The 57,671-nt window shown below is 36.8% G+C and carries 44 protein-coding genes and 2 riboswitches (2 of these 46 cut by a window edge); of the genes, 19 read left to right on the forward strand and 25 right to left on the reverse strand.

Annotation, left to right across the window (positions count from 1 at the left end; genetic code table 11):
- The 3 genes from IR022_RS00710 to IR022_RS00720 all read left to right on the forward strand — a co-directional run.
- A protein-coding gene (locus tag IR022_RS00710) for a sensor histidine kinase (RefSeq protein ID WP_242052998.1) crosses the window boundary here: on the forward strand, nt 1–77 show its end. Its footprint begins 889 nt before the window's first position; only the last 77 of its 966 coding nucleotides appear in the window; its start codon lies off the left edge, out of view; the stop codon is at nt 75–77.
- 7 nt (nt 78–84) lie between these two features.
- The gene (locus IR022_RS00715; RefSeq protein WP_194202247.1) at nt 85–783 is read left to right on the forward strand and encodes a LytR/AlgR family response regulator transcription factor; all 699 of its coding nucleotides are present in this window, start codon (nt 85–87) and stop codon (nt 781–783) included.
- A gap of 320 nt (nt 784–1,103) precedes the next feature.
- Nucleotides 1,104–2,582 carry a glycoside hydrolase family 30 protein gene (locus tag IR022_RS00720; protein ID WP_194202248.1) on the forward strand — a complete coding sequence of 493 codons (1,479 nt, stop codon included), beginning with the start codon at nt 1,104–1,106 and terminating at the stop codon, nt 2,580–2,582.
- 175 nt (nt 2,583–2,757) lie between these two features.
- On the opposite strand, the gene IR022_RS00725 is transcribed toward IR022_RS00720, so the two are convergent.
- The 5 genes from IR022_RS00725 to IR022_RS00745 all read right to left on the reverse strand — a co-directional run bounded on the left by IR022_RS00725 (nt 2,758) and on the right by IR022_RS00745 (nt 11,752).
- The gene (locus tag IR022_RS00725) at nt 2,758–4,218 is read right to left on the reverse strand and encodes a glycoside hydrolase family 30 protein (protein ID WP_194202249.1); all 1,461 of its coding nucleotides are present in this window, start codon (nt 4,216–4,218) and stop codon (nt 2,758–2,760) included.
- Between the two features lie 65 nt (nt 4,219–4,283).
- Nucleotides 4,284–5,726: a glycoside hydrolase family 30 protein gene (locus IR022_RS00730; RefSeq protein WP_050709336.1), complete on the reverse strand. Its 1,443-nt coding sequence runs from the start codon at nt 5,724–5,726 to the stop codon at nt 4,284–4,286.
- An 85-nt stretch (nt 5,727–5,811) separates the two neighbouring features.
- Nucleotides 5,812–7,173, reverse strand: a complete 1,362-nt coding sequence (locus IR022_RS00735) for a DUF5016 domain-containing protein (RefSeq protein ID WP_194202250.1) — start codon at nt 7,171–7,173, stop codon at nt 5,812–5,814.
- Nucleotides 7,174–7,205: 32 nt separating this feature from the next.
- Nucleotides 7,206–8,732 (reverse strand): RagB/SusD family nutrient uptake outer membrane protein, encoded by a 1,527-nt coding sequence (locus tag IR022_RS00740; protein ID WP_194202251.1) that lies wholly within the window; start codon nt 8,730–8,732, stop codon nt 7,206–7,208.
- Between the two features lie 11 nt (nt 8,733–8,743).
- Nucleotides 8,744–11,752, reverse strand: a complete 3,009-nt coding sequence (locus IR022_RS00745) for a SusC/RagA family TonB-linked outer membrane protein (protein WP_242052999.1) — start codon at nt 11,750–11,752, stop codon at nt 8,744–8,746.
- A gap of 431 nt (nt 11,753–12,183) precedes the next feature.
- Between IR022_RS00745 and IR022_RS00750 the strand changes: the two genes are divergently transcribed.
- The 3 genes from IR022_RS00750 (at nt 12,184) to IR022_RS00760 (ending at nt 14,307) form a co-directional block, all read left to right on the forward strand.
- Nucleotides 12,184–12,918 carry an NUDIX hydrolase gene (locus tag IR022_RS00750; RefSeq protein ID WP_050709333.1) on the forward strand — a complete coding sequence of 245 codons (735 nt, stop codon included), beginning with the start codon at nt 12,184–12,186 and terminating at the stop codon, nt 12,916–12,918.
- A 158-nt stretch (nt 12,919–13,076) separates the two neighbouring features.
- A complete protein-coding gene (locus tag IR022_RS00755) occupies nt 13,077–13,418 on the forward strand; it encodes a glyoxalase (protein WP_194202252.1) in 342 nt (113 codons plus the stop codon).
- A 142-nt stretch (nt 13,419–13,560) separates the two neighbouring features.
- Complete coding sequence (locus tag IR022_RS00760; RefSeq protein ID WP_194202253.1) at nt 13,561–14,307, forward strand: DUF3667 domain-containing protein; 747 nt, start codon at nt 13,561–13,563, stop codon at nt 14,305–14,307.
- Between the two features lie 64 nt (nt 14,308–14,371).
- On the opposite strand, the gene IR022_RS00765 is transcribed toward IR022_RS00760, so the two are convergent.
- The 4 genes from IR022_RS00765 to IR022_RS00780 all read right to left on the reverse strand — a co-directional run bounded on the left by IR022_RS00765 (nt 14,372) and on the right by IR022_RS00780 (nt 18,316).
- Nucleotides 14,372–15,031, reverse strand: a complete 660-nt coding sequence (locus IR022_RS00765) for a hypothetical protein (protein WP_194202254.1) — start codon at nt 15,029–15,031, stop codon at nt 14,372–14,374.
- A 350-nt stretch (nt 15,032–15,381) separates the two neighbouring features.
- Nucleotides 15,382–15,589, reverse strand: a riboswitch (cobalamin riboswitch).
- 162 nt (nt 15,590–15,751) lie between these two features.
- Entirely contained in the window at nt 15,752–16,261 is a 510-nt protein-coding gene (locus tag IR022_RS00770; RefSeq protein WP_050709329.1) for a threonine/serine exporter family protein, read from the reverse strand.
- Between the two features lie 11 nt (nt 16,262–16,272).
- Nucleotides 16,273–17,055, reverse strand: a complete 783-nt coding sequence (locus tag IR022_RS00775) for a threonine/serine exporter ThrE family protein (protein WP_050709328.1) — start codon at nt 17,053–17,055, stop codon at nt 16,273–16,275.
- A 198-nt stretch (nt 17,056–17,253) separates the two neighbouring features.
- Nucleotides 17,254–17,458: riboswitch (cobalamin riboswitch) on the reverse strand.
- Between the two features lie 39 nt (nt 17,459–17,497).
- On the reverse strand, nt 17,498–18,316 hold the full coding sequence (locus tag IR022_RS00780; protein ID WP_050709327.1) for a hypothetical protein: 819 nt from the start codon (nt 18,314–18,316) through the stop codon (nt 17,498–17,500).
- Nucleotides 18,317–19,080: 764 nt separating this feature from the next.
- Here IR022_RS00780 and IR022_RS00785 point away from each other — a divergent pair.
- The gene (locus tag IR022_RS00785; RefSeq protein WP_194202255.1) at nt 19,081–20,337 is read left to right on the forward strand and encodes a fibrobacter succinogenes major paralogous domain-containing protein; all 1,257 of its coding nucleotides are present in this window, start codon (nt 19,081–19,083) and stop codon (nt 20,335–20,337) included.
- A 168-nt stretch (nt 20,338–20,505) separates the two neighbouring features.
- On the opposite strand, the gene IR022_RS00790 is transcribed toward IR022_RS00785, so the two are convergent.
- Nucleotides 20,506–23,091 (reverse strand): prolyl oligopeptidase family serine peptidase, encoded by a 2,586-nt coding sequence (locus IR022_RS00790; RefSeq protein ID WP_242053002.1) that lies wholly within the window; start codon nt 23,089–23,091, stop codon nt 20,506–20,508.
- 394 nt (nt 23,092–23,485) lie between these two features.
- On the opposite strand from IR022_RS00790, the gene IR022_RS00795 reads away from it, so the two are divergent.
- Nucleotides 23,486–24,406, forward strand: a complete 921-nt coding sequence (locus IR022_RS00795) for a PfkB family carbohydrate kinase (protein ID WP_194202256.1) — start codon at nt 23,486–23,488, stop codon at nt 24,404–24,406.
- An 87-nt stretch (nt 24,407–24,493) separates the two neighbouring features.
- Here IR022_RS00795 and IR022_RS00800 read toward each other — a convergent pair whose 3' ends face one another.
- Both IR022_RS00800 and IR022_RS00805 read right to left on the reverse strand, forming a co-directional pair.
- A complete protein-coding gene (locus tag IR022_RS00800; RefSeq protein ID WP_194202257.1) occupies nt 24,494–25,696 on the reverse strand; it encodes an MFS transporter in 1,203 nt (400 codons plus the stop codon).
- A gap of 1,040 nt (nt 25,697–26,736) precedes the next feature.
- Entirely contained in the window at nt 26,737–26,889 is a 153-nt protein-coding gene (locus tag IR022_RS00805; RefSeq protein WP_157258240.1) for a hypothetical protein, read from the reverse strand.
- A 309-nt stretch (nt 26,890–27,198) separates the two neighbouring features.
- Between IR022_RS00805 and cobT the strand changes: the two genes are divergently transcribed.
- The 6 genes from cobT to IR022_RS00835 all read left to right on the forward strand — a co-directional run bounded on the left by cobT (nt 27,199) and on the right by IR022_RS00835 (nt 32,417).
- Entirely contained in the window at nt 27,199–28,242 is a 1,044-nt protein-coding gene (gene cobT / locus IR022_RS00810) for a nicotinate-nucleotide--dimethylbenzimidazole phosphoribosyltransferase (protein WP_194202258.1), read from the forward strand.
- Nucleotides 28,243–28,418: 176 nt separating this feature from the next.
- Nucleotides 28,419–29,180, forward strand: coding sequence for an adenosylcobinamide-GDP ribazoletransferase (gene cobS / locus IR022_RS00815; RefSeq protein WP_194202259.1), 762 nt, complete (start codon nt 28,419–28,421; stop codon nt 29,178–29,180).
- 61 nt (nt 29,181–29,241) lie between these two features.
- Entirely contained in the window at nt 29,242–29,772 is a 531-nt protein-coding gene (cobC, locus tag IR022_RS00820) for an alpha-ribazole phosphatase (RefSeq protein ID WP_194202260.1), read from the forward strand.
- Nucleotides 29,773–29,795: 23 nt separating this feature from the next.
- Complete coding sequence (locus IR022_RS00825) at nt 29,796–30,368, forward strand: rhomboid family intramembrane serine protease (protein WP_050710289.1); 573 nt, start codon at nt 29,796–29,798, stop codon at nt 30,366–30,368.
- 139 nt (nt 30,369–30,507) lie between these two features.
- Nucleotides 30,508–31,377, forward strand: coding sequence for a cation diffusion facilitator family transporter (locus IR022_RS00830; protein ID WP_050710288.1), 870 nt, complete (start codon nt 30,508–30,510; stop codon nt 31,375–31,377).
- Nucleotides 31,378–31,478: 101 nt separating this feature from the next.
- On the forward strand, nt 31,479–32,417 hold the full coding sequence (locus IR022_RS00835; protein ID WP_194202261.1) for a hypothetical protein: 939 nt from the start codon (nt 31,479–31,481) through the stop codon (nt 32,415–32,417).
- Nucleotides 32,418–32,478: 61 nt separating this feature from the next.
- On the opposite strand, the gene IR022_RS00840 is transcribed toward IR022_RS00835, so the two are convergent.
- From IR022_RS00840 to IR022_RS00855, 4 genes are all read right to left on the reverse strand, one after another.
- The gene (locus IR022_RS00840) at nt 32,479–33,225 is read right to left on the reverse strand and encodes a hypothetical protein (RefSeq protein WP_194202262.1); all 747 of its coding nucleotides are present in this window, start codon (nt 33,223–33,225) and stop codon (nt 32,479–32,481) included.
- Nucleotides 33,226–33,318: 93 nt separating this feature from the next.
- A complete protein-coding gene (locus IR022_RS00845) occupies nt 33,319–33,642 on the reverse strand; it encodes a hypothetical protein (RefSeq protein ID WP_050710285.1) in 324 nt (107 codons plus the stop codon).
- A 444-nt stretch (nt 33,643–34,086) separates the two neighbouring features.
- Entirely contained in the window at nt 34,087–34,782 is a 696-nt protein-coding gene (locus IR022_RS00850) for a hypothetical protein (RefSeq protein ID WP_194202263.1), read from the reverse strand.
- Complete coding sequence (locus IR022_RS00855; RefSeq protein ID WP_194202264.1) at nt 34,779–36,605, reverse strand: hypothetical protein; 1,827 nt, start codon at nt 36,603–36,605, stop codon at nt 34,779–34,781. The genes IR022_RS00850 and IR022_RS00855 overlap by 4 nt, the downstream gene beginning before the upstream one ends.
- A gap of 228 nt (nt 36,606–36,833) precedes the next feature.
- Here IR022_RS00855 and IR022_RS00860 point away from each other — a divergent pair, with 228 nt between their 5' ends.
- Complete coding sequence (locus IR022_RS00860) at nt 36,834–38,636, forward strand: alpha-L-fucosidase (RefSeq protein ID WP_194202265.1); 1,803 nt, start codon at nt 36,834–36,836, stop codon at nt 38,634–38,636.
- Between the two features lie 73 nt (nt 38,637–38,709).
- On the opposite strand, the gene IR022_RS00865 is transcribed toward IR022_RS00860, so the two are convergent.
- The gene (locus IR022_RS00865) at nt 38,710–41,073 is read right to left on the reverse strand and encodes a beta strand repeat-containing protein (protein ID WP_194202266.1); all 2,364 of its coding nucleotides are present in this window, start codon (nt 41,071–41,073) and stop codon (nt 38,710–38,712) included.
- Nucleotides 41,074–41,730: 657 nt separating this feature from the next.
- Between IR022_RS00865 and IR022_RS00870 the strand changes: the two genes are divergently transcribed.
- Nucleotides 41,731–43,017 carry a DEAD/DEAH box helicase gene (locus tag IR022_RS00870; RefSeq protein ID WP_082204160.1) on the forward strand — a complete coding sequence of 429 codons (1,287 nt, stop codon included), beginning with the start codon at nt 41,731–41,733 and terminating at the stop codon, nt 43,015–43,017.
- A gap of 68 nt (nt 43,018–43,085) precedes the next feature.
- Here the strand turns inward: IR022_RS00870 and IR022_RS00875 are convergent, their stop codons facing one another.
- The 3 genes from IR022_RS00875 to IR022_RS00885 form a co-directional block, all read right to left on the reverse strand.
- A complete protein-coding gene (locus tag IR022_RS00875; RefSeq protein ID WP_194202267.1) occupies nt 43,086–44,012 on the reverse strand; it encodes a hypothetical protein in 927 nt (308 codons plus the stop codon).
- Nucleotides 44,013–44,217: 205 nt separating this feature from the next.
- A complete protein-coding gene (locus tag IR022_RS00880; RefSeq protein WP_194202268.1) occupies nt 44,218–45,291 on the reverse strand; it encodes a hypothetical protein in 1,074 nt (357 codons plus the stop codon).
- Between the two features lie 155 nt (nt 45,292–45,446).
- Nucleotides 45,447–47,774: a family 20 glycosylhydrolase gene (locus tag IR022_RS00885; RefSeq protein WP_194202269.1), complete on the reverse strand. Its 2,328-nt coding sequence runs from the start codon at nt 47,772–47,774 to the stop codon at nt 45,447–45,449.
- 240 nt (nt 47,775–48,014) lie between these two features.
- Between IR022_RS00885 and IR022_RS00890 the strand changes: the two genes are divergently transcribed.
- Nucleotides 48,015–48,662, forward strand: coding sequence for an alpha/beta hydrolase family protein (locus IR022_RS00890; RefSeq protein ID WP_194202270.1), 648 nt, complete (start codon nt 48,015–48,017; stop codon nt 48,660–48,662).
- A 70-nt stretch (nt 48,663–48,732) separates the two neighbouring features.
- Here the strand turns inward: IR022_RS00890 and IR022_RS00895 are convergent, their stop codons facing one another.
- The 4 genes from IR022_RS00895 to IR022_RS00910 form a co-directional block, all read right to left on the reverse strand.
- Nucleotides 48,733–49,404 (reverse strand): hypothetical protein, encoded by a 672-nt coding sequence (locus IR022_RS00895; RefSeq protein ID WP_157258248.1) that lies wholly within the window; start codon nt 49,402–49,404, stop codon nt 48,733–48,735.
- Between the two features lie 129 nt (nt 49,405–49,533).
- Nucleotides 49,534–50,766, reverse strand: a complete 1,233-nt coding sequence (locus IR022_RS00900) for an MFS transporter (protein WP_050710276.1) — start codon at nt 50,764–50,766, stop codon at nt 49,534–49,536.
- 982 nt (nt 50,767–51,748) lie between these two features.
- Complete coding sequence (locus IR022_RS00905) at nt 51,749–52,264, reverse strand: hypothetical protein (protein WP_050710275.1); 516 nt, start codon at nt 52,262–52,264, stop codon at nt 51,749–51,751.
- Between the two features lie 42 nt (nt 52,265–52,306).
- Nucleotides 52,307–53,455: a hypothetical protein gene (locus tag IR022_RS00910; RefSeq protein WP_242053004.1), complete on the reverse strand. Its 1,149-nt coding sequence runs from the start codon at nt 53,453–53,455 to the stop codon at nt 52,307–52,309.
- A 272-nt stretch (nt 53,456–53,727) separates the two neighbouring features.
- On the opposite strand from IR022_RS00910, the gene IR022_RS00915 reads away from it, so the two are divergent.
- Nucleotides 53,728–54,414 (forward strand): hypothetical protein, encoded by a 687-nt coding sequence (locus IR022_RS00915; protein WP_050710273.1) that lies wholly within the window; start codon nt 53,728–53,730, stop codon nt 54,412–54,414.
- Nucleotides 54,415–54,559: 145 nt separating this feature from the next.
- Here IR022_RS00915 and IR022_RS00920 read toward each other — a convergent pair whose 3' ends face one another.
- Nucleotides 54,560–56,815: a cation:proton antiporter gene (locus tag IR022_RS00920; RefSeq protein ID WP_050710272.1), complete on the reverse strand. Its 2,256-nt coding sequence runs from the start codon at nt 56,813–56,815 to the stop codon at nt 54,560–54,562.
- Between the two features lie 504 nt (nt 56,816–57,319).
- Here IR022_RS00920 and IR022_RS00925 point away from each other — a divergent pair.
- Nucleotides 57,320–57,671, forward strand: the 5' portion of a protein-coding gene (locus tag IR022_RS00925; protein WP_194202271.1) for a hypothetical protein. The gene runs 59 nt beyond the window's last position; only the first 352 of its 411 coding nucleotides appear in the window; the start codon lies at nt 57,320–57,322; its stop codon lies beyond the right edge, outside the window.

The raw sequence follows: 57,671 nt of genomic DNA on the forward strand, positions 1-57,671 counted from the left end.
AAAATCACGAACTTATAGTCGAAAGACGAAGCGAAAGCTTCTTTGTATTGCTAAGGATTGATTTTCCTGTAAAATAAAAACAGTATGAAACTACGATGTGTAATAATAGACGATGAGCCTTTGGCAATAGATCTATTGAAATCTTATGCCAAACAAACTCCTTACCTCGAACTTGTGGCTACCTTCGAGAATCCATTGGATGCGATGGAAACTCTCGCTACGGGTAATATTCAGCTATTGTATCTGGATATTAATATGCCACAAATCAATGGAATGGAGTTTTCGAGAACATTGTCGGCCTCAACTCGAGTTATTTTTACAACCGCTTACGATCAGTATGCCATCGAAGGGTTTCGCCTCAATGCATTGGATTACTTACTGAAACCGATTAGTTATACCGAATTTTTGCAAGCATCGAATAAAGCTCTCGAATGGTTTAAGCTTGTGGATACAAACGAAGCATCAAGTATTTTCGTGAAATCGGGCTACCGAATGGAAAAAATAGAATTGGCAGATATTCTGTATATTGAGAATCAGAAAGATTATGTAAAGTTTCATGTTGAAGGAGTTCCCGAACCCATCAGCTCATTGATGAGTATGCAGTCGTTGGATGAAAAACTACCCTCGAAGCAATTTATGCGTGTGCATCGTTCATTTATTGTGAATCTCAACAAGATAAAAACTATCGAGCGTAACTGCATTGTTTTTGGCAAAGAATATATTCCCGTATCGGATTCGTATAAAGAGAAATTTATGGAGTTTCTGAATAAAAGTTTCTTCTAAAAAACACAATAAGCATTATCGTTTTATTGTGGCTGTTTATCTATCTACTTTCTTGATTCTATGGTATAGGAAGTAGATTTTTTTGTGCTGATTAATCAAATTGTTACTAAAAGATACTTCTTATCCTCGCTTAGAGCGTCTGTTGATTGTTAAATGTCAATCTTTTAGAGTTAAAGTTTAAACAAATATCATCTTGATCGTGTTAATCAAAAATACAATAAGTAATTGTTGTGTTTTTTTATTGAGTGCATACTCAAGTAACCTTAATGATCATTTGTACTATTTTATAATAAAACTTTATAAATCTAATTTCCAAGTGTATGAAAAAGCATTATTTTGGAGTTGCAATTTGCTCCCTTCTTTTCACATTATCATGTTCGAATGATTCCTTTGATGTTCCAGATTCATCAGATCAAACTGCATTGAGATCTGCAGCTAATCCGCAAGGCGTTACTCTTATGTGGAATAACGAAAAACAAGTAATCGATGGATTTGGTGTGGCTCAAGCCGGTTGGGCAGATCGGTTTTATGCACACAAAAAACGGTCGGAAGTAATGGGCTTGCTATTTGGAGCCGAAGGTCTTCATCTGAGTATTTTAAGAGGAGAGGTATTTCCTCACTATGCTAAAAGCGAGGCGGATATCAATTTTGATGTTCATGCTAATATTGATATGCCTTTGACCGATCCATTTTTTGATACCATGACCGAAGATCTATTGAGACGTGGACAATTGTGGATTACCCGCGAAGCAAAAAATACATACGGTGTTGATAAACTGGTGTTCTCTACATGGTCTCCTCCTGCTTATATGAAATCTAACGGACAAGTTTCTAAAGGTTCATTAAAAACCGCTTACTATCAAAAGTATGCCGATTATCTGGTAGATTTCTATAAAGCATATCAGTCTGTTGGATTGAAGCCTTATGCCATATCGCCGGCTAATGAACCCGAGTTTCCCGCAGAGTGGAACTCATGCGTTTGGTTTCCAGCATCTTCTACTTTAGGCAAATTTATAGCCAAGAATATGGGACCTGCGTTTCAAGGAAATAATGTGGATGCTAAAATTATCTTTGGCGAAAATGCTCAGTGGAGTACTTTTGCTTTGGTAATGGGTTCATTATTATATGTAAAGAATATCCTGAAAGGGTATCCTGAAATTGCAAACATGAATACAATAGCATCAGGGCATGGTTATCCTGATCCTATCACCAATAAAGATTTGGCAATAGTACCATATCCTGCAGCAGAAGACAAGGGTCTGAATGTTTGGTTGACTGAAGTGAGTACTGTTGATGATCTTGATCCCTCTTTTACTAATGGATTGAAATGGGCGGCAACCTTCCACCGATATCTAAACGATGCCAATGTAAGTGCTATTATATGGTGGGCAGGTGCAAGACCTACTTCTAACAATGAAAGCCTTATCGTTTTAGATCCTGATAGAGAAAACTATACAGTAACTAAACGTTATGATACATACGGAAACTTCACCCGATATATAAAACCGGGCAGTCATAGGATAGAAGTTGCCAGAGGTAGTCAATTGCCTACCGATTTTCATCTGACAGCGTATAAAGATGGTAGTGACTATGTTGTTGTTACCGTAAACCTTACTGATAAGGAAGTAGTTACCCCTGTAACCATCGATGGTGTAACTCAACTTAAAGGTATGAAGCGTATTCTAACTGATGCAAATAATAAGTGGGCTGAATCTGAAGTAGCTCCCGATTCTAATAATATTTATACAATGACTGTTCCACCTAAGAGTGTGGTTACTTTCGTAGGAACTGTTCAATAATTATCTACTTCTCATTTTGGTGTTATCTGCAAAGAGGCTGCCCGTTAGGGTAGCCTCTTGTTTTTGTAAAAGGAATTTATTCTCCTACATGCAGAATATTTAAAGAAAGAACCACCGAAGACAAAATGCTTCGGTGGTTTTCTGCTTGAAAATATGTATAAAAAGAAAAAAAAGGTTAGATTGATTTTTTCCAGATATAAGAAACTACCGATTTAGCAGGAACTTCGTGTGTAAACACATTAGTACCTTCTGCTACGCTTATTTTTTGAGCAGTGTCTTCCTCGTTCAGTAATACTACTGAAAACGATCCGTCTGGATTTTCGAATGCCGAATAATAAACTTTCGAAGAAGTGTTTCCGTCAGCTTTAATTCTTCTGGCACCCGGTTTAATCACTTTCGATAAGTGAGCCATTGTATAGTAGTGGCTGTTGAAAGTCATGGTAGCATAGTCCGAAGAATCGATGTCTATTGCACCTAAGCAAATATCGCATCCACCCGGACGGTATGGTGCATGTTTGTCATCCAACATAAAGTTCCACATGATAACTGCTTTGTTGAAATTGTTAATGGTTCCGATACAAACCTCTCTCATATTCCACATCAAGTCTTTCCCAAAATCATATCCGTCACCCCATAGTCCGATAGACATTTCGGTGAAGTATAGGTTTTTGTCAGGACGTGCTTCATGTATTTTCAATAGTTCCGATTTGTCACCGCCATAAGCGTGATAAGCAGCACCATCTATGTATTTAGCAGCTTCTGCATCTTCATAAATTCTCAAAGGATATTGACCTTGATCTGCATTCTCTGGTTTATTTACATCATAATCGTAGTTGTGATCGTAAACCAGAATTTTTGTTTTGATGCCATTCTTTTCGAAAGCAGGTCCTAGAGCTGTTTTGATAAAATCGCGTTGCTCTTGCCAAGTCATATACAATGATGCCGAGTTGCCTCTGTTAAGTGGCTCGTTTTGAATAGTAATAGATTCGATATTGAATCCTTCTTTTTGCATCTCTTGCAGATACTTCACAAAGTATGTTGCATAATCTTGATAGTAATCGGGGTTTAGCTGACCGCTAGTCCAAGAGTCGAAAGGCTTTCTGTCTTTCAAGTTATCCACTTTCATCCATTTTGGAGGAGTCCAAGGCGATGCCATGATTTTGATGTTCGGATTGATTGCCAATATTTCTTTCAGAATAGGAAACAAATCGCGTTTGTCTAATTCGTGCATCTCAAAATTCTCGATACCGGGCTTGTCGCAATAGGTATAATCTTCAAGAGAAAAGTCAGAACATGCAATCGAAATACGGATATAGCTATATCCTACACCATCAACAGGATCGAAAGTATCTTTCAATAACTTAGTTCTGTTTTCGGGAGTCATTTTTAGCAAGTTGTAACAGCTCGAACCGGTTATAGCTGCACCAAATCCATCCATTTCCTGATATTTCACACTAGCATCTAGTGTTATCAGATTGTGTTTGATAGTATCGTTATTGGTTTGCAACAAAATACTATCCTTTGCCATAGTCATTGTTTTGTCAGCCGTTGTAATATAAGCTTCTACAAAAGTAGGCTGTTTGCTACACGACATAAACGCCAAAGCAACTGACATTGCTAATAAGGTTTTCTTCATTTGTAAATATTTATATGATTATTAGTTATGAAATATATTCTTAGCTTAGCATAAGCTCCGAAATCTTACTTGTATATAAATGATGCAACCGATTGATCGAACAGGCTATATGTAAATCGTCTGTCGCCTGTGCGTACCGTAAATTGCTGATTGGCTCCCGTTTGATTGAGTACTACCACCACTTTAGAACCATCAGGGTTGAGGAACGAACATATTTGCATATTGCTCGGTTTTGTACCTACAACAGTATGATTGATTCTGCGTGCGCCTTCTTTAATAAATTTAGAGAAGTGTCCCAGCAAATAATACTCTTCGTTTACGCTATATGTGTTATTATCTTTGATGGTTACAACACCTCTACAATCTTGACATCCTCCGCCCGTAGTTGTTACAGGACCATTACCCGAATCGAGTGCTATATTCCACATCAAGAAGTTTCTCGATCCTTTATTGATGGTTGGCATCAGCATTTCTTTCATGTAATAAAGCATATTGCCGATAGCATCGTCGGTATTCCATCCGCCACCCGATTGCTCAGTAAAATATAACGGGACATCAGGATGCGTTCTCAATAAATTATCCAAATCATTAGGAGAACCGCCATATCCATGAAATGCAGCACCGCCAATATATTCTCTTGTTTTAGAATCGTTCAATATCTTAGTAGGGTAGTCGTATCCGTCGAAGTTATGATCCCAGATCAGAATTTTAGTAGCAATACCTGCTTGTTTCAATTTAGGACCTAAGTAATCGCGTATGATTTTGTTTTGTTCGTCCCATTCCATATACATGGTTGGGTAAGAACCTATTTCGTGTCGTGGTTCGTTTTGTAAGCTTATTGCGTCAATGTTTATACCCTCGTTTTTGTAGGCTTGGATATATTTTATAAAGTATTCCGAAAAGTCGTTGTATACAGATTCTCCGATTAAAGAACCTCCATACAGATTTTTATTTTTTTTCATCCAAGCCGGAGCAGTCCATGGAGTACTCATCAGTTTGATGTTTTTATTCAGAGCCAGAATTTCTTTTAGTACGGGAAGTAAATCGCGTTTGTCAACAGCGGGTATAGCAAAGTTGTTGATTCCGTTTTCGTCGCAATACGTATAATCGCCCATCGAAAAGTCGGACGATCCTATTGCCAAGCGTAAATATTTAAGGGCAATACCGCTTTCGGTAAATAGGTCGCTAAGAAGTTTAGCTCTTGCAGCTTCCGACATGTTCTTGATAAGATAAGCCGATGAGCCTGTAAGTGAACCTCCGAAGCCTTCTATTTCTTGTTTAAGGTCAGTACTATCCAGTCTGATTGTGAGATTCGCGATATCATTCGAAAAGTTGATATTTGTTTGCTTGGTTAATCGCTGTGTACCCGATCTTATAGTTAGGTAAAGTTCTACGCCTTTAGCCTCTACTTCAGGTTGAGGTTCGGTTGCTGGTTCATTCGAATCATCCGATGAACATGATGCCAAGCCTAGTAATAGTGATGTAAAAAGAATAAGGTATTTTTTCATATTATTCTATTCTTGAAAGTTATATATGCTCTGTCCTTTTTTTGAAGAAGAACAGAGCATAAATTTTAATGTCAATCAATAATCATTAAGGAAGAGTTACCGCTACTGCCGTTACTATCTTAGTTGCCAGATTTATTGTTATTGTATAGTTGCCCGATTTAGCTGTCGGAGCAGGATACCAGTTACCATCTTTTGCACCTTTCGTTGTACTGTTTATAAGAATTTCAGGAAGAACATAATCATCCGATTTTTTCTCATTACCCCAGCCCTTGTTTTCAAAGAACTTGAAGTTTGCTTTTGCAGCATCAAAATAAACAGTTGCCTGATAGGTATTGTCTGATACTTTGCGGAACAGGATAAATTGTTTGATCTGATCAAATCCCCATCCGGTAGTTGCTTCAATCTTAGTTTTAGATGGATAGCCTAAACCTTCGCCACATGCCAATAGTACGTTTGGATAATTAGAATCCAAATCTTGTACCAATACATATTTGCGTGCAGGGCTATAATCTAATACCCAAGGACCTGTTTCGCCAAGGAATTTTACTTTGTCAGCACCTACGCGCTCAAAATAATCAAGATTAAATACTGCATCTTTAAGGTCGCCTGTCAGTGTAATTTCTTTGTTTTTCTCGATATAGAAACTACCTTCTTTGAATGTTTCTCCACTTATCTCCGAATCCATAAATACATCAAGACTCAAGCTTGAAATGTTTACCAGATCTTCACCAAGAAGAGATGTTCCAAAGGTGTAAGTATTGAAGATGATACCTGTGGTCGATTTCTTCATAGGCTCAGCAGTTTTGATATAATCGCCACCTTCATCTACTATCTGAATAGTTCCATCTTTAAGACCCCATACATGACCCGAGAAATCGATTTGATCTTTGTCTGTAATTTTCTCTGCAATCTTATAACGGATGTTGTTTTTAAGATCTACTCCCGGAGATTCGTACTCATCCGATTTGTCACCTTTTGATGTAAGAGTAATTACTTTTCCGTTATCTAAAACCAAATACAGATTTTTGTAATATGTTCTGTATCCTTTGATTCCAGTAATAGAGGTTGTTGTAACATCGCCTTCTACATTTATCAGATTCAGAGTAACCTCAACGTCTGCATTGTTTGTCAATTCGCTGATATATGCTACCTGAAATTTAGCTGAAACTTCGGCATTATTACCCTTTGTTCTTAATTTTTGGGTTGCAATCACTTTGTCGTTTACTACCATTCTCATTTCTAATGTAGAAAGTGGTGTTATTGGATCCGAAACCTTTGCTGTAATGGTAACTGAGTCGCCATATACAAAACTGGTAGGATTGATAGTTGCCGATTCGATAACGGGTGTCGAGTGTGGATACACTACGCGTTCGTCTTTCTCTTCGCACGACACAAGCATAAATGTAGCAAGTAATCCTAGTAATATATTTATATTAATTCTTTTCATTGTAATACGTTTTACCGATAATATTCTACTGCTTAGTAACCTGGATTTTGAGTAAGATTAACGTTTTGATCCATTTCACTTTGAGGAATTGGCCATACTAATCTGTTCTCGTTTAATCTCGAAGCATAATCTTTTTGATGATCGCCACATGATTTCATTACAGGGATAAAGCGTTCTCTGCGTTTTAGGTCAAAAAAGCGTTTTCCTTCAAAAGCAAACTCAAAGCGATTTTCATTCTCTATGGCTAAGCGAATGTCTTCTTTCGAATTGGCAGTTGTATTAGGAAGAGTAGCACGGGTACGTACTTTATTGATAAGCTCTTTTGCTTTAGAAGAATTGCCCAATTCGTTTTCAGCCTCAGCCAATAGTAAGATAGCTTCGGGTAAACGGAAAAGGATAATATTTCCTTTCTCCTGACTTCTTAGCTTATTACAGAATGGATAAGCATTAGATGGCCAGTATTTGTCAGCCCAAAGACCTGTTACATCACCAAAACGGATAGAAGCGTCACGACGAACAACGTCTCCGGCAGCAGTAAATGCTTTGTATAAATCTAGACTTGGAGTGTTGAATTTTTTCCAATCTACACCATAAAACATACTTGCTCCCCAGTTACCTAGTCCGGGTGAACCTGTGTAGTTAACTTCGAATAACGATTCCTTCGAATGTTCGTTTTTCAAATCTACTTTAGGTAAAACTTTATCCGGAGCTTTTTCGCCAATAGTGAATATGTCATCGTAATTATCTAAAAGACCATAACGACCGTCGTTTACTACGGCTTCTGCATATTGTTTCACTTTAGCCCATTGTGTATTGGCAAAACCGTCTTTAGTTGCATAAACCTGAGCAGTTATCAGATTGGTAAGAGCTCTTGTTATTTTAAACTTATTAGTTCCTGAATAATCGGGTACGTTTGCAACAGCAAAATCAAGATCTTTAAGAATCTGAGTATAAACCGAGTCTTTAGATGTTTGAGCTGGATATAATAGTGGATATATCTCGTCGATATTCTCAGTGCTTATTTCGGGAATATCTTCAGTGATAAGAGGTATGTGATCATATATTCTTACCAAATTGAAGTAACACAAAGCTCTGATTAGAGAAGCTTCTCCCAATATCTCATTGCGGCGTTGGCTACTTAGGGCAGGATCGGTAATACGAGGTACCCATGTAAGTATTGCATTTGTTTTAGCAATATGCTTGTACACAGCGCCCCAAGCTCTACTAACGTTTTGATTTGTAGGAGTTACTCTAAACTCATCTATCTGCATACGCTGATCGTTGGGTTCTCCTGCATACGAGTTGTCTGCTTGTGCATCGTTGATGATGTACCAGTCTAGTTGCCAAAATTCGGCACTGAAATCGGTATAAGCACCTGCCAATAGCTGTTCGGCTTGAATGGCTGTGGTATATTTCAGTGAGTCTTTATCACTGTTATCTATGCCCAGATTTTCATCAGTAAGTTCTGAGGATGGTTTCTCGTCCAGAAAGTCGTTGCAAGACACAAGAGCCAAACTGAGAAGCGAAACACCTAAGAGGTATTTTATATTGTATTTCATGATTGTTCGATTTAGAATGTTAGATTAAGACCGAAAATGAAAGAACGGGTTTGAGGGAATGTTCCCATATCGATACCCATTTGAGCAGCAGCACCCGATGTGGTAGTACTTGTATTTACCCAGCTCAATTCAGGGTCATAGCCTCTGTATTTAGTAAGAGTAATCAAGTTATCAGCCGTTCCGTATACGCTAAGACCTGCTATACCCAGTGGTTGAAGCAATTTCTTATCGAAATTGTATGCCAATGTCAAAGCTTTTAAGCGGATATAAGAACCATCTTCAACAAATCGAGTTGAGTTCAGAACGTTTTCGCTACCTGATACTGCTCTCGGAACATCCGAAATCATACCCGGACGCATCCATCTGTTAAGCACAGTAGTTGTTTGGTTCTTTTGGTCGAACATACCTTCCGAGTCTATTCTCGTAGCATTGTAAATATCATTACCATACGATCCTTGGATGAATGCCGATAAGGTGATTCTTTTCCAAGTAACATTATTTGTAAAACCGTAGGTAAAGTCTGGTTGAGCGTTGCCAATAACAGTTCTGTCATTAGGATCAGCACCTCCGGTGATACCGTTGTTATTCAAATCTTTGTATCTCATATCTCCCGTCTCAGGATCAACACCTTCAGCAATGTATCCGTAGAAGCTACCCAATGGAAGACCTTCTCTCATGATGATAACATCAGCATTGTTACTCTCTATCTTACCTGTGGTATATTGAGGAGTTAAACCAAGTTTAGACAGTTCGTTTTTGTTGAAAGACATATTTAGAGAAGCATCCCAAAGAACGGCTCCTGTTAGAATATGACCTGTGATATTAAATTCGAAACCTTTATTGATCATTTCACCATCGTTTCTCATCGGAAGATCACGTCCAATACTACTCGGTAATGTTATATACAACAATAGGTCTGTTGTTTTCTTGTAGTAAGCATCGAACTCTCCGGTTAATCTTGAATTGAATAAGGTAATATCTAACCCCGCATTAAACTGAGTAGTTGTTTCCCATTTAAGATTGCGGTTTCCGTATCTACCATCACTAACATTAGGCCCTGTTGTTGAAGACCCATCTTGTGTGATGATGTGTTTTGCCATATAATCGTAGTTTCCAATTCCGTTTTGGTTACCATTTTGTCCCCAAGCCAATCTAAGTTTAGCATCATTAACAACAGTAGTTAATGGTTGGAAGAAGTTTTCACTAGAAAATCTCCACCCCCCTGATACTGACGGGAAATACCCCCAACGGTTGCCCGGAGCAAGTTTCGATGATCCGTCAGCACGAATATTCGCTGTGAATAAGTAGCGGCTCTCATAGTCATATTGTGCACGTGCCAATACTGATACTAAGGTGTTAGCATCGCGAGCAGTTGTTGCACTGTTGATTTTATTTGCCATATTCAATGTCATAGTCTCAAGGTTAGCACCTTTTACAAAATCTTCAACTGCCATGTATGTATTGCTGTGGTTGTATTTTTGGAAAGTACCACCTCCTAATAATGACAGGTTGTGTTTGCCATTGAATTTTTTGTCATAGGTCACAATGTTTTCACTTAACCATGTTGAGTATTCATCGTCAGCATGTTCGCCACGTCCATTAGCAGTACGTCCAAAATTAGTTTTCACAGGATCAATAAATTTATCCCATTTATGTGACGTATAATCAAGAGCAAAGCTAGGTTTGAAGTGTAAGTCTTTGGTAATTGTAAAGTCTAAACCTACATTACCCATGAAACGGTTGTCAGAGTTTTTATCGTATGTTTCAACCTGCGCATATGGGTTTTCCCACGATCCTTGATATGGATTTCTGTAATACCATGTAGGTTCTGTTGGATCCCATTTCTCCATGAAAGGAGGTGTATTTAATACCGACATGATAACTCCACCACGTCCCGAGTTAGCATTATCAGCCACATCGCGGCGTGAAGTTTTTGCAAAACTCACGTTCGAAGTAATTTTTAACCAGTCTTTAGTTTGTGCACTGGTATTACTACGGAACGAGTATCTATCGTAAGAAGCAGGAGCAATAATACCAGTTTCATCTTGGTAACCACCCGATATAAAGTAATTTACTTTATCAGTACCACCCGAAAGAGATACTTGGTAGTTTTGCTTAACTCCTGTTTTATACATTTCGTCACCCCAGTTGGTGTATGTGTTTTTCGATCTGTCAGAATAACCAGCTCCATATATTTCGTCCAAAAGGTCATAATATTGAGTAGTATTCAAAGTATTGATTTTCTTGCCTACATTAGAGAATCCAGCAAACATCGATACGTTTACTTCCGATCTTCCGGCAGTACCTTTCTTGGTTGTAATTAAAACCACACCATTAGCAGCACGTGCACCATAGATGGCAGCAGAAGAAGCATCCTTTAGGATCTGTAAGCTCTCTATATCCGTTGGCGAGATATTGGTAATGTCATTCGTTGGGATACCATCCACAACGTATAGAGGATCATTACCTGCATTTAAAGAAGTAGTACCACGTACGCGTACTGTAAGACCGGCTCCGGGTTTTCCCGAAGGTTGAATTACTTGTACACCGGCAGCTTTACCTTGAAGAGCTTGTTGTGCTGAAATAACGGGACGATCTGTCCATTCTTTAGATGATACACTGGCTACGGCAGTTGTAAGGTCTTTTTTTCTGACCGTACCATAACCCACTACAACAACCTCGTCAAGAGCTTGACTGTCGTCTTTTAGTGTAATATCTATTTTTGTTTGACCATTTACAGCAACTTCTGCTGCTTCCATACCTAAATAACTAACTACAAGAGTTGCATTGCTTGGTACAGATATAGTATAATTACCGTCAAAATCGGTAACGGTACCGGTTGAACTATTGCCTTTTACAACAACAGTGGCTCCAATAATTGCCTCTCCCGTCAGATCCTTCACATTACCCGTTACCTGAACGGATTGTGCAAAAGCTAGTGCCGGAAGCATGAGCAACATTATTGCCAGGCAAGTTTTTTGCCAAGACTTCATTAGTCTCATTTTTTTCTTACTGTTCATAGATTCCAAGATTTAAATTGCCATTTAATTATTAAATTATAGCTGAGATTTGTTTTTCGTACCGAGCTCGAGGTCCATTATCACTCGGTTTAAAGATTATATTTATTTTGCTGAGAGATTATCTAAGGGTAAATACATGAATAGTGAAAGAGGCCAATATCAGTTAAGGCATAGAAAGCCTCACTCAAAGCTTTTGTTATCATCGCACTATGGTATTTTGGTTAAACAATGTTTAGGTTTCTGTACAAAGGTGAATAATAATTTCTAAAGAAAACGAATTTTAATTGTTAAATCTACACTAAGCTAAGTGTGTTTTATGACTTTTGTTAGTGTTGGCAGAACACGATATGTTTTTTGAGGTAAAAGATTGAGAGTACAAAAAAAAGTCTAAATTTGTGTTGCTTAATAATATATATCTTATACATTTCCGAATGGGTGCATCTAATATTCTAAAGAACATATCGGTTGACTGTGTCGTTTTTGGCTATGAAAGAAACGCTTTAAGGGTATTGCTTCGTCAGGAGTTCATTAATTACCGAGGACGTATCTATGAGGAGTGGAAACTTCCGGGTAACCACGTACTGCGTGAAGAAACCACTGATGAGACCGCCGTTAGAATACTACGCGAACAGAGTGGTGTTACCGAAGATGTTTATCTGAAACAGTTAAGTGTATTTAGCGATGTAAACCGTTTAAAGTTACGCGATAGGGATTATAAATGGAAGAAAGAGCAAGGTGTAGGAGACAATAGGGTAGTAACGGTTGCTTACTATTCGTTAGTTAATGTCTCGGATATAGATGCCTCTCATCTTTATAATGTAGCTCGTTGGCATAAGGTGTCGGAAGTAAAAGAACTGATATATGACCACAAAGATATATTAGATACGGCATTGATGCAGTTGCGTGAAGATCTGTTGAATAAGCCGATCTTGTTTGAGCTATTACCCGAACTTTTTACTTTAACAGAGCTGCAAACTCTTTATGAAATAATTTTAGATACAGCTTTTGATAAACGTAATTTTAGACGGAAGATTTCGAACATGAAATACCTGATACCCTCAGGGAAACGTCAGGAGAATGTGAGTCATAAACCTGCTATGTTGTATCTGTTTGATCGTAAAATCTATGAGAAAACAAAACAAGACCGATTTGACTTTTCTGTCTGAAACCGAATGCTTGTCATTACTCTTTCAAGCATGGGTTTGAATAGTAGTGAGTGTTTTTTGCAATGCTACAATTAGGCGAACGAAGACCTTAGATTAAAAGAAAGAACTATGGAAATAAAAGATCTATCATTGTGTTTTCACACGACCAAAGGTGCTGAATGCAAAGAATTTATCTGAAGTATTTTGGAGCTGTTGTTACATTCGACTACGAATGGTATTCGGTTGTAGCATTTGGCGATAAAAAACAGTTTACTTTGTCTTTTATGGTTCCACAAGACAATGAATCTTTGTTTGAAGATAAGGGGCTGACACTTAATTTTCATGTGGATAATGTAGATAGTGAGTATCAGCGATTAGTTATTACAGAAGGCTTAAAAGCAATAAGACCTCTAGCTGATAATCCATGGGGTGACAGGTCTTTTACTATATTCGATCCTATAGGGAATATCTTATATATTTACAGTGAAATAAAGCCTACCGAAGAATTTGCCGCAGCATAATAAATGAAAATAATAGATATTGGACGAAAAGAGCCTCTGAAATGTAAGATACATTTTTAGAGGCTTTTTTATTTAGAATTTTTTTGATTCTTAGAACTAAGTAAACAGCAATAACGTTGTATAGATGGTAAAATGTAATAATATGAGTGAGACGGAAAAACGCTGTTTAAATTGTAATAGTATAGTAGAGGGCAATTATTGCAGTAAATGCGGTCAGCCGATAGACTCTTCACGAATAAACATAAAACATCTTTTGGAAGAGCTTCAATCTGGAATTTTCCATATAAACAAAGGATTAATTTATACAACGAAAGAATTACTGCTTAGACCTGGGAGTACAATAAGAAATTACATATCGGGTAAAAGAGTAAAATATTCGAAGCCATTTACATTTCTTATAATTTGGGGAGCAGTTTATAGTATTATATTCCATTTCTTCAATTATTTTCCGATGACGGAAATGAATGATCAAAACAATGAAGTCTTAGGATATATTCCGTTGTTTCATTGGTCATCAATTAATTATTCGTTGGTTGCTCTGTTTTTAATGCCAATTTATGCTTTCTCTTCTTATCTCTTATTTCACAGAAAAGGGTATAATTATACTGAGCATCTTGTTGTGTTTTCTTATATTCAAGGAGCTACAATTTTTCTTATACTATTGTGTTATCCTTTAATATATCTGTCAAAATCTGTTCATGTATATAAGCTGGTGCATACTTTTTCTGAAATTTATGTGATCTGGGGGTTATCTCAATTTTTCAGAACCTCTTCATGGCTTAAAGCAATAAGCAAAGTTATTTTGATCATTGTTTTGACTACTATTTTCTTAATGGTCTTATTAGGCATTATTTATATAACGCTTAGACATTACGATATAAGATTGTAGAGCAAAATAGAGGATTAAAATATAAAAGAAAGAACCCCAAATTATTACAGTTTGGGGTTATCTTTTAATCTTTTGTTTGATCGAATCGTTCTTGTAAATTTTCAATAAGTTTGCTTTGCTCCTTTATCACTTTGTCTTGGTTGATGACATACAAAGTTAGTTCTTCTATTTTTTGTAGTAATTTGATTTGAAACTCATTTATATTGAGTCCATTTTCCACCATTTGCTTTTCAGAAGGAATTTCGGGCAGATGCTTATTCTCTTTTACAAAAGCTTCTACTTCCGTTAATGGCTTTAAGCCATACCCATTGCTAAAGACATGGTCAGCTCCTGCACTAATCGTAACTTCAATTTCTCTAGCTTTTAATTTTCCGGCTATTTCCTGATCTCCTTTGTCTGTAAGAACTTTCGCCCATATACCTTCCCCATCAACATTAGTACTTCGGATATATAATTTGGGATTGTATATTCCAAAGTTAGCTTCAAATACTAATTGGGCTCCAAAGTGATATGGCTTATCGGTTATAAGAGCATTTGACGAGTGAGCTAAGTTTATACCCCAAAACCAATAGCCACTTGTTTGTGGAGCATTTATTGAATTATCTCCTTTGCTTTCATAGAATCCCGATTGTTTTAGGGTGTTCCAATTTGTAATTGTACTTGTCTGAGATTTTACAGATAGAGATACTATTACGATTATAGCTACAAGTAATGCTTTTTTCATAAGATGTGATTTTAATTAGTCTACAAATGTATTACTAATTTTAAGCTATTTGGTCAGTAATTTGGTATTCTCTACATCGAAAAGCCCCAAGTAATCACTACTTAGGGCTTTCCAAATACTAAAACACCACAGCGGAATATCTTTAGAACATTCCTATTATTTTATCTTTAGAGACAAGGCAGGCTTGTCGTAATATATGTATTGCGATTTGCTTATTTTGAAGATGTTGTAAACGCTTCAGACTCCGATAAGAGCATTATATACAGCGTTTCGGCTGTAATTAAGTAATTCCTTAAATGAAAATGTAATCTGTCTGGTTTTGCGTTTTCAGCCTTACTCCTCGAAAGCATCTAACGTATATTTATTTTGGCAGGTCTTCTGACTTACTCCGTCTTTTGAACATCCTTCCCATTTCTTTAGTCGAAACAGTGGTGTGAGATTTGTTCAAAGACTGTTGTAGAGCTTACAGCAGCGGGTCTGTTCAGGAATTTCACCTGATTCTCTTTTCAGCATATGTCCGTAAAATAGATTAATGCCACCAAAATCAAAAGCAAAAATAGTAAAAAAAACGAGAGTTCATTATTTATTATAAATATAATGTTGCCAGAATGCTTGTTACATCGAGTCTATTGATATTTATCTCTCTTAAAAAAAAAGCTCCGAACAATCGCTGCTCAGAGCTTTTATACAAAATACTATAATTAAAAACTATCCATATTGTTAGAATTTTATGATGGTGGTTTTGCCCAGTTTAATTTCTTTGGTACTTTTCTTTCTGAAAAATAGAGCGCCTACACATATACCTATTGCTAACGAGAATAGGAGCGATGAGGTAAGAATGAAATTATACGCTGTCTCTTGCAAAATATGAGGTTCTTGAGTGATCAACCCATCGGTGTAAATTTTAATCCATCCCATCATGGTGCGATAGGCATACAATCCGGGAATCATCGTTATACATGCTGGCATTGTAAATACCACGGGAGGTGTATGCACTTTGTGTGCACAATATATACCTGCTATACCTATAAATATAGATCCGGCAAGAGTGGATGATACTAATCCGAAATCGAAATGAAGGAGGATAAAGCGAATGCAGTGTCCTATTCCTCCCAATAAACCAGCAACATATAGAACCCGCTTGGGGGTTTCGAAGAGGAGGGCAAAGCCCACAGCTACAAGAAATGCAAAGGCGGCATCTTTGAACATCAAAAATATAAAATCGGTCATATTTCTAATTCTTAAAAGTTATTGACTCCTATTAATGCGATACTAAGCGACATGCCTACTGCAATGCAGAGGAGAACGAAGCCTCCAAACATACCCCGTGCCAAAGCTGTAGGAATGTATCCCTCGAAGAGGTCTATAACTGAATTGATAAGGGGAACACCGGGTATAAGAAATAAGACGGAGGTTGCAATTGTCTTTTCTGGAGATTGTCCGATGTGATAGAGCATATCCATTCCCGAAATCATAGTGGTGACAAAGGCTGATAAAAGAATGGCAATCATAGCATTAAATTTACATGCCATAACTTGTTGCCTTACAATTAATCCCGTAGTAGCTGCCACAAAAGCAATAGAACCATTTATCCAGTCGCCGCCGGCAAGTATACATAGAGCCGCACAAGCAAATCCGATGCCGAGGCGTATAGTCCATTTATTGTGTCGCGGAGTATAATGGATGTCCGAAAGTAGCTTCTCAACCTCATCTATTGACATCTTTTCTTCGTAAGCTTTCCACGATAGAAGGCTTATTTCGGTAAGAATACCATAATGAACGCCATGAGTAGTTGCTTGCCTGTTACTTGTTGCTTTGTTTTCGGGGTTATTCATGTCGACAACCGTTACCGAAACGCCTGTAAAGGAAATGAAAAGATCGATTCTGAAATGCCATGTGTCAGCAAAGCGTTGTACATTGCGGTTGATACGTCCACAGTGAGCGCCCGACGATAGTAGGAGAGTGCTCATGTCGAGTATAAGTTTGGCAAACCGATCAGCCTGAATAAATTTGTCTGTTTCCACCTATGTAATTATTTGTTTTATTGAGAACAATAAACAGTTGCTATATATTAGAAAATAGTGACAAGGTTGCTGTGTGTTAGTCTTTCGAAACCACAGTTAGCCTACAAATTCTATTCAATATAGAATCATTATTCTTTTCTAAAAATAAGATGACTGCTATTGCATTTTTTGTTCGTTGCACCTCTAAAACCCGAGAGGATTAATCTGTTAAGTATTGGCAGGTCTTCTGACTTGCTCTATCTTCGAACCCCTTCCCGTTTCGTTATCCGAAACAGTGGTGTGAGATTTGTTCAAAGACTGTTGTAGAGCTTACAGCAGCGGGTCTGTTCAGGATTTGCACCTGATTCCCTTTTCATCAATTTCTGTGCATACAGAAACTGACACCAAAACTTGGGGTAAAGATATTAAATGAATTTGTCAAATCATAGCGATCCGTACAATTTTAATTATGCTTGGGCTCTGCGTGAATTCTAAAGGAATAATAGTCGGCAAAATCTTCTTTAAATGTATACAGAACAATGTTTGATTTGTCAGTAACCCAGATAGCTAGAGGCTTTGCCCCTTCTTTTTTATGTTTGAATAGCTGGTTGTATTTTTCTGTCAGCAGGTCATTTGTACTGGTTGTATAAGTTGGTTTTGTATATAAGGAGCTTATGTAGTTGAAGAGAATTTTTTCGCTTCTTTTTGCAAACACACTCTCATCTTCGCTTTTGCGAGTGAATGAAGATAGGTCAATAGATGGAGTATTATCTTCGAAGACATAGTAGGTACCTAGCTCATGATCGTCAGATAGAACATTTGCGTATCCTGTGCTATGTGGAGCAGATTCGGTTATATCTTTCCAATTGAGGCCTAAAAAATCTTTATCATCGAGAATGTCAATATAAGTAGTATCTGCCTGTATAATCTTATTATCCTTATATCCTAATAGAATGGATTTGTATTTGGATGGAAGAAAGAAGTTTTGAGACCATCGCCATGTAAATGAGTGATCAGTAAAAAGATGAAAGCGGCCAACCTCAGGAACAGTCCATACCAAAGAGTCGTATGAATCATATATGTCCAATAGTGTAAAGCTACTTTCGGAATATATATCAAACTGTATTAGCTCAAAAATATTTCCGGTTTGCTGTTTAGCTTTTACTTGTATTTTTACTAGTGGGTTTGGCGATTTAGAGTCATCATCATCTAAGATTTTGTCAGAGTCAGAGCATGACGAGGCGAACAAGCTAATAAGTATCAGGTAAATTAAGTTTTTCATATTATTATAAGTTTAGACCTTGTGTTACAGATCGAAGTCGGTTGAGATTAACACTGTGTGATAATAAAATTAGTATTACAAATATAAAGGATTAAATTGATAGGAGGTTAATAATAAGCAGAAAAAAGAAATTGGCATATTGTAGATATGTCTAATTGCGTGATGCTTATGTCTAAAAAGACTCTTCTTCGATTTTTTGATGAATATTGTGATAGATTTATTTTATAATCGATAGATATGTGAATATGTTGTTTGTGGATTAACAAATAAAAAGAGAAAAATTAATTATCAATACTTGAATATTTCTTAAACATATTAATTGTTGAATTTTGAATGTGTTTTATTTACGCTTGTAAAGCGTTATAAGCTTGGATTTTACGAACTGATTATTCCAATTTAAGGTTAACCTAAAAGGAGGTCGTTTTGGTAAGTTGTTGTAATATAGAAGGTTCATTTAGTTTATGATGTTTTTTTTATTGTGAATGAATCGTTGAAATTGTTTAGATTTTAAATTCTATACTTATCTTTGTGCTCAACGACGATTTTAAAAATATAACCCATTATCTCTCTCTCTTCAAAAAGGACTAGTTTTTTTGAAACTTTTTATATGTTTTAATGTTAGTAATATTTGGTAGGAGAGGTTATAATATGCACAAATTTATATTTTGTGAATTCTTGTTATTCTTGTTTTATTTTTTCTAATCTCCTCTTATTTAAATATTTTTTATAAGGGAGTGCGGTCAGTAACAACTTATCAATAACATATGAATATAAATTATCTAGCTAAGCTTTCATTTTTTTGTTTATTTGCTTTGGGCTCTAATTTATACGCGCAGGTAACTATTGGTTCGCATTTGTCTGCGGCATCAGGTGCTTTGCTCGAAATAAAGGAGAAGGATATTACAGGAGGGGATCTAGCAACCTCTACTCGAGGGTTGATGATGCCTCGTGTAGCCCTGACTAGCCTGAATGATCTTTTCCCTATGCTCACTGGTAATGAAAGCGATTATGCAGCTCAGAAAATAATTCATATAGGCTTGATAGTTTATAATACAAATGTATGTGCACCTGCTCCATTAGGTCTGAATGTATGGAATGGTTCGCAGTGGCAATATTTAGGTAATGAGCAATTGGGCTCAAATGTGCGAGTCTTTTACGATCAGGATGGTAATGCCTTTAAGGCAGCCAATTTTGGAACTGCTGGTGTTTGGATGACTGAGAATTTGGCGGCAAAGACTTATGCTTCTAGCATGGGTGGTGATGCTATTCCGCTTCATACAGGTACTTCAGATAATGATCTTGTAGCCTATGCTTATCCTAATGGTACACCTGGTAACTGGGGTGCATTGCCTTTAAATTGGAATACAAATCAGGGTTTAGTATATAGCTGGTTTGCCGCAGCCAAAGGTAATGCTAATACTGCTGTTGATCAGCAAGTTATTGGCTCAGCAGTTGAGGCGTTTGAGGTCGAAATGATAGGTCCCCTTGGTGTAGCACCTAATAAATATGTTCAAGGTATATGTCCTGATGGTTGGCATCTTCCGAGCGATCGTGAGTGGAATCAATTAGAGCAAGAAATTTACAATAATGCATCTTCATATAGTGCTTCAGTTACTTCTACTTTCAATCCCACTTCTTGGGTTATTGCTTGGGGGGGAGAGCCTACGCGAACTGTTTATATGAATGTTTTTCGAGGTTCTACTTCTACTTCCGGTCATGCCACTGCTATGAAAAGTATATGTCCTCCTGCAGGATCGTCTACAGAGACCAACGGTACGTCAATTTCCTCAGCAAAAGGAGGTTTTAATGTTCTCCTTACGGGTGGTGTATATGGTGCAGCTCTTTTAGGTTTTGGAACTCGTGGTTATTTTTGGACAAGTAGCTCCGGTAGTCAAAATGCCACTGCTTATGTTTCTGTATATCGGGGTGTGAGTCCTACTAATGCTGGTGTTATTAGAGGTAATACTAATCGTGCCTATTTATGGGCGGTAAGATGTAAAAAAAATACCGATTCATTGTAAGAGAATAAAGCTTGTATTTAGTGACTACTTATTATATTCTGAATTCAGAGGTTTTAGTAAAATAAGTTTCCTTGTAGCATTTCAAGATACTTTGTCATCATATAAAAAAGAAAAGCCGATGGATTAATTCCATCGGCTTTCCTTTTTTAGTTATAGGTTTCTGATAATTTAGAAATCTTGATTTGTCAAAGTCCAGTCATTATCAAAATATCCTGCGGCTTCCATGCCAGTTAATCCATCTTTCAGAACATCGGCACGATATATCATAAGATCAGGAAAACCTGTGATGCCCGATATATAATTGTTGGGAGATGTAGCACGCATACCTGCATCGCCTGTTCCTGCAACCACACCTACTGAGGCAGTGTTGCTGTTAGGATGAGGATATACAAAATAAGTACCAAGATCATCCCCTTTATAAGTACGTTCACCAGCAGTAATTACACCTTTACCTACTTGTATAGGGCTATTCTTTAACAACAATGCCCATGCACGGTTATTGTCTTTATTGCCATAAATTACCACATTACGATCGGTATATTTAGCAAGCGAATATTCAGTATCGGCAATTACATCAACAGATCCGTTTCCACGGTAGTAGAAAGTTTCAGCATCAAAGCGAGCTTTGTTCTGATACCATTCGTTTTCTGTTGCTGTTCCTTTGGTTGAATATACTAATACTACATCATTCGTGTAAGCATTTTTAAATCCTCCATAGCGAGCCGAATATTTATGCTTCAAGTTCACATCATCTTTTATTACCCACTTTTTGTTTTCAAGAGCAAGAATTGCTTTCTTATTGGTTGGAGCAGATAATGTTTGTCCCAAAATATCAATAGTAACCGATCCTTTTGCTAATGCCAATGAAGGAATATCAAGAACCAACATCGCTACATTCTCTATCTTGGTAACTTGAACTGTATCATTATTCAAACGAACTTTTACATTACTAAAGTCGTAAGGTTTGATTTGCTGTTCTACCCTCAACCAATAATCTGTTGGCGAGATTGCAGGAGATGCTGTATGGAAATCTATTTCCTTTACATCTTTAGCCTGAGGTATAGAGTGACGAGAAAAGAATTCAAAAATAGGAGGCCAATCTACACTATGATCGCCAAACCAATGCTCACCACCCGGATATTCGTAATAACAAAAGTCTGGGTGAAATTTGCCTAATACCTCACGCATGCGACGTGCTTGCGATGGAGAAACAACACTGTCGGCATCTCCGTGGAAAATATATACACCCGATTGTTTCAAGTTGTGAGCTAACGAAATTACACGTCCTCCGTTACCACCACGTTTAAAAGCGTCGTATTTAGCATTCTTGTCGTGCATATCATCGCCTCTGCCTTTGTTATAGGTCGCAATGTCAGGATAGCCTGCCGATGGTGCAACAGCTGCAAATTTATCAGGATAGGTAGTTCCTAAAAACCACGAACCATGTCCACCCATAGAGTGACCAGTCAAGTAGATTTTAGATTCTTCTGGTTTAAATACACGCTTAGCTTCTGCAAGAACTTCTAAGGCGTCGATGCGTCCCCATTCTTCCCAGTTAAAGCCGTAAGGGCGGCGATTGGTTGCGGCAATAATATCCGTCCAATCTTTCGATTTGTATGCTCTGGCTTGGTTGCGAGCCTCCACTCCTGCTCCGTGAACAGTAAGTACCATAGCCTTTGTTTCTTCTTGATTTTTACGTATTGCAGGAGCTACACTATAATATTGTACACTTCCGTCTATACCGCTTATAAAGGTACGTTCGTGATGTACCGATGGTAGAACCTGACGAATCTGTATGTCAGCCTGATCTATTATTTTTCCCGATTTATCGAGTAACTCTATCTTTACAGTCAGTTTTTCGTCAGTTGAAGCATTGTTTGCAATAGCAGGAACTTTATATCTTAGCTTTCTTACACTAAGCTGCATAACGTCCTGCGTATTGTATTCTTCTTTGCGTCCATCGGGAAGCGTAGCACGTATAGTCAAACCCTGTAAAGGTTTTTCTGTTGTATTTACTACTCTTATAGCTGCCCATTTAGAATCGCTTTCTCCGATAATTATATCAGGAATAGTCATGTCACGCTTTGTAAACATAACAGGCTTATCGGGTTTCACCAGCTTAGAAGCTACTTTGCCGAAACGTCCTGGTGTATAAACAAACTCATTAAGACCTTTCTTTAGTTTAATAGGAGTCAAAGTATAACCAAAGTCGTAATGATCGCCCTCGTGAGGCATTCCGTTTACGTAGGTACGTGTTCCTCCTGTTGTTTCAAGAAGTACTATTTGTTCCTTTGGCGATTCGTATGATGTATATAAAAAGGCTGAGCGCATTTCGGGGCGTTTAAACAATCCCGTAGAATCGGCTTCCATAGCAGTCCATGTCCATTGAGGAAGCAATTTCATAGCTTTTTCGCCTTTGCTTTGAGCCAACCATTTTAAATAGCTGTCTTCTACCTGACTGTCCATGTTGGGATAAGATTGCTCAATCACAGCCCCGTCTTTGGGAGTCGTGAAATTGCCCGTAGCATACATCCATGCTATCATATCTTGCCCGTTGAACAATGTTCCGGGGTTTGTACCTCCGGGTAGTAAAAAGCCATTGCGGAAACTGTGAGAAACTTCTCCCTCATCGGTTTTCTCAATCTTTTCTTGTCCGAAAATTGTCACAATATTTTGTGCTTGGATGCTGTGTGTGGAGATCATTGACATAAACAATAATCCTGCAACCTTTGCACAAACGAAACGTTTTTTCATAATCATTATTCAAGTAAATTAAAATATTTAGTGTTGTATTTCTTAGTTTTAAGACCCCATCTTTCATATTCATTTTCAAAAATCGTATGCTTTCCCTCCAAAGGAGAAAATTAAAGAGAGGCGTTACCGAAGTAACCAATAAGTCTGAAACCTTAAAAATAATTCTTTTTTGTAAGATCTCGGCAATAGATAGCGTATAGAATTTAGAATATGGCAGGTTTGTTGCATGCTTTGCTTGATTTTCTTTCTCTCAGTTTTCCTCAAAAACGAATGTTGATACCTAAGTCTAATATCAAACTTACCCTACTTTTCTAAAAGAACACTAATTTAATCTCGGTTTTTAGTAGATTAATGTATCTTTGGGGCTTGTTTTAGAAATAATCAATTTTTAATAATGACTAATTACGATATTTGTTGTATAGGGCATCTTACGTTAGATAAAATAGTTACGCCCAAAGAAACGGTTTATATGTCGGGAGGAGCTTCCTTTTATTTTTCGAATGCAGTAAGCAACCTCGATTCTAATTATATATTGGTAGCAGGGCTTGCCGAGTCTGAAATGAAAGCAGTAGAAGCTTTGCGTGCCAAAGGTTTAACTGTTGAGGTTATGATATGCGACAATAGTCACTACTTCGAAAACATATATGGAGAAAATCAGGATAACCGCACACAGCGTGTTTTAGCAAAAGGCGATCCTTTTGTTATGGAGGTTATGGGCGATATTCATGCCAAATATTTTCATGTAGGCGCATTAATGGCTGATGATTTTTCGAACGATTTTGTAAAAGAATTATCTAAAAGAGGACGTATTTCTATCGACTGTCAAGGATACTTGCGCGAAGTGCGTGGTACAGAAGTGCATGCGGTTGATTGGACTGACAAGCTTGAGGTTTTAAAGTATGTTGATGTACTTAAAGCCAACGAGATGGAAATGAAAGTACTTACAGGTACAACCGATGTTTACGAAGCAGGGCGTATGCTATACAACTGGGGAGTAAAAGAAGTATTACTAACCTTGGGAAGTATGGGATCGGTATTGTACGACGGTAAAGATTTTATAATGGTGCCTGCATACGAAGCAACAGAAGTGGTAGACGCAACTGGTTGTGGCGATACTTACATGGCTGGATATCTCTACATGAGAGCTAAAGGTGCTAGTATGGAAGAGTCAGCTAAATTTGCAGCAGCAGTAGCAACTATCAAGATTGAAGCATTTGGTCCTTTTACAGGTACTGTTGCAGATGTGCAAAAGATAATGGATACCAGAGCTGCTAAATTACCTAATGACGAAGTATTAGCTAATTTGGTGTTCTAAGAATAAGAACTCGTTCATACACTATATAAAAAGCGGCTGTCTCTTCTGGAGGCAGCCGCTTTCTTATTATTGAGATTCAATATGTACTTAAGTTGTTTTCTTCTCCTCCTTCATTGCATTGGTAAAGGTGGTAAGAGCTACGATTATCAGACCAAGTATTCCTACTACAATGTACGCATATTTCATATTCAAAGTATGAGATATTGAGCCAATAAGTAGTGGAGCGATAAGCGATCCTACGAAGCTGATTGTTGACAGTATAGTAAGAGCTATACTTGTAGGCATTTTCGATTTTTCGCCAACCACACTATATATGGTAGGAACCATGCATGAAATACCCAATCCAACCAACATAAAACCTAATGAGCATAATACAATACTAGGGAATAGTGCTGATATAAACATTCCTACAAATATAAGCGCGCCTGCTATCTGTATGGTGCGTTGCTTGCCAAATAGTTGGTATGCCTTATTGGTAAGGAAACGTCCCGTAGTCATCATAATCATAAATACAAGGAATCCTATTTGAAGAGATTTAGGAGCTTTTACAATCGATTCGAAATATACGCCACCCCAATCGAACATGGCACTTTCTACGATCAAAGCAAACAGTCCGATAAGACCTAGTTGAATAAGTACCAATTCGGGCATTCTCGATTTCTTCTTTTGAACCACTTCTTCCGTGTTTTTCACTTCAGCAACGGGAGCTGTTTTTACATCAGTTTGTAATGCTGACTTATTAAATAACCAAGAGAGTACAATCAATGCAAGTATTCCTGTGAAATGATATGCATGAGGTATCTGAAAGTTTATCATGGCAAATCCTACTACTGCTCCTACGCAGGCAGCCAAACTCCAAGCACCATGAAATGAACCCATGATGGTTTTACCAAATATCTTCTCGATTCCTATCGCTTGAGTATTTAAAGATATGTCGGTGAGATTCCAAAATATACCGAATAAGAATAGGCATGTACCTAATACGTAAACGTCAGAGCTTATACCAATCAAAAATAAAGATAGTGCATATCCTAATATGCTTATTTGTACCATTATACGGCTTCCAAATTTAGAAACTGTATATCCTGCCAATGGTATGGCTAAAAACTTACCTACGGGTATCATAAACAGAATAAGCCCCCAGATGAAAGTATCACTCACTTGCAGAGCATCTTTGATATCTGGTATACGACTAGCCCAGCTGGCAAAACATAGCCCTTGGCATAAGAAGAAAGTAAGCACTCCTAATCTTATTTTTTCTAAGGAACGCTCTTGTATTGTATTCGACATTTCTCTTGATTTTAAAATTGCACAAAAATACTAAACTTGTCCTATTAATGAACTATGTTATTCATGTAATTAAAGACCTCATAAAGTCTAAAATCTTTATAGATTTTATTCGTTTTCGTGTTTTGAGTGTAATTAACTTGTAATCAAGTTTTTATGTTTATTATTATATTGTATTATCTATCTATATTAGTGTTTCTTAAAGTCCTGTTTTTGCCCACTATGCCCCTCCTTTTTTGAATTTTTGATGTATGCTTATTCTTTTATTTTATAAATGTACTTCCTTGTTCTTATTGTTGGTTTGTTCTTTATTTTGTTGACTATATGTATTTTATATGTTGTAATTATATGTATATATATATATATAATATGATATATTTATGCATATTGATTAGCGATATATAATAGTATATTAAATAGTTTGTTTTTCCTCTATTCTTTGTTTCTGAATTTACTCTTGAAAAACCGTCTTTTTACAAGAAATCGATAATGAGTATGTGTGAAATGTGGGATGAAAAATTGCAATTTATACAGTTATTGTCTCTTTTTATGCTCTTTAAAATTCTATATTTTCGGGTGATTGAGCGTGAGATTTCAAATATTGAAATCTCAGAGGGATTAAAATTGGCAGTTTTTATAAATGCAGATCTTATTTTTATGTCTTAAATTTCTAATTTTTCATTCTCCTATTTTTGTAAGTAGAATAAACATACTTAGATAGTTATAGTAAATAATTGATGACAATATATTTGTCTTTTTCTATATATGGGGAATCTTCGCGATCTGTTTTCTATTGGGTGATTCTGGGAAAGGCAATAATATTGATATATTCTCAATAATAAGTACTCTTATTATTTTCTTGTTTGATAACTTTCATATTATCAGATTGTTATAGTCTTATCTAGTTTTACTCTGTAAGCAGGTACTGTTGTTATTAAATGGAGATTATCAGTAAGCAGCTCTTTTATTTATATGGTAGAGGTATATATAATCTTAATTTGTAATGTGTTGATGTTTAGTTTTTTGGTCTATTTTACTTTGTTTTATTTTGCTTGCTGCTTTTTTATATTTTTAATAGCTTTTTTGATCCTATTATTTGCCATTTTAAGATGAAAATCGTTTCTTTGTATAGTATCAGACGCCACTTGCAGAGCCAGTTCTCTATTAATTTCTTCCTCAACTTTGTCTGATTTCATAACTCACTCATTCCTAGTATTTTCAATTTCAAATTTGCTTGTAAAATATAATGTTCTAATCAAGTATAATTCTTTTTCCTTAATGAAGTTATGGTATTATATATATCAGGTTTTATTGTTGTTTTCTATTCATAATTTCAGATAGTTTGGCTTCTGCTTTTAGACTAAAATAATACCTTTGTCCTTGGAAAAATAAAGAGGCAAAAGCCCATCATTAAATACTTTCAACTTATGAAATGCTGTGCTTTTATACTTACTGAAACATTACATAAATCTGAGACTTTAAATTAATATTGATCAATATAACTTATGCTCCAGTTTAATATAAGAAAGCCTGACGGAGGAATTATACCTCAAATTCAAGAGAAAATAGATAATCTGACCAAACCGAAAGGCTCTTTAGGAATCCTAGAAGAATTAGCACTACAAATCGGATGGATTCAGCAAACCACGAGTCCATCACTTACGAAGCCCGTTCATATAGTATTTGCAGCCGATCATGGAATTGCAGAAGAAGGTGTAAGCCCATCACCTCAGGAAGTAACCAGACAAATGGTTTTTAACTTTCTCGAAGGAGGAGCAGGGGTAAACTTCTTAGCACGTCAACATGGTTTCGGTCTGAAAGTTGTGGATGGAGGTGTGAACTATGATTTCGATCTTACGGATGATCGAATCATACATCGTAAGATTCGTAAAGCAACCCGCAGTTACTTATATCAGCCTGCGATGTTGATGGACGAGTTTGATCAGGCTATCGAGGTCGGAGCCGAAGTGGTGCAGCAATCTTATGACGAAGGTTCTAATGTTATATGCTTTGGCGAAATGGGTATAACCAATACCTCATCATCGGCTATTTGGATGAATACATTTACGGGAATTCTTCTTCGCGATTGTGTTGGAGCAGGCTCAGATCATGCAGGTAAAATATTGGAACATAAATATAAAGTTCTTAGGCAAGCTACGGATAATTATCAGGGCGATGGAACCACCGCCGATGTAATGCGCCACTTTGGAGGTTACGAAATGGTGATGACTGTTGGTGGTATGCTTAAGGCTGCCGAATTGGGTATGATTATTCTAGTAGATGGCTTTATAATGACTTCATGCATATTGGCTGCTACACGAATCAATCGGGATGTTTTGCATTACGCAATATTCGGACATCAAGGCGATGAAGCAGGACATAAAACATTACTGGATTTCTTGAAAGTGAAACCTATACTTCATCTCGATTTGCGACTAGGGGAGGGTACAGGTGCTTTGTGCGCTTATCCCATTCTAGATTCGGCAGTGAGGATGATTAATGAAATGAATTCTTTTAAGGCAATTGAGGTCACTAAATACTTCGATTAAACGGATTTTGATTTAAGTGCTTAAACTATAACTAAAACGAGATTTTAGATAGATCGAATCGAGCAAAATGATTAAATTAGCTGAATTATTTACTGTTGCCTTCCTCAGTAATAATTCTAAATTGCATTTAATTAGAGAACAAAAGGTCTCAGACCTTATCAGAAATACCTCATCAGATGAATAATATTGGAGCTGCGCTGATCTTTTTTACCCGCTTACCGTTTTGGCGGATTTTTAATGTGCCTAATGAATATTTCAAACAGGTCATTAATTATTGGTCGGTAGTTGGTTGGCTCACTGGCTCGATTATGGCATTGGTGTTGTGGGCTACCTCCTTTGTATTTCCTATCCACATAGCTGTTGTACTAGCTATATTGAGCCGTTTGCTTATAACAGGTGCTTTGCATGAAGATGGCCTGGCAGATTTCTTTGATGGCTTTGGCGGTGGAACTTCTAAGGAGCGGATTCTGGCTATAATGAAAGATTCTCATATTGGAACGTACGGAGTGATTAGCCTTATCTTTTATTTCTTGCTTCTGTTTTTCTTGCTCACCTCGCTGCCTCTGCATATTGCATGCTTGGTAGTTTTGGCAGGAGATCCCCTCTGTAAGTTTATAGGTTCACTTATAACATTGCGCTTGCCTTATGCTCGCAACGAGGAAACAAGTAAGGCTAAAATGGTTTATAAAACGATGGTTTTGCGAACATTTATCCTTTCTGCATTGTTTGGATTAGTACCGTTTTTCGGTTTGCTGCCCAAGGAGTATTGGCTGGCTGTTATTCTCCCGATTCTGGCTTTTTTATTGCTGACATCGTTGATGAATAAAAAAATACAGGGATATACAGGCGATTGCTGCGGAGCATTGTTTTTAATGTGCGAACTTTCGTTCTATCTGGGAATCGTGGCTGTGTATAACTTATTAAGTACTTTATTTTAGAATCATAGCAGGCTGTAATTGCCGAACTAATAAGAAGGTGTAAAACCTTAAAAACAGAAATATGAAATTATATTTGATACGACATACCTCAGTAGATGTACCACAAGGTACATGTTACGGGCAATCTAATGTTCCGTTGAAGTCCACTTTTGAAGAAGAAGCAGAGGTTGTAAAACAAAAACTGAAAGGCATTGAGTTTGATGCCGTTTATTCGAGCCCCTTGAGCCGTTGCCGTAAATTGGCAAGATACTGCGGATTTCAGGACGATGTACAATGGATAGATCGTCTTAAAGAAATGTACTTCGGAGAATGGGAGATGATGAACTGGGATCATATTGATGATGAAAATATAGAAAGTTGGTATGAAAACTGGATACATCAACCTGCTACAGGAGGAGAGTCATTCAAGATGTTATATGATAGAGTAGCCTCTCTTTTGGATGAAATAAAAAAGGAGGATTATAAGAATGTAGCCATATTTACTCATGGGGGCGTTATCAACTGTGCGAAAGTATATACAGGCGATTCTACTCTCGAAAATGCATTCGATACAGTGCCCGCTTACGGAGAAATAGTATGTCTTAATATATAACACTTTATAAAACTCTTGGAATCATGAATAAGAAATCGGGGAAAATTAAAAAGGCTGTCGAATACTCTTTCGCATTTGTAGCTATCTTTTGGGTGATTCAAGTGATTAAATATCTTACGGGTAACACTCTTGCAGGTTTAGGTATTTTGCCTCGTTCGGTAGACGGATTGTTGGGTATTATTACAGCACCTTTAATTCATGGCAATTTTGAGCATTTGATAGCAAATACTCTCCCGTTCTTTTTCCTGAGTTGCTTGCTCTTCATCTTTTATGAGAAAAAAGCATCACTTTACCTATTCATGATCTGGATCACTACCGGTATTATAACCTGGCTTATTGGGCGCTATGCCTCACATATAGGAGCTAGTGGTATTATCTATGGTTTGGCTTCTTTCTTAGTCTTTGGAGGTATCCTAAGCAAGAACTGGAAGTTAATTCTGGTTTCTATCCTTGTCGTTATTCTCTATTCGGGTTTGATCTGGGGAATATTCCCAACCGAAAGCCATATTTCGTGGGAGGGTCATTTAGCTGGAGCTTTAAGCGGTTTGCTATGGGCATTCTTGTTCCGAAAAACATTGCAGCGAGCCCCTCGTTAATAGATTAATTCTCAGTAAATACATAGCGTCTGTCTTTTAAAGATAGGCGCTTTTTTCTCTATTAATCTTTCAAAGGTTATGATTTTCGGCAATAAACCGTACCTTTGCGGCATCAATATTTCATATCCCAACTCTACTCATGAGTAAAGAACAGACAGCAATAAAAGCTTCGTATTTTAGTATAATAGGCAATACAACTTTGGCTATAATAAAGTGGTTAGCCGGATATTTCGGAAATTCCTATGCACTTATTGCAGATGCAATAGAATCAACAGCCGACATATTCTCTTCGATAGCTGTACTATGTGGTATTAAATATTCGAATAAACCTGCCGATGAGAAACATCCTTACGGACATGGGCGTATAGAGCCTTTGGTAACATTCGGTGTAGTGGGTTTTCTTATTATATCGGCAACTATTATTGCTTACGAAAGTATTCAGAATATAAACGAGCCGCATGAGCCTCCTAAGCCATTTACTTTGATTGTTTTGGGTGGAATTATTATTTGGAAAGAAATTTCGTATCAATTAGTAATAAGAAAGGCTCGATTAACCAAAAGTACATCCTTGGTTGCAGATGCATGGCATCATCGTAGCGATGCTATAACTTCGGTTGCTGCTTTTATTGGGATCTCGATTGCTTTGGTGATGGGCAAAGGTTATGAAGCGGCTGACGATTGGGCGGCATTATTAGCTTCATTCATTATACTCTACAATAGTTATAAGATTCTCAAACCTGCTTTAGGCGAGATTATGGATAAGGATATATATCCCGATATGGTTAACGATGTTTGCGATTTTGCTAAAACCATAGAGGGTGTGCAGGATACAGAGAAATGCCATGTTAGAAAAACGGGTATGACCTTTTATGTTGATTTGCATATAATTGTAGATAAAAATATTACGGTAAAAGAGGGGCACGATATTGCTCATGATTTAAAAAATAGATTGAAAGAAAAGATGCCCGAAATAGCAGATGTGCTTATTCATGTAGAGCCATCGTGGTAATCGTATTTATAAATTAAGAATTCGTTGGGAGTTACAGCGAATGAAATTGAAAGAAAAACAGGTCTAAAGACCTATGGCACACTAATTATAATTTAAATAAAATGAGAATTAAACTTACATTCATGGTCTCGATGTTGCTGATGTCATTAATGGCAATGTCACAACAAAAAACCTACACTAAAGCCGAGTTGGATGCGTCCAATATAATAAGATTATGCAATAGTGTTATTGAGTTGAGTAACAAAAACAGAACTAGCGCCGACAACTACAAATCGATGCTATCAACAGCCGAAAGTAATCTTTCGAAGCTGAAAAGAAATCCTAACGTTCAACCTTTCTTTGTGAACTATAAGAATTTTGAAGCTTGTTTTGGCGATCAAAAAGAATATGCTGCAGCTTATAAAGGTGCTCCTGAGTTTGCCGAAAAGAAAGATATTGCCAATACAATAACTCTGGCAGATAAAAATATCGCAAATGCGGTTAAATGGGCAACAGCAATGAGTGACTATTTCTCAGAAAAGGAATACCTTACTGATACTGAATTTGCAAAATATCCTGCTATGCAGGACAGTCTTGCCTTTTATTTTCAAAAAGGATATACTGGCTGGTCAGAAGCTTCTAGATTAGCATCTAAAGCAGGTAACGATGCCGAGCTTATATTGCTTCAAAAAAGCAAAATTGCTGAGTTTATCATCCCTATGAAATCGGATCTGAATGCATTGGAGGCTATCTTGGAATTATTTAATCAAGAAGCTATCGATAGCGAACTGGTAAAAGCTGGAATATCGGCGGCATCAAAATCAATAGCTCAGAATAAAGACATATCAACTAAGGATGTGAAAAAGTTGAGTGATGTTTATTATAAAGAAGTGTTTCAAAACTTTTACAGAAAAAGCGAAGAGGCTCTAAAAGCGATGGATGCTCTGAATCTTGAACTGGAAACAAATCCAAAATCAGATCGTCTAAATAACTTATATTCGTCTGCCATGAGCAATTATAGAGGTGTTGTAGAAGCATACAATACTTTCATAGGTCAATAAGTAAATTAGACTAACAAATAGTATATAAGAGAAGTGAGTGCATGAAAATGTGCTCACTTTTTTATTCTGATTGCTGATTAATATCGTGTCCACTACTGCCCTCAACCGCCCACAGTAAAATCTGTCCTGTAACGTGAGCTACTTTTTCGAGAATAGAAGGGGCTTTCTTTTCTGTCTTGGGCTTTTTCTCTTTCTGAGGTTTAACATAGAAGAAGTCGCCACGCCAGTTTCTGTAAGCTTCAATTTTATTAAGAGACCCACTTCCTTTGATTAATTCAGACATGTAGAAATCGTTTTCATAGAAAAAAGCTTCGCCTGCCTCCATAGAATCTTCGCATATGGTAAGGAATGTTCTCAAATATATGGGCGAATTAGATGCAATATATCTAATCGCATTGTATTTTTTATTGTCTCCTCGGCTATCAGCCTCTGTGTTCCATTTAAGGAAAAGAGTATCAGGTATTTTTTCGAAATTAAAATTAGTCAGTTCCAGAATCTGTTTGTTTAATCTCGAATAAGGTTTTACGTAACCCAATCCATCGGGATCGTCTAAGAATGAGCTAAAGTTAACGATAGTCTCATCGTCAATCTCGTGTATATTGGGATCTTGATAAGGGGAGGGGATATCGTCTATCATTATGCCCGACTTTCGCCAGTTTATATACAGTGGCTTAGACATTTTGTTGACTACGCTTACTGCTATGGGTGCATTTTCGCCGTAGAAATTGTAAATAACATCCAAGCTATCTCCCTCTACCAAAAATTCGCCATATTCATTCTTTATAGTATATGGGTCTTTAGTATTCATAGTAGAACCATAGTAGGTTGAGCATGAGTTTAATGATGCCAAACCTACCAACAGTAGCAGAGATAAATATTTGATGTGAATATTCAAAATCTATTAATTTGCGTCATTATGAATGATGGGTGCAGGAGGAATAATTGTACGAACATCTATCGTGTACCATTCGTTTAAGTAGCCATCTATAAATATGAAAGTATATTTATTGTAACCTTCGGTTAGCTCAATAGATTCTTCTAATGCACCATCCTGTAATTGTCGGGCACTTGCCGTTTTAGCTGTCCCATGAGCCGATTTTAGAAGTGTGCGAACTTCCTCTTTACTCATTCCCAGACGAATTTCTTCAGTCTTAGCTCTTCCTATTATTGATGCACAGCTCGTAAGGAGGCATATAAGGAACGAAAAGGCTATTATTTTTCTCATAGAATTTATGTATTCGTTAATATTCTAAAGTTAAAGATTTTTGAAACTTTCGAAACCAGATTAAATTTAAAACTCCCATCGTTATTGTTATAGGGAACATAAGTATATTACCCAGTATTCCCAAAAAAAGTCCAATACCCAGTCCTTTCAAGGTGTCAAAAAAATAATCCGATTCTTCCCTTTTTAGTCCAGTAACAACCGAGGCAAAAGAGCAACCAATTAATTCGATAACAACGCAAGCAAAAATAGAGAAGAACATTAGTTTAATTATATTCCAACTTTTGAGATTGATATATTTAAAGATAAACAGGTAGCATAATATACAAGATAAGGACATGCCTATCATCAAATCCCAGTTTGTAGAGGGCGAAGACCAAAAGTACACTATACTATTCCCTATTAAAAGATTGCAAAGAATACAAAGAAAAATAATTAGACGACTACTCATTGATTAAAAGTATAAGAAGCTCCAAGACTAACTCTGAAACCTGACCAATCGATTTTGTTACCTCCAAGTTTATCAATCCCTGAGCCAAAATTAAAATCATAGCCCGAACTTAGAAGAAAGCCAATATGGGGATTCAAATTAAATTTTAGCCCTATTTGAGGTAATATGGCAAAACTTGTACTATTTAGATGTATTTGATCCATATGCTGAGTTTCATTTCCAATTGAGATATGCCCTTCAGTTTTCATTTTTGTAAATATAACACTGGGCGATATTTCTCCAAATAAAGATAAACTTCTATTATTGTTCATATTGCTAGTGTAGAAATAGTTCCTATAAAAGACGCCTTGCCGATATGCAGAAAGCGTTATTTTTTCTTCATATTCGCCTGAATAATCGGCTCGCGAAAGTTTTCCTCCAGTTGTTAGGAAAGTAGCTTTTTGCCCAAATTCATTTTGTTGTATTCTATATCCTACATCTAGGGTATGAGTGATATAGCCTGGAAAATTGTCGACAATCTGAGCATCTAATCCGGGATATTGTGAATTAATTATTTCTTCAGCCGACTTTAAGATGTTTTTCATATCACCCATTTTATATGTACCATATCCAAATGAATAACTTATTGAAAATTGTGCTTTAGCCTGTAAGCACATTAATATACAGAATAATATAATAGTTGTTTTTTTCATTTTTTTAGATATTTAGAGACGTCCATATAAGCAGATTCTTTAATTATAAAGCCATTAATAAAACGGAGATCAGCAAACGAAGAGTTGGCATTATAAGCTATTTCAAAAATAGTACTGGTCATCTGTGAATTCAAAACAGATAACCTTGCAATAGGCTCAGATTTAATGCTGTATAGCATATTCCCTGTGACAGGATCTATAGCCTCTAAATACCCTGTTGCTTCTTTTGATTTAGTTAAAGTTTGGACATTTAATTTATAAAATATTTTGCCATTACTAAGTATTAATTCATTTGAATTAATAGGGTCGAAGCGGCAGAAATAATTTTTATCTACGGAATTATCCTGTTCTAGAATTAATTTTAGCTGAGCTTCCCCCAATTCATATATTTTGAGTTTGGTAGTGGTGTAATAACAAAAGTATTTTCCAGTTGAAGATATGGTCATAGAGAAATATTCCGACTGTTCGGCAAACTTATATAAGAATTGTCCATTATTAGCATTATATATATGAACTACATAGCCACCCTCTTTATAGTTTAGGTATTTTATAATCAGTCTATCATCTGTTAACAAAAAGTCGTAAAGATAATTATCCTCAGATTCTATAAGAATTGGTGATTTAAAATCATTGTTTTTCACTAAATATATTTTCTGATAACTACTGTAAGCTATCATTCCATTTGTAGGAGAGCATCTCACCTTGTCTCCTGTAGTGCCGTTATTGTATTTAATGAGTGATTGCTCACCTATAAATTCCATATTCTTAGCATTATAAATATACATCTTATTAAACGTTACTCCTAGTAATTGCTTTTGCTTAGCATTATACGCAATGTCGTACGAGTAATTTTTGAAACGAGGGAAAGCATAATCGGCACTAATATAATGGGCTCCTTCGTAATTATCTTTATTCTGATTATCTGGTAAAATATACAATTGAAAGTGTGTAGCCTCGGTCGAAAAATAGGGACGTTGTACTATAATACTTGATTTTCCATCTTCAATGGGTATAATCTTATTATCTATCCATTTAAGTACAAAGCGAGATGGGAATTTATTGTTCCATGATATTTTTATTTTATCTATATCAGGAGTATCTTCAAATGTAAAATTATCACCTGTTATTGTCGAATACTCAGCAGTATGCAGGTCTGTCCAAGTTTGCATCCTTCCATTCTCAAAAACAGTTTTAATTGTATAAGTCCGATATCCATATACATAGCTCTTGTCAACAATATAGGTTGTATTTGGATTGCTTATTGTTGTCAACTTTATTTCCTCTCCATCACCGTTTTTATATGATATTTCATATTTTTCGACTTCTAACCCTTTCAACTCAGGTTTATTCCAAACTAGTTTTAAATAACCTTCGGGGTCTTGTTCTTGTTTTATATTTAATTGAAGAGGTAAACCTGTGATGAATTTTAGGTTATAAGATATCTGTCCTATGTATTTCTCGTAACCAAGGGCATCAGCCATACTTCCGCTATTAGATTTAAGCTCGATGTTTATATCTAATTTGTGATTTTCTCCATCTGAAAAATAAGGATTTATATTCAAGTAACCATTTGATAAATATATATTCCTTCCATCAAGGAAAAAATTTTGATTTAAAATTTCTTTTCCTTGAGTGTCTAATGAATAATGTAGCTGCGTATTCGCATAGATATAAATAGTGTCATCAGGATTCACTCCGGCGAGATCAACGCCTATTTGAATGTCCTTTGGCTTCTCAATATCCTTATAATGGATATTATCGCTGTCGTATTCACAAGCCGAAAAGAAGAGTATAGTTAGTAGTGTGAAAATGATATTTCTCATAGTTTTCTAATAAATAGTTTACGAAGTGCTAAAATATATAAATAAAAGTAATCTTATGTTCTTTCCCTATATGAATGTTTAGATGGTGGTAAATATTTCAGCTATCAGATCAGTTAAATTAATAAAAAGCTTGTTACCTTAAATATTCGGTAATCGATAGAAATCAATTTCGCCCTTTAGTGCTATTTTCCTATATTTGTGATACCATAAAAACATCACTAAAATATTATGAAGAAAAATTTCTTTACATTAACATGTTTACTACTTCTGTCTGCTTTTGCGCTGCAAGCTCAAACAGCTAAAGTAGAACCAACTTGGGAGTCGATCAAAGAACGAGGTTATCCCGAGTGGTTTAACGACGCTAAACTAGGTATATTTATTCATTGGGGATTGTACTCGGTTCCATCATGGACTAAAAAGGAAGGATATTCCGAATGGTCTTATAAAGGATGGAGAGATGGAAAATCGACAGCTGTTGATTTTGCTAAGAATGTGTACGGACAAGATTTTAAATACGAAAATTTTAAAGATCTATTCAAAGCCGAATTATTTAATCCACAAGAATGGGCTGACCTTTTTAAAAATTCAGGAGCTAAATACGTAGTTTTAGTTTCAAAACACCACGATGGATATGCCATGTGGCCTAGTAAATATGCTCCGGGATGGAATTCTATGGAAACAGGTCCTAAAAGAGATATTGTAGGAGAACTTACTACTGCCGTAGAAAATGATGGTTTGAAAATGGGATTGTATTACTCACTTCCTGAGTGGTCTAACCCACTTCATTATTGGGAGATAGATCCTAATGATTCTATTGCAAAATATGTAGATACACATATGATTCCTCAGTTTAAGGAATTAGTAACTAAATACCGTCCTTCTCTGATCTTTACAGATGGAGAGTGGTGGAATAGTGCCGAACAATGGCATGCTCGTGAATTGATTGCTTGGTATTACAACTTGGTAGGACCTGAGGCTATTGTAAATGACCGCTGGGGTGGAGGTGCTGATTATGGATTTAAAACTCCCGAATATAGTGCTGGTATTACAATGACTGATCGCCCTTGGGCAGAAGTTAGAGGAATAGGGCGTTCTTTCGGTTTAAACAGAAATGAGCCTCTTGAAAATTACCTTACAGAAGACGATCTTATTCATCATTTTGCTACACTTGTAGCTAATGGGGGAGGGTTGACGCTGAATGTGGGACCTGCCGGAGACGGTCAGATACCATTGCTTCAACAAGAAAGACTTATGCAACTTGGACAGTGGTTGAAAATAAACGGAGACGCTATTTATGGAACGAGAGCCTATAAAAAGCATATCGAAGAAAAACAAATCTATATTACTCGTATCGATTCTACAATAGATTTCAATTGGGTGCGTAACTCTCCCGATCCACGCATTCGTGTAGACCACTTTACCGGAGAATGGACTGGTTATATCAGCCCTAATTTTAGCGAAGAATATACATTCACAGCTAAAGCGGACGATGGTGTACGTGTTTGGATAGATGGAAAATTGATTATCGATCAGTGGAACAAACAAGATCAAACTCAGGATGGCTTTGTACAGGGTGCTCAAACCTCAGCAACTCACAAGAGTAGTATTAAATTGAAGAAGGGACAAAAATACCCAATCAAAGTAGAGTATTTCGAAGACGTTCAAAATGCTTCAATTCAAGTGAAGTGGGCATCAAAATCGCAAGCCGAAGAAGTAATTCCTTACGCAGCATTGTATACCGATAATACAGGTACTCAGCATGGTTTGAATGCGACTTATGGTTCAATGAAAACGTATGTAGCTTATACTCAAAAAGGAAACAATATTTATGCTATACTTCTTGAGTGGCAAGATGATAAATGTGTGTTGAATATCGACAAACCTGCCGATAATGCAACTATATCGCTTCTTGGACGCGAAGGCAATCTTCCTTGGAAGTACGAAAACGGACAACTTATTGTTGATATGACTCCTATCAAATTTACAGAAATACCGGGTCGTTCGGCTTGGACATTGAAAATAGCTCAATAAATAGCTCACAATATATAAAGCGCCATATCTTCAAAAGAGATATGGCGCTTTTATTTTTCTTAAGTTTCAAACCTTAAAGTTTCCAGAATACAAGCGATGTTTTATCGGCTGTTAATCCAGGGTTGGCAGACATGGTGACTTGTTGAGACCAGCCAACATTATAATGAGCAAGTCTAAATTCTACTTTATCGCCTACTTTTAGATTATTACCTGTCAACATTACAGTACCACCCAATCGGTTTTGAGCACCTACTATAGCTGGATCCACTAAAGCCCAATTCACCTCCTGTACATCTATTTTTACACCATTTATCATCAATGTAAAATATACGCACGATCTACCCATTGTTTTTCCTGCTTGAAGATTACCTATACCATATACTCTGATTGCAAATGCATAAGATCCGCCATCTTTAATTGTGAAATATTTAGTCGTTGTACCAATATCACCAAAAGACATTAATGTTCCTCCTTGAGAAGAAGCTGGATTTGTAGCTGTTGAATTAACGCTGGCAGTCAAATCATAACCAGTAACCTTGTTTTCGGGTATCTCTGTAACAAAAGCTTGCCAGTGAGTATTGTTCCAATAATAAAATCCCGGTTTCAAAAGACCTACTGTTGCCGTGTTATAAACTAACATTCCATTCACAGCATTAGCAACCGGTGCTTTAACGGTAGGGCTAGTTAAAGCAACACGATTGGGAAGAAACCCTTTGTTGACATCTGATAGTTCTAATTGAGCTGATGCATTATATGTGGTGTTTCCTCCAACCTTACTCAATCCTGTGATATACTCATTACCTACAACGTGCAATTTCTGACTAGGACTTGCAATTCCTATTCCTACACTACCGGTCACTATTTCATTACCATTCACCGTAAGATTACTATTTGCAGCTGTAGTACCAACAGTAGTAGGTGCTGCTATTGTTAGAGTATTAGTTGCTGATCCTGTAATACTTGTAGCCTTTGTTAATGCACCTCCCAATTGAGTAGTTGTGCCACTCATTGCAAGACCATTATTAGCCGTAGTTACAGTAGCTGCTGGCAAAGTACCCCAAGTCGCATTACCCGCTGCATCGGAAGTTAAGAATTTACCTGCTGCCGGAGTCCCGCTGCTTATTTGAAGCGCTCCCGAAACAGTGGTCGGTGTTGCCAATGTTAGTCGGCTTGTTCCCGTAATATTCGTAGCCTTTGTTAATGCCCCTCCCAATTGAGTAGTTGTGCCACTCATGGCAATACCATTATTAGCCGTAGTTACAGCAACTGCCGGTAGAGTGCCCCAAGTTGCATTACCCGATGCATCAGAAGTCAAGAACTTACCTGCTGCCGGAGTCCCGCTGCTTATTTGAAGTGCTCCCGAAACAGTGGTTGGTGTTGCCAATGTTAGTCGACTCGTACCCGTAATATTCGTAGCCTTTGTTAATGCTCCGCCTAATTGAGTAGCTGTGCCACTCATTGCAAGACCATTATTAGCCGTAGTTACAGCAACTACCGGCAAAGTACCCCAAGTCGCATTACCCGCTGCATCGGAAGTTAAGAATTTACCTGCTGCCGGAGTCCCGCTGCTTATTTGAAGTGCTCCCGAAACAGTGGTTGGTGTTGCCAACGTTAACAGACTTGTTCCTGTAATACTCGTAGCCTTTGTTAATGCACCTCCCAATTGAGTAGTTGTACCACTCATTGCAAGACCATTGTTGGCTGTAGTTACAGTAGCTGCAGGCAAGGTAGCCCAAGCCACGCTTCCATCAACATTAGAAGCTCTTAGGTATTGTCCTACAACGGGAGTTGTGCTGGTATATTTCATCAATCCCTGTATGTTGGTTGCGTTAGTCGTAGTTGTGCCGGTAACCGTCAAGGCATTATTCAGAGTAGTAGCACCTGTTACAATGAGTGTGCCGCCAACCGTTTGGTTGCCCACAACCGTAGAACTAGCTACTCGCGAATTTGCGGTTACATTGCTGGAGCCCGTTACCTGAAACATATAGGCAGAAGGTACGGCTGTCATAGCCCCGATTCCCACACTTCCTGTTTGATAGATATTCTGAGCATTCGCAGTAGCGGCAGTTGTTGATCCTTGCACTTGCCAAGGTTCAGTAGGAATAATAGAGCTTGGCTGAGTAAAAGGTTGCCAAACAGTACCATCAAAATAATAATAACCAGTTGCCGTTACATGAGTTGTTTTAGCAGAAGGAGTGCCATCTAGGGTAGTTACATAGATTATTGCTCCTCTTTGCTCTGTATTATAGCGTACATCTTTTCCAATTAGTTGAGCACGTGTAAGATTGGGTGCTATGATTCCCTCAGCTGTAGTACCATCTGTATTTTGTGGTGTGATGTGAAGGGACGCTTTGGGTGTGGAATTGTTGATTCCAACCTGAGCCTGTAATGTAGCTGTTACAATAAGGCAGACGGAAAATAAAACCTTTTTTTTCATTGTCTTAATTGTTTATATGTGTTTGATTTTGTTGTTGATTTATATAAATGTTGTCGGGAAAAGAGCAGCAACGTGTAATCGCTACATGCTGCTGCCGGACATAGTTGTGCCATAGGTAAACAGTTGATTTGTGCCGATTTTGAACGACAACAAAAAAACAAATCGGTTACACAAAAGTGTTTACCGAAACAACTATGGATATAGTTATTGGGGAAATACTGTAAATTATAGATGATGGTGTTTTTTAGACGCAATAATAACAAAAGACAGAAAGTTCTGTCAGGAAATTGGGGAAATGAGTATTTATTAAAGTGTGGAGAGGTATTAGTTCTCTCTCTCTCTCTCTCTCTCTCTCTCTCTCTCTCTCTCTCTCTCTCTCTCTCTCTCTCTCTCTCTCTAACATTTCGACGCAAACATCCAAACCTAAATAGTTAAAATTTAGATCGTTGAATATGAATGCGTTTGTTAAACTTTGAGGCATTTTTGTTATAAAGAGCTATTTTACAGGCACAAATATAGCTAAAAGAAATTAATTTATCAAGTTTACAAAATTCAGCTTCATATATAAATTGGAGTAGTGAGACAAATACGCAAAAATATTGTATCTTTGCATCTCACTAAAAACGATTTATACCGTGTGAACGGTACATGCAAAGTATGACATTTGAACAATTAAACCTCATAGAGCCAATATTAAAGGCTCTTAAAGACCAAAACTATACAACTCCAACCCCTATACAAGCTGAAGCGATACCAACCCTGTTGGAGGGAAACGATTTATTAGGTGTGGCTCAAACAGGAACCGGTAAAACGGCAGCATTCTCTATTCCTATTATTCAACAATTGTATAAAGAAAATTCTCATGGTGGCAGAAAAGGAATAAAAGCCCTGGTATTGACTCCTACCCGAGAACTAGCTATACAGATTGAGGAAAACGTAAAGGAATATAGTAAATATACATCTTTAAGACACACCGTAATTTACGGAGGTGTTCCACAAAAGAAGCAAACCGATGCTTTGCGAGCAGGAATAGATATTCTGATTGCAACACCCGGAAGACTTTTAGACCTTATCAGTCAGAAATATGTAAGTTTAAAAACTCTGGAGTTTTTTGTGTTGGATGAAGCCGACCAAATGCTCGATATGGGTTTTATACACGATATAAAGAAAATATTGCCATTGCTGCCAAAGCAACGACAATCGCTCTTCTTCTCGGCAACAATGCCCGTTGAAATAGCAAAATTGGCAAATACCATTTTACATAATCCTACACGAGTAGAGGTAACTCCGGCTTCTTCTACTGTTGATAAGATAGATCAATCACTATATTATGTAGATAAGAAAGATAAAGTAGATTTGCTTATCGATCTTCTTAAAAGTAAAGATCTGGAATCTGTTTTAGTATTTGCACGTACTAAACATGGCTCTGATAAAGTAGCGAAAGCTCTTAACAAAGCAGGCGTTAAAACAGAAGCTATACATGGAAATAAATCTCAAAATGCCCGTCAAAATGCATTGAAGAGTTTCAAGGATAAAACCACACGTGTACTTATAGCTACCGATATTGCAGCACGTGGTATAGATGTAGACCATCTTTCTCACGTATTTAATTTCGATTTGCCGAATGTTCCGGAGACTTATGTTCACCGTATCGGAAGAACAGGTCGTGCGGGACGTAGTGGAGTTGCAATCGCTTTCTGCGATCGCGAAGAACTTCCATTATTGAAAGATATTCATAAGCTGATCAAAAAGAATATTCCCGTAGTAGAAGAGCATGGTTTCTTACCATCTCAGACACGTCCGTCTTTAGGTCCAAAACCTGAATTGACAAAAGGTGGTAGCGGTAATAGAAATCAAAGTAGAAGCGGTCACCAAGAGCGTAATCCAAATAAAACACAACGACCTCAGGGTAATACTAAAGTTATTGTAAAGAAACAAAACTAACCATTTTAAAGGTTACTCAGATAGAATCAACAAGAGCATTTCAGTACTGAAATGCTCTTGTTGATTTGTTACTTTGCATACAATGTTTCTTTTAACTTCTGAATCTCTTCATCCTGTTTTATTACATATAATGTAAGCTCTTCTATCTTTTGAAGCAACTTGATTTGAAATTCATTCATGCTAAGACCATTCTCCTGCATATGTTTCTCGGAAGATATTTCTGGAAGATGCTTATTCTCTTCTACAAAAACTTTCACTTCGGATAAAGGCTTCAAATCATAATCTTTGTTGAAAACATGATCAGCACCTGTTAATATTTGCACTTTTACTTCCTCAGCAGAAATTACTCCTCGAACATCTAATTTAGCCTGTGGGTTTATTGTTCCAATGCCAACATTACCATTAAAATGGATAGCCATTCGGGGTAATCCCTGTGTGAAAAATTTGATCCCACCATATGCACTTTGCCAAAGTGAAGGTCCATAAGAAATACTCCCTGAATCATCCCCCCAACGTAAAGCATAATGACCCATAAGTTTATTATCGTAAGTGAAAGTGTTGAACAAGGCTCTTCCTATCATTGCATTATTCTCTAGATTAATGTTTTTTTGAGTACTGATATCACCAATAATAGAAAGCTTACCTTCAATTGACTGATCTCCTTTATCGTGTAAGACTTTAGCCCATGGTCCTTCTCCATTAATATTTGTACTCCGTATATACATTATAGGCCAATCTTTATTAGTTCCAATTACTGGGAAGAGAATCTGAGCTCCATAATTATAACGATCAGGAGTATTTGTATTTAATGTATGCCCTATATTAATTCCCCAATACCATGAAGATGTAGAGGGTTGATTTACGCCTCCAAGTGATTCATAAAACCCTGACGATTTTAAGTTGTTCCAATCGCTTATTCGCATTGTGTTTAAGATCTGAGCTTTAACAAAGAATGGAATAAGAATGATTATTAAAAGTATATAAGTTTTTTTCATGGTATATTATTTGCTTGCTTCTCTAATTCTATAATACGTCTATGCTGTTCATCTGCATGTTTTTCTTGCAGGATGGTATACAGGGTTAGTTCTTCGATCTTTTGTAGAAGTTTTATTTGAAATTCATTCATATTAAGCCCATTCTCCTGCATTTGTTTTTTCTAATTACTAATACTATTAAAATGATATATTACTTCATTGTGATTTATTGATTATTTACTTTCTTCTCTAATTCATTCATACGCCTATTTTGCTCATTTATAGTTTTATCTTGTTCAATCACATATAGAGTTAATTCTTCTATTTTTTGAAGCAATTTTGCTTGCATTTCTCCAATATTTACTCCTTCTTCTTTTACTTGCTTTTCGGAAGGAATATCCGGTAAATGCTTATATTCATTAATATGTGCCTCTACTTCTAGAAGGCTAGGTAACTTATAATCTTTATCAAAAACAAAATCTGCCCAATCAGCTTCGACTTTAATTTCTTTTGCACGAATAACTCCGTTTACATCCAATTTGTGTATTGGATTGTCAGTACCAATACCTACATTGCCGCCATTGAAATAGGAATTCCCAGATGAATGTATTAGAACTTTTCTGATGTATTCTCCTATTTTAGGGGTGATATACATTCCCATAGCAGTATGAACAGTCCCTTGAACAGCTCCTTCAGCCATAAGGTCAAATGAATTGTGTGCATAGCTTCCGGCTGCACTACCTACTCTGAGCGAATGCCCGAGATAAGAAATTTTAGATACACGGTAGTTTTCTCCTGGATTTAGTGTATTTAAATGTAGAACGTTAACCTTTGCATCTCCATTTATATCTAACTTAACTGTCGGATTGTCGGTGCCAATGCCTACATTGCCTCCATTGAAATAGGAGTTTCCAGATGAATGTATTAGAACTTTCCTGATGTATTCTCCTATTTTAGGGGTGATATACATTCCCATAGCAGTATGAACAGTCCCTTGAACAGCTCCTCCAGCCATAAGGTCAAATGAATTGTGTGCATAACTTCCGGCTGCACTACCCACTCTGAGCGAATGTCCGAGATAAGAAATCTTAGATACACGGTAGTTTTCTCCTGGATTTAGTGTATTTAAATGTAGAACGTTAACCTTTGCATCTCCATTTACGTCCAATTTTACCGTAGGAGTAGTTGTTCCTATACCAATGTTTTTGTCAATAGTTACGTTATTGCCATCGGTAGTCCATTGTGCAAAACTGCTCATTGCAACTAAAGAGATGGCAATACTTAAAAATGCTTTTTTCATTTGTTTTTTGTGTTTTATTGTATTTTCTTGCAAAGAAAAGATAAAAGGAGCAATATGTTATTCATATTGCTCCTTTATTATTTAGATTGGCTATTTGTTTATTGAATATTAGCTATAATAACTTTAGTTTATTATAGCCATTAAGGTCTGTAATCTTAATTAATAATTATCTCATCAACAAATATAAAAGCAGAACTTCCTTTACCTGCGTGCCAAGCCGGAATAGATTGCTCGTTCTTAACGATAACTTTTACATATCGAGCTTTCACAGGAGCAAAAGTTAATGTAAGATCAAGCAGTTTAGCTTCGTCCTTAGTAAGAGCAGGATATGCTTCGTTAGCTACTTGTTTGAAGGTTTTGTTATCGTCCGAAACAAGTACAGTAAATTCTCTGGCATTAAAGATCCAAGAACCTGCACTGATTAGTGTACCTACACTAACTGTCGATATTTCGGTGGGCTCATCCAGGTCAACAACTGCGATAAGGCCGTTCTTGTTGAATCCTAGCCATTCGCCGCTTCCAAATGAGTTATTCCCCCTTTTTCCGTCAACAAGTGTAATAGCACCGTTGTATGTGTATTGGTCATGAGACTGGCTTTCAAGAGTTACTTTTTTCAAAGTAGCTTTGTTGAAGCTGAAAGTTTCAGTATATATCTTGCTCGGATTTCCCTCTCTTATTGCTACGGCTTTTAACTCAGCACTTGCCGTTATTTCAATGGGTTGAGTATATTTTGTACTCTTATCCGTTGGTGCTGTGCCATCAAGTGTATAATAGATGTGTGCATTATCGGCAGTAGCTAGAGTTACTGTTATTGTTTTTTTGTCTGCACTAGGCTCTATCTTGCTTGATATGTTGAAAATGTGTTTAGCATAATTGTATCCTAAACGATCGTACAACTTCAACATTCTGTTTAAGCGAGGCAAGAATGTATTGAAATCTTTCTTCGCAGGTTCAGTCCATTGTACTTCTGCAAGAGCAGCCATACGAGGCAATACCATATATTCAACTTGGTCAGTATTATCAATATATTCAGCCCATAGGTTGGCTTGAGTACCGATGATGTATTTTTGTTCGTCTGCACTCAATTGCGATGGAACTGGTTCAAAAGCATACACTTTTTCGATAGGAGTATATCCTCCGATTGCCAAAGGTTCGTCTTGAATATCACGTGTTTGATAAGCATCAAAATACAGATGACTGTTAGGAGTCATTATTACCTCATGCTTTTGTTTAGCAGCTTCTATTCCGCCTTCCATTCCCCTCCACGACATAACTGCTGCGTTGGGTGCTAAACCACCTTCAAGAATCTCGTCCCAACCGATAATCTGACGACCTTTGTCGTTTAAGAATTTTTCGATACGAGAGATTACGTAGCTTTGAAGTTTGTCCTCTGCAGAGTGATGTGCATCAGCTTTCAAGCCCTCAGCTTTTATCTTAGCTTGACATTTAGGACATGCTTTCCAACGAGTTTTAGGACATTCGTCACCTCCGATATGGATATATTTTGATGGGAATAGTTCGATAACTTCTGTGTACACATCCTCTAAGAAAGTGTATATGCTGTCGTTACCTGCACAAAGTACATCGTCAAATACACCCCATTCGCCGGTTACTTTATATGGGCCACCGGTACATCCAAGATTTGGATAAGTTGCTAAAGCTGCTAACATATGCCCTGGAAGGTCTACTTCGGGTATGATTGTAATAAATTTCTTTTGAGCATAAGCTACTATGTCTTTGATTTCTTCTTGTGTATAGAAACCACCATAAGGTTTGCCATCGAATTCGCCAGAGTTGCGCCCGATTACGGTTTGCTCGCGTTGCGAACCTATTTTTGTAAGTTCCGGATGTTTCTTGATTTCGATTCTCCAACCCTGATCGTCAGTAATGTGCCAGTGAAAACGGTTGATATTATGTAATGCTAAGATATCAATGTATTTTTTGATAAATTCGGCGGGGAAAAAGTGACGACTTACGTCAAGATGTTGTCCACGATATTGGAAACGAGGATAATCTTTGATCTCTACTGCCGGAAATACTACTGTGTTTTGTGTAGCATCGGCAGGCATCGATTTACGTAGAGTTTGTATACCATAGAATGTACCCGCTTCATCCGATCCGTTTATTACTATTTGTTTTCCGTTTACAGTCAGATTATACGATTCGGCTTTTTCGCTCTTATAATCAGCTTTTAAGATAATTACGTTGTCTGTTGATTCTTGATCTGTAACTTTCAAATTAAGACCTGTGCTCAATTTAATGTATTCAGACAGAAACTCTGCGGTTTGTTTTTGAACATCGTTTCCGTTTGGATAAACAATTTTAGTACTGTTGTTTAAGGTGAATAATTCTCCGTCAGACTTCGTTATTTCCTGAGGAAGAGGGATTACCGTGTAGTCAGCCTCTATTTTTGGCTTGTCTGCACATCCCACTAATAGCAATGACGCTAATAGGCTAAAGATAGTTTTCTGCAATGTTTTCATTAGTAAAAAATTTTATTAAATAGATTCAATTTTTAAAGATATGAAAAATAGGTTACGAATATTAGCTTCAAATCTTAATTAACACTTAAATATAATTTCTTCTGAATTGGGAGAAATATATTTAATGTAATTTTTTGTGATAATTAATAATTTAGAATTAAATTCGTAAGGTTTTAGATATAAGGAGAGTAGGGCGAGTATTTATAATATCAATACATGTGTAATTAAAAGATGCATACAATGAATGTTTATTTTATATCGGGAATGTCGGCAAATTGTAAGGTGTTTGATGCTATTGAATTGCCTGAAGGTTTCGATAAGCAGTATATCGAGTGGCTTATTCCCTTTGAGAAAGAGACATTAGACGAATATACACATCGAATATCTCTTGATATAGATACTTCTAAGCCTTATGTGTTGGTTGGCTATTCGTTTGGAGGAATTATAGTGCAGGAAATGAATCGGTTTCTGAATCCTCTAAAGACTATTATAATAGCTTCGATGAAAGCTGAGGATGAGATTCCAGCTTTGTTCAGATTAGGACGAAAAATTGGATTTTCCGAGTATTTACCGTCTCGTTTCTTTAAGACAAACGATCTGATCTCAGACTTCTTTGCCCGTTTTGTTTATCGTGCTACTCCCGCAGATATGGCAAAATATGTATCGTACACCGATCCTGTTTATACCAAATGGTGTTTAAATCAGATTCTCTATTGGCATTCAAATTTTGCGTGTCCCAACTTATATCATATACATGGCACGAAAGATCAGATGTTTCCTTTTAAATTACTAAAGGATGTTTATGCTGTTGATGGTGGCGATCATTTACTGGTGTTGAAAAGAAGTAGGGAGGTAAGCAATATTCTTGCAGAGATTTTATATAAATAATAAGGATTCATAAATAAAAAGGCGACTATTTTTTATAGTCGCCTTTTTGTTATATATGCTTTTGCAAGCCTTATTCAGTTTCAGCTCCATTTTCGTTTTCAACCTCAGCGTCTGCTACTAAAGTAACATCACCACCGTTTTTAGCAACAAAGTCAATAGAGTAGTACTGTGTTTCGGTTACAAATTTGCCTCCTTTGAGTTTGCTCTTGCTATCAGCCTCACTGTGAATAGAGAATAAATGCACAATATCTTTAGAGTTTTTATCCGTAGAGATAGCATAATCACCTAATCCCGAGAATGCAAGTCCTTCAGCTATAACAAGGTCAGATGCTTTGTTGATATTCTCTGCAATCTTAGAAAAATCGATACTCGAAAGAGGAACAGCATTTTCAGAACTATAGTTTTCTGTATCACGATCTATTAAAGTGTGCGTTCTGTCCTTTGTTTCATTGTTGCTAATGTAGATAAGAGATCTTTTCAGATCAGTTGAATTAGCTTCATAAAAATCAATTTGGAAGATGCCGTATTCTTTAGAAAATTCGTTAGATGATTGTGTCATAAATTTAATGCCGGCAATTAAAGCATCATTGGGGATTTCTTTCGAGATCTTTTCTTTAGCCTTGTCTACAGCCTCTTGACTTGTGAAATCGTAACTGCTTGTAAGAAAATCGCAGGCAGTAAAAGATAGTGTTAATGCAAATACCATTGCTGAGAATAACACGCGTAGAGATAATTTTTTCATAAATTGTAGTTAGTTAGTTTACTCGCTTTTATAATTAGCGGGGTGCGAAGGTAAGGAAAAATAATTTAACAAGTAAAACGGACGCCTCAGAGAGCTGAGACGTCCGTTCATTTATTTATTAAGGGTGTTTTACTCGTATTTGCCCACAGTAGACTTTCCTAAACTAACTACTGAGGGTATGATAAAGAACAAACATCCTATTAAACTTATTGCGATTCCGGCAATTACAAAGACGTTGGTTATACCAATCGCATCGGCAACAAAACCCGTTGCAAGTAATCCAGGAATAGATGGCAAAAGCATCATACTATCGTATGTTGAGAATGCTCTACCCAATACTGAGGGATCTATTTTTGTTTGAAGTATTACCGTAAACGAACTATTCCAAATCGTACCACCAATACCGCTTATTCCCGTTAAGGCAATAAACCATATAAGCCCACTTGCAGGTAATAAGCCCGATATGAGCGAAGTTAACCCGATGAGAATACTTGCAATACCGATAAGTACTATTTTATTCATCATCTTGATTTTCTTCATACCTATAAGTACTCCTCCGATAAATATACCTACACCCCACGATGCTTCTACTATACTCATGTCGTACGTGTCGCCCAAGAAATGCTTCAAGGTGATAAGTGGGAATAATGCCGAAATGGGTATTATAAAGAACAGCATAACTACATCGCATATAAGTACCCATTTGAGACCTTGTGTACTGAATATGGCGTGTAGACCTTCCTTTATTTCGGCAATAATATTGGGAGTTCGTTCTGTGTCTTTCTTCTCAGGATTGGGTATTGTTACAAATAACAAAGAGGTACATGCTATAACTGCACCAATAATATCGAGAGATAAAACGTATGTCATTTCCATCAGGTTGATAAGTAATGCAGCCAATGCAGGGCCTGCAATATTACTGATGGAGAAAATGATCTGATTGACACCTGCCACTCGCATCAACTCCGATTCGGGAGCCAATAATGGCACACTAGCCTGCATAGCAGGTGTATGGAACGCACTTCCTGCCGAACGTAGAATCAACAGTATGTATATTTGCCAGATGGTAACAGTATCGAAGTAAAACATGATACACATAACGGCTGTACAAATAGCTATAAAGCTATCGGCGAAGATCATGGTTCGCTTTCTGTTCCAGCGATCTACAAAAACGCCGGTGAAGAGTCCCAGTACCAATTGTGGCAGAAGGGTAGCGATCATTGCATAAGCCAATACTTCGGCAGAACCGGTTTGTAGGCTCAGCCAAAATACGACTGCATAACCTACGATAGAACTTGTGAGGGTCGAGAATAATTGACCACTCCATATTATAGCGAATGTTTTTTTCCAATTATTATTCATTGGGAATATTTTTATTGATAGCAAACAACTCTTTCATTGGAAGAGAGAGTAAGTCTGAGTTTATAAACTAAAAAAGAGGGAAAAAGTTCTCCAAAAGATATTTTGAAGAGAAAGGAATAGAATTTGTTAGCTATATAAGCAACATTGTGTAAGGACGTAGAATAAACATTGTATTATTTCTAAATTAAGGTCTAAGACCTATTTTTTTGTTTTGGCCAATGCTCTTAAAAGCCAAAATCATTATAATTATAAAAACGTTGCAACTAATACGCTTTATAATTAGAGCGGTGCAAAGATAATGATTTTGTTTAGATCAAAAATTTTAGTTTTCTAAAAATAGGTGAATCTAAATCAAAATGGTTAAATTTGAAAATACTACGTTTAGATAATCACAAGCTTTAAATAGCAGAAGAAATAATATTATTATCGAATCGTTTGAATGATAATTGAATGTTCCTTATTTCTGTTTTAGGAAGTTGTCTATTACCACAATTAATGTGATGAATGGGCTTGTAATTTTAGGTGTGAGGTCTTTGATTTGTTGAATATGAGTATATTATCTGTGTTGTCGATCCTCGGGTATTTTCTTCCTTTTAGTCATCGACAACTTTTGCCTTTAAAATATCTGATTTTTTTATTTGTATATCTTTGATAATCAAATATCTTTCTTGCCATTTAAGACGGCTATTAATTGAACCGTATGGAATTAGAATACCGTATTTTGGATTACTTTGGCTTCTTTGTCTCCCTACTTAGTTGTACCTAATGGAATTAAAATTGCGGATTATTGTCGCTTCTGACCGAATTAAGTAACTTCTAATTGCACCATATTGGAATTAAAATATTGTAGGGATTCCGGAGCATACAATCGTTCTGGGCTTTCTAATCGTACCATATTGGAATGAGCTGAATTTAAAGGTGTAGAATCTCTAATTCAGAAGAAACAAGCACAAGTAAACTGTTTACTTGTGCTTGTTTTGTTTTAAGGCTTTGGGAAATAAAATCCACTATCGAAATGAGTGGATTGCTGATTGCACGAAGAGCAATAATCTCTATCGGGTTTCCAAAGAGGATAACTATCCTTGCACGAGCATAAAAAGTCAGCAAGTAAGCCAACAAAAATTTCAGCATCATCACGAATCCAACGGCGGAGCTGAGCCACATCCTTAATGTCTATGCCTTTGCTGTTTTCACTTTCGCGAATCGTTATCCCTTTATTCACGATGGTTGCCCAATGAAAAGGCAATCCCTGATAGATAGAGAAAAACGATAGGGCAGGAGCTATTTTCACGATCAAGTCCCCATTGATTTCCGTTAATGAGTTTTGAGCAATCTGCTCTTTCAATTCACTCATTAGCGATTCGCCCAATATTGGTGCGATATACAGTTCTTGAGCAATTGAAAGGTAAGGAACAAACTCTGTGAGATCGGTATTCCCCGTGATGGGAGAGTGTAGCTTAAAAAGCTCTTCGTTTATTAATGTTATCGGTGTATACATCGGTTTGTAATTTTGTTTAAAGGTTGCAGATCGGTTTACTGCTTAAATACTTTGAGTTGGTTCGGTGTTTGAGGAAGCCTGACTGTCTTTATTCTCGTATTCTTTTATTTGTGGAATTACTTCCAATTCCTTTATGGCTAGTTTGTTGTATCCGTTGTTTATTGCAAAAATATTGAGTGTATCCAAAATCTTGCGTCTCAGTTTATGAATAACCGTATAATTGTATAGAATAAAAGAGTTGATAATTTCACTTGCATTTCCACTTAAATTTCCAGAACCCGAAATACCGGCTAGAGTAGGAGAGGATAGTCGGTGAGCTGATATGATTTTCTGAAAAATAACCTCATTTACATTGTTATACAAATCGGCATTTCCAGTTGCTGAGAAAGGTGTAACATCGGGTTTAATATCCTGACTCTCGCCATATAATACAACAATAGAATTAGCACCGTTAGTTCCCGCAAAAGATGCCGTCATGTCTTTGTTGAATTGCTGTTTAGCTTCTTCACTCGGATTACTCGGAATTGTAATAATAACAGAGGGTGCAAAACCATTATTGATAGAATTACGGTAAAACCTACCTAAGAGTCCGTCAGCTTCTACATAATTGAGTGCCGAAAAGTAATGAGGTACAGGGTAATAATCGAGACTTGGTTCATAGTCCTTGTAGTAATATAAGTAAGGCACACCCTGTTGAAGCTCTTCCGAAGCGTATGCTTTTATCTGGATTGGAGCATATTGTCCACTGGTTTTTCGCCAGTCATTAGAGATATAAAAGCTGAGAGGAATACCATATTCGTTAGTTTCGCCTACACGTATTTTACTGAAATCGGTATGAAATAAGCTTACATTCGCCCCGTTTTTGTTGAGTACAATCTGAAAACAAAAGCCACCAAAAGTAGTGTAGTCTTTGGCAATTTTTTCGATTAGCGTATCCCAGTCTTCATTGGTGTTGGGCTGACCGCAATATAGAGTGTCGTCTATGCCAGCTCCGCAGATGTAGGTAACCTTGTTCTCGATAATCGATTTATTAACAGCCGATTCGTTATTCAAATCAATAATGCGTTGAGGAAGATTGTTATCGTGTCCATAATTGATCCACCCTCGTGTATTACGAGTGAAGGTTGGATAAGTAGCAACGTTTGCCGACAGATTTATAACGGAATATCCCATTTGCTTTTTATTCTTCATGCTAAGATTATTTATGCTTTTTAGTATAGATAAAAGAATTAAAAACAGAAATAATGATGTCAAAATATATTCGTCGATATGTGAATTAATGTATATGATTAAATAAAAACAAACTTTTTTTATTAATTCTAAAACTATCGTAATTGTGTCTATATCTATGTTTGGCTTACTTAATGATCTGTCAGTTAAATAATTTCTGTCTATTTAGTGAACTTTTGCGCTTAATTAGTGTTTATAAAACACACATTCTTTGCATTCTTAATACACAAAATATGATAAAAAAAGCATTGTTTTTTTTAATTGCCGTTGCGTTGGCAATTAGCCCTGTTTTATCACAAGTTGGTATAAACACTGAGGATCCTCAAGCAAGTTTAGACGTTAATGGCGATCTTAAAGTTCGGACAGTTGTGGTCGATAATACATCTTCAAGCGTATTAGTACTCGATGGTAATAATGTAGTTCATCAAAATACAGCTTTGTTAGGACTTTCTACAAAGTCTTTTGTTGAAGCTACAGGAGCTACAGCCATCACATTATTGGATTTGGTTTTATTAAGCGGATGGAATAAGATACCCTTCTCTACTGAAGAGTTTGATGAGCATAACGATTATAACAATACTACTACCTACGAATTTACTGCTCCACAAGCTGGAATATATAACATCTACGTTCAACTCGAAACTACGGGAGTGGTAACGGCGGGAGAAGTAGGCGTAGCCATCTTCAAGAAAGCTTTCGGAGCGAGTACTTATACCATGTTGGCACAAGAGTCGTATCTAAATGTTAGTATTAATGTGTTAGGTATTGGTGTTGGTGTTTCGCCCCCAACTCGTAATGTGCAGCGTTTAGTGAAGCTAGCAAAAGGAGATGTTATAACATTTGGAGCTAAAGTTCCTTTATTATCAGTAACTCTGGTTGGAGGTTCAAAATCATTCTTTACAATTGAACATGTAAAATAGGTTATTATAAACAATCAATCATTTTTGCACAACCACTTTTCTAAAAAGGATTTCTTCAATTTAGGTTTACAATGTTGTGTCGATTGACTAAAAAGGGCTGCCTATAAGTAGACAGCCCATTCTTATTTGATATTTTATGTAATTCTTATGAATTGATGTTTTTATCGAAGTGGTCTAGCTTATCCTGCTCACCTGCAAGCCATAGTATATCGCCCTCTTCTAAGATGGTGTCTGCCGAAATATCGGTGATCGATTCATCATTCCGATCTATACCAATAATCATAGTGTCTGTTTTCTCTCTGATCTGAGAATCTTTAATCTTTTTGCCGATTAATGAACAGCCTTCTTCTAACTCAAATTGTGTGAGGCGAATCTGATATTGAGTATCGGTATGTTGTTCCAGTCTCTTTTCTTCAAGGGTAGACATAAATGTTTGCAACTCTTCGTCGGTTCCTGCTACAATAAGTTTATCAAAGGGATAAATATACTCGTTAGGATCGGGTATGTTTATTTTGAGATCACCTCGTATGATACTAACAACATCCACTCCCGTAGTTTGTCTGAAATTGAGTTCTGCCAAAGTTTTACCTATGCGAGGCGAGTTTTGTGGAACTTCAATCTCTTCCAGATGGATATTCTTATTCAATAGATCGTTTTTTACTTGTTGATTGATGGTACCCTCTAAATCCTCAGCCAATTCTTTGTCATTGAGGTTTTCAAGAAACTGTTTCTCCATTTTATTGGTTTGCTTTTTAAAGCCTTGAAAGAAAGTAATAGCTATGGCTATCACCACCGAGGTAACTAGCAGAAGCCCCGTAGCTCTTGGGAACAAAGGTATAAGTACCATGAGGATAAGAGTTACGCAGAGTGCTATTCTCAAAAGATTGAGAGCAATAAGTGCCCCTTTGTTGAAATGGTTGTCTTTCCACAATCTTTCGTGCTCTTCTGTTTTGCTATTATTCTTCATAATGGCACGCATAAACGGCCCCATAAGTAGGAGTGTTATTATTGCAGCAGTAATGCGCCCACCCAGATTGGGAATATAGCTCATTACAGGCCAGTATAATAATTCTCTACAAGTGAAAAATATAGCAAGCGATAATACAAAATAAATGGCTACTGTGGTGATTACTTTCTTAAGTAAAACATTCCAATCATTTTGTCTGTTAACAGTTTTGCGATTAGATGAGGCATAACCCGTAATCAACTTTTCCCATTTCGGAGGTATTCTTTTTTCAATAGCCTCATATACGGGGGTTGATACTTTGATGAAGTAGGGAGTCGTAAATGTAGTGACTACCGACACCGCTACTATTATAGGATAAATAAAGTTGCTGATAACACCCAGTTGCATACCGAGGGTAGCTATGATAAATGAGAACTCGCCAATCTGAGCCAAACTGAAACCTGCTTGTATAGATACTTTCATACCTTCACCCGAAGCTAGAACTCCGAGGGAGGCAAAGATTACACGCCCTACAAGAACTACTACAGTGAGGAGTAAAATGGGTATTGCGTATTCTATTACTATGCTTGGAACGATCATCATACCTACCGAAACAAAAAAGACTGCTCCAAATAGGTTTTTGATAGGTTCTATAAGATGCTCAATGTGTTTCGATTCTATGGTTTCGGCAAGTATCGAGCCCATGATAAAGGCTCCTAGTGCTGCCGAGAAACCAACTGTATCGGCAAATAGTACCATACCGAGACATAATCCTACGGCTACAATAACCAGAGTTTCGTCATTCAGATGTTTCTTTAATTTCTTAAGGAAAGTAGGGATAAGGTAAATACCTACTACAAACCAAATCATCATAAAGAATACAAGCTTAAGCACGTTTTCGAGCAAGCCTGCACCTTCAATATCGCTGCTTCCTGCCACGGTTGATAGGAGTACCATCATGAGTATGGCAGCGAGATCTTCGACTATGAGCATCCCGAATACGATGTTTGCAAACTTTTTCTTTTGCAATTTCATATCGTTGAATGCCTTTATTATTATTGTGGTGGATGACATGGAGAGCATTCCTCCGAGGAATACACTTTCCATTTGAGTCCAACCCATCAATTGCCCAATGACATAACCGATGGCTATCATCGACCCCATATTTATGAGGGTGGCAATGGAGGCGGTTCCTCCGACATCGATGAGTTTCTTGAAACTAAATTCGAGTCCGAGAGCAAAGAGAAGGAAAATAACTCCAATTTCTGCCCAAGTGCTTATATTCCCTATATCGGCTACCGATGGGAAAAGTACAAAGTGGGGACTTATCAAAAATCCGGCAACAATATAGCCTAGTACAACAGGCTGTTTTAAGAGTTTAAATAAAATAGTTACTATTCCGGCTGTAATCAGAATAAGAGCTAAATCACTTACTAATGGTGGAAGATGCGACATAGAGTTTTTATTTCTTTTTTGGCGTTTGTCTTTAAGTTAGACTGCTTTCAAGCAAATATAGTGAAAAAGGAGCGAAAAAACATAGATTCGGTGGCATAATGTTAATAAAAACACGAATTTCGATGAAATATACAGTATAAATATTATAGATATGTTATAGTTTACGTCTATTTGATTGTTTCTTCAGAATAAAATAAAAGAGATTTTTCTTTCAGTATAAATGTATTTTTCAATCAAATACAAATACTAATATGGTTGTTTGTAACGATTTGCTTTCTTCGGATAATGTACCCTCTGTTGAAAAATTAGGTTGATTTCTCTGTCTTATTTTAGGCTGTTTTCTCTCTTTTTTCTTTGTTATAGTCTCTTTTTACTTAAAGGTCATGTTGTGTTTGTTTGTTAAAAAACACATTTGGATTATAGTTCTTTTAACTTAACTTCTTTGTTATATATTTGCCGCCTTAACACTCAATTATATACTTATTTAAACTGGATTTATAGATTATGAAAAGATTGAAAAATTTGAACATGTGGTTTGCTATGCTTCTTTTAGCAACTATCTCATTGTCGTTCAACAGTTGTGGAGATGATGACGACAAGGATAATGAAGTCGCAACTAACCTTGCTAAAGAACTTGTAGGTACATACAGTGGCGAATCTGTGGATGTGGATCTTCTTTTTGAAGGTGCTTCTACAATAAAAGTAACAAGCGTAAGTGAGAATACTGTAAAAGTTGAATTTACAAGTCCTGCTGCATTAGTTTCAAGAGAAGCTATTACAATCAATCTGAAAGCATACGGCGAGGATATGATAGCTGCTACTGAAGGGTCTCTTACTCAGTTGCTTTATTCTAAGA

Source organism: Dysgonomonas sp. GY617 (assembly GCF_015233815.1).
Classification (GTDB): Bacteria; Bacteroidota; Bacteroidia; order Bacteroidales; family Dysgonomonadaceae; genus Dysgonomonas_A.

Bases quoted from the DNA above. Each gene is read 5' to 3' on its own strand.
- IR022_RS00715 (WP_194202247.1), top strand. From the start codon at position 85: ATGAAACTACGATGTGTAATAATAGACGATGAGCCTTTGGCAATAGAT.
- IR022_RS00720 (WP_194202248.1), top strand. From the start codon at position 1,104: ATGAAAAAGCATTATTTTGGAGTTGCAATTTGCTCCCTTCTTTTCACA.
- IR022_RS00725 (WP_194202249.1), bottom strand. From the start codon at position 4,218: ATGAAGAAAACCTTATTAGCAATGTCAGTTGCTTTGGCGTTTATGTCG.
- IR022_RS00730 (WP_050709336.1), bottom strand. From the start codon at position 5,726: ATGAAAAAATACCTTATTCTTTTTACATCACTATTACTAGGCTTGGCA.
- IR022_RS00735 (WP_194202250.1), bottom strand. From the start codon at position 7,173: ATGAAAAGAATTAATATAAATATATTACTAGGATTACTTGCTACATTT.
- IR022_RS00740 (WP_194202251.1), bottom strand. From the start codon at position 8,732: ATGAAATACAATATAAAATACCTCTTAGGTGTTTCGCTTCTCAGTTTG.
- IR022_RS00745 (WP_242052999.1), bottom strand. From the start codon at position 11,752: ATGAACAGTAAGAAAAAAATGAGACTAATGAAGTCTTGGCAAAAAACT.
- IR022_RS00750 (WP_050709333.1), top strand. From the start codon at position 12,184: ATGGGTGCATCTAATATTCTAAAGAACATATCGGTTGACTGTGTCGTT.
- IR022_RS00755 (WP_194202252.1), top strand. From the start codon at position 13,077: ATGCAAAGAATTTATCTGAAGTATTTTGGAGCTGTTGTTACATTCGAC.
- IR022_RS00760 (WP_194202253.1), top strand. From the start codon at position 13,561: ATGAGTGAGACGGAAAAACGCTGTTTAAATTGTAATAGTATAGTAGAG.
- IR022_RS00765 (WP_194202254.1), bottom strand. From the start codon at position 15,031: ATGAAAAAAGCATTACTTGTAGCTATAATCGTAATAGTATCTCTATCT.
- IR022_RS00770 (WP_050709329.1), bottom strand. From the start codon at position 16,261: ATGACCGATTTTATATTTTTGATGTTCAAAGATGCCGCCTTTGCATTT.
- IR022_RS00780 (WP_050709327.1), bottom strand. From the start codon at position 18,316: ATGAAAAACTTAATTTACCTGATACTTATTAGCTTGTTCGCCTCGTCA.
- IR022_RS00785 (WP_194202255.1), top strand. From the start codon at position 19,081: ATGAATATAAATTATCTAGCTAAGCTTTCATTTTTTTGTTTATTTGCT.
- IR022_RS00790 (WP_242053002.1), bottom strand. From the start codon at position 23,091: ATGAAAAAACGTTTCGTTTGTGCAAAGGTTGCAGGATTATTGTTTATG.
- IR022_RS00795 (WP_194202256.1), top strand. From the start codon at position 23,486: ATGACTAATTACGATATTTGTTGTATAGGGCATCTTACGTTAGATAAA.
- IR022_RS00800 (WP_194202257.1), bottom strand. From the start codon at position 25,696: ATGTCGAATACAATACAAGAGCGTTCCTTAGAAAAAATAAGATTAGGA.
- IR022_RS00805 (WP_157258240.1), bottom strand. From the start codon at position 26,889: ATGAAATCAGACAAAGTTGAGGAAGAAATTAATAGAGAACTGGCTCTG.
- cobT (WP_194202258.1), top strand. From the start codon at position 27,199: ATGCTCCAGTTTAATATAAGAAAGCCTGACGGAGGAATTATACCTCAA.
- cobS (WP_194202259.1), top strand. From the start codon at position 28,419: ATGAATAATATTGGAGCTGCGCTGATCTTTTTTACCCGCTTACCGTTT.
- cobC (WP_194202260.1), top strand. From the start codon at position 29,242: ATGAAATTATATTTGATACGACATACCTCAGTAGATGTACCACAAGGT.
- IR022_RS00825 (WP_050710289.1), top strand. From the start codon at position 29,796: ATGAATAAGAAATCGGGGAAAATTAAAAAGGCTGTCGAATACTCTTTC.
- IR022_RS00830 (WP_050710288.1), top strand. From the start codon at position 30,508: ATGAGTAAAGAACAGACAGCAATAAAAGCTTCGTATTTTAGTATAATA.
- IR022_RS00835 (WP_194202261.1), top strand. From the start codon at position 31,479: ATGAGAATTAAACTTACATTCATGGTCTCGATGTTGCTGATGTCATTA.
- IR022_RS00840 (WP_194202262.1), bottom strand. From the start codon at position 33,225: ATGAATACTAAAGACCCATATACTATAAAGAATGAATATGGCGAATTT.
- IR022_RS00845 (WP_050710285.1), bottom strand. From the start codon at position 33,642: ATGAGAAAAATAATAGCCTTTTCGTTCCTTATATGCCTCCTTACGAGC.
- IR022_RS00850 (WP_194202263.1), bottom strand. From the start codon at position 34,782: ATGAAAAAAACAACTATTATATTATTCTGTATATTAATGTGCTTACAG.
- IR022_RS00855 (WP_194202264.1), bottom strand. From the start codon at position 36,605: ATGAGAAATATCATTTTCACACTACTAACTATACTCTTCTTTTCGGCT.
- IR022_RS00860 (WP_194202265.1), top strand. From the start codon at position 36,834: ATGAAGAAAAATTTCTTTACATTAACATGTTTACTACTTCTGTCTGCT.
- IR022_RS00865 (WP_194202266.1), bottom strand. From the start codon at position 41,073: ATGAAAAAAAAGGTTTTATTTTCCGTCTGCCTTATTGTAACAGCTACA.
- IR022_RS00870 (WP_082204160.1), top strand. From the start codon at position 41,731: ATGACATTTGAACAATTAAACCTCATAGAGCCAATATTAAAGGCTCTT.
- IR022_RS00875 (WP_194202267.1), bottom strand. From the start codon at position 44,012: ATGAAAAAAACTTATATACTTTTAATAATCATTCTTATTCCATTCTTT.
- IR022_RS00880 (WP_194202268.1), bottom strand. From the start codon at position 45,291: ATGAAAAAAGCATTTTTAAGTATTGCCATCTCTTTAGTTGCAATGAGC.
- IR022_RS00885 (WP_194202269.1), bottom strand. From the start codon at position 47,774: ATGAAAACATTGCAGAAAACTATCTTTAGCCTATTAGCGTCATTGCTA.
- IR022_RS00890 (WP_194202270.1), top strand. From the start codon at position 48,015: ATGAATGTTTATTTTATATCGGGAATGTCGGCAAATTGTAAGGTGTTT.
- IR022_RS00895 (WP_157258248.1), bottom strand. From the start codon at position 49,404: ATGAAAAAATTATCTCTACGCGTGTTATTCTCAGCAATGGTATTTGCA.
- IR022_RS00900 (WP_050710276.1), bottom strand. From the start codon at position 50,766: ATGAATAATAATTGGAAAAAAACATTCGCTATAATATGGAGTGGTCAA.
- IR022_RS00905 (WP_050710275.1), bottom strand. From the start codon at position 52,264: ATGTATACACCGATAACATTAATAAACGAAGAGCTTTTTAAGCTACAC.
- IR022_RS00910 (WP_242053004.1), bottom strand. From the start codon at position 53,455: ATGAAGAATAAAAAGCAAATGGGATATTCCGTTATAAATCTGTCGGCA.
- IR022_RS00915 (WP_050710273.1), top strand. From the start codon at position 53,728: ATGATAAAAAAAGCATTGTTTTTTTTAATTGCCGTTGCGTTGGCAATT.
- IR022_RS00920 (WP_050710272.1), bottom strand. From the start codon at position 56,815: ATGTCGCATCTTCCACCATTAGTAAGTGATTTAGCTCTTATTCTGATT.